General features: G+C 55.1%; 54 protein-coding genes and 5 tRNA genes (1 of these 59 cut by a window edge). 37 read left to right on the forward strand and 22 right to left on the reverse strand.

Features of this window, described 5'->3' with window-relative positions:
* Positions 1–2: 2 nt before the first annotated feature.
* Together SK58_RS08910 and SK58_RS08915 are read right to left on the reverse strand one after the other, a co-directional pair.
* Positions 3–78, reverse strand: a tRNA-Val gene (locus SK58_RS08910).
* A 40-nt stretch (positions 79–118) separates the two neighbouring features.
* Positions 119–194: transfer RNA gene (locus SK58_RS08915), tRNA-Val, on the reverse strand.
* A gap of 258 nt (positions 195–452) precedes the next feature.
* Between SK58_RS08915 and gltX the strand changes: the two genes are divergently transcribed.
* Positions 453–1868, forward strand: a complete 1416-nt coding sequence (gltX, locus tag SK58_RS08920) for a glutamate--tRNA ligase (RefSeq protein ID WP_015572231.1) — start codon at positions 453–455, stop codon at positions 1866–1868.
* A 51-nt stretch (positions 1869–1919) separates the two neighbouring features.
* Here gltX and SK58_RS08925 read toward each other — a convergent pair whose 3' ends face one another.
* Positions 1920–2306 (reverse strand): YfeC-like transcriptional regulator, encoded by a 387-nt coding sequence (locus SK58_RS08925; protein ID WP_017383469.1) that lies wholly within the window; start codon positions 2304–2306, stop codon positions 1920–1922.
* A gap of 1 nt (position 2307) precedes the next feature.
* Positions 2308–2670, reverse strand: coding sequence for a YfeC-like transcriptional regulator (locus SK58_RS08930; RefSeq protein WP_015572232.1), 363 nt, complete (start codon positions 2668–2670; stop codon positions 2308–2310).
* Between the two features lie 217 nt (positions 2671–2887).
* On the opposite strand from SK58_RS08930, the gene SK58_RS08935 reads away from it, so the two are divergent.
* From SK58_RS08935 to SK58_RS08945, 3 genes are all read left to right on the forward strand, one after another.
* Positions 2888–2963: transfer RNA gene (locus tag SK58_RS08935), tRNA-Ala, on the forward strand.
* Positions 2964–3004: 41 nt separating this feature from the next.
* Positions 3005–3080 (forward strand) — tRNA-Ala (locus tag SK58_RS08940).
* A gap of 212 nt (positions 3081–3292) precedes the next feature.
* Positions 3293–5482 carry a sensor domain-containing phosphodiesterase gene (locus SK58_RS08945; protein ID WP_048219704.1) on the forward strand — a complete coding sequence of 730 codons (2190 nt, stop codon included), beginning with the start codon at positions 3293–3295 and terminating at the stop codon, positions 5480–5482.
* A gap of 46 nt (positions 5483–5528) precedes the next feature.
* On the opposite strand, the gene nupC is transcribed toward SK58_RS08945, so the two are convergent.
* Positions 5529–6716: a nucleoside permease NupC gene (gene nupC, locus SK58_RS08950; protein ID WP_006811440.1), complete on the reverse strand. Its 1188-nt coding sequence runs from the start codon at positions 6714–6716 to the stop codon at positions 5529–5531.
* A gap of 345 nt (positions 6717–7061) precedes the next feature.
* Between nupC and SK58_RS08955 the strand changes: the two genes are divergently transcribed.
* Complete coding sequence (locus SK58_RS08955) at positions 7062–8300, forward strand: Nramp family divalent metal transporter (protein ID WP_023295104.1); 1239 nt, start codon at positions 7062–7064, stop codon at positions 8298–8300.
* 33 nt (positions 8301–8333) lie between these two features.
* Here SK58_RS08955 and SK58_RS08960 read toward each other — a convergent pair whose 3' ends face one another.
* Both SK58_RS08960 and mgrA read right to left on the reverse strand, forming a co-directional pair.
* A complete protein-coding gene (locus tag SK58_RS08960; protein WP_015572233.1) occupies positions 8334–8681 on the reverse strand; it encodes a DUF2502 domain-containing protein in 348 nt (115 codons plus the stop codon).
* A gap of 126 nt (positions 8682–8807) precedes the next feature.
* Complete coding sequence (gene mgrA, locus SK58_RS08965; protein WP_045327731.1) at positions 8808–9806, reverse strand: L-glyceraldehyde 3-phosphate reductase; 999 nt, start codon at positions 9804–9806, stop codon at positions 8808–8810.
* Positions 9807–9992: 186 nt separating this feature from the next.
* Here mgrA and ipdC point away from each other — a divergent pair, with 186 nt between their 5' ends.
* Entirely contained in the window at positions 9993–11651 is a 1659-nt protein-coding gene (gene ipdC / locus SK58_RS08970; RefSeq protein WP_045327733.1) for an indolepyruvate decarboxylase, read from the forward strand.
* On the opposite strand, the gene SK58_RS08975 is transcribed toward ipdC, so the two are convergent.
* Positions 11652–12887, reverse strand: coding sequence for an ion channel protein (locus tag SK58_RS08975; protein ID WP_048219706.1), 1236 nt, complete (start codon positions 12885–12887; stop codon positions 11652–11654).
* Between the two features lie 205 nt (positions 12888–13092).
* On the opposite strand from SK58_RS08975, the gene glk reads away from it, so the two are divergent.
* The gene (gene glk / locus SK58_RS08980) at positions 13093–14058 is read left to right on the forward strand and encodes a glucokinase (RefSeq protein ID WP_045327736.1); all 966 of its coding nucleotides are present in this window, start codon (positions 13093–13095) and stop codon (positions 14056–14058) included.
* A gap of 35 nt (positions 14059–14093) precedes the next feature.
* On the opposite strand, the gene SK58_RS08985 is transcribed toward glk, so the two are convergent.
* Positions 14094–14825, reverse strand: a complete 732-nt coding sequence (locus tag SK58_RS08985; protein WP_015572237.1) for a LytR/AlgR family response regulator transcription factor — start codon at positions 14823–14825, stop codon at positions 14094–14096.
* A gap of 13 nt (positions 14826–14838) precedes the next feature.
* Positions 14839–16536: a sensor histidine kinase gene (locus SK58_RS08990; protein ID WP_032619300.1), complete on the reverse strand. Its 1698-nt coding sequence runs from the start codon at positions 16534–16536 to the stop codon at positions 14839–14841.
* 386 nt (positions 16537–16922) lie between these two features.
* Between SK58_RS08990 and alaC the strand changes: the two genes are divergently transcribed.
* On the forward strand, positions 16923–18158 hold the full coding sequence (alaC, locus tag SK58_RS08995) for an alanine transaminase (protein ID WP_048219708.1): 1236 nt from the start codon (positions 16923–16925) through the stop codon (positions 18156–18158).
* Positions 18159–18216: 58 nt separating this feature from the next.
* Here the strand turns inward: alaC and ypdK are convergent, their stop codons facing one another.
* Together ypdK and lpxP are read right to left on the reverse strand one after the other, a co-directional pair.
* A complete protein-coding gene (gene ypdK / locus SK58_RS22860; RefSeq protein WP_099458937.1) occupies positions 18217–18288 on the reverse strand; it encodes a membrane protein YpdK in 72 nt (23 codons plus the stop codon).
* Positions 18289–18646: 358 nt separating this feature from the next.
* On the reverse strand, positions 18647–19567 hold the full coding sequence (lpxP, locus tag SK58_RS09005) for a kdo(2)-lipid IV(A) palmitoleoyltransferase (protein ID WP_086527955.1): 921 nt from the start codon (positions 19565–19567) through the stop codon (positions 18647–18649).
* A gap of 268 nt (positions 19568–19835) precedes the next feature.
* On the opposite strand from lpxP, the gene SK58_RS09010 reads away from it, so the two are divergent.
* Positions 19836–21215: a diguanylate cyclase gene (locus tag SK58_RS09010; protein ID WP_032102748.1), complete on the forward strand. Its 1380-nt coding sequence runs from the start codon at positions 19836–19838 to the stop codon at positions 21213–21215.
* A gap of 13 nt (positions 21216–21228) precedes the next feature.
* Here the strand turns inward: SK58_RS09010 and SK58_RS09015 are convergent.
* Positions 21229–21300 (reverse strand) — tRNA-Arg (locus SK58_RS09015).
* Positions 21301–21375: 75 nt separating this feature from the next.
* Positions 21376–22305 carry a formate/nitrite transporter family protein gene (locus SK58_RS09020; RefSeq protein ID WP_048219710.1) on the reverse strand — a complete coding sequence of 310 codons (930 nt, stop codon included), beginning with the start codon at positions 22303–22305 and terminating at the stop codon, positions 21376–21378.
* A gap of 314 nt (positions 22306–22619) precedes the next feature.
* Between SK58_RS09020 and mlaA the strand changes: the two genes are divergently transcribed.
* Positions 22620–23372 (forward strand): phospholipid-binding lipoprotein MlaA, encoded by a 753-nt coding sequence (mlaA, locus tag SK58_RS09025; RefSeq protein ID WP_003861365.1) that lies wholly within the window; start codon positions 22620–22622, stop codon positions 23370–23372.
* A gap of 44 nt (positions 23373–23416) precedes the next feature.
* On the opposite strand, the gene fadL is transcribed toward mlaA, so the two are convergent.
* Positions 23417–24700 carry a long-chain fatty acid transporter FadL gene (gene fadL / locus SK58_RS09030; RefSeq protein WP_032102746.1) on the reverse strand — a complete coding sequence of 428 codons (1284 nt, stop codon included), beginning with the start codon at positions 24698–24700 and terminating at the stop codon, positions 23417–23419.
* A 372-nt stretch (positions 24701–25072) separates the two neighbouring features.
* On the opposite strand from fadL, the gene SK58_RS09035 reads away from it, so the two are divergent.
* From SK58_RS09035 to sixA, 4 genes are all read left to right on the forward strand, one after another.
* Complete coding sequence (locus tag SK58_RS09035; RefSeq protein WP_017383455.1) at positions 25073–25357, forward strand: YfcZ/YiiS family protein; 285 nt, start codon at positions 25073–25075, stop codon at positions 25355–25357.
* A 228-nt stretch (positions 25358–25585) separates the two neighbouring features.
* Positions 25586–26896, forward strand: a complete 1311-nt coding sequence (fadI, locus tag SK58_RS09040; protein ID WP_017692982.1) for an acetyl-CoA C-acyltransferase FadI — start codon at positions 25586–25588, stop codon at positions 26894–26896.
* On the forward strand, positions 26896–29043 hold the full coding sequence (gene fadJ / locus SK58_RS09045) for a fatty acid oxidation complex subunit alpha FadJ (RefSeq protein WP_048219712.1): 2148 nt from the start codon (positions 26896–26898) through the stop codon (positions 29041–29043). The genes fadI and fadJ overlap by 1 nt, the downstream gene beginning before the upstream one ends.
* 209 nt (positions 29044–29252) lie before the next feature.
* Complete coding sequence (sixA, locus tag SK58_RS09050; RefSeq protein ID WP_003861375.1) at positions 29253–29738, forward strand: phosphohistidine phosphatase SixA; 486 nt, start codon at positions 29253–29255, stop codon at positions 29736–29738.
* Between the two features lie 46 nt (positions 29739–29784).
* Here sixA and smrB read toward each other — a convergent pair whose 3' ends face one another.
* Positions 29785–30336 carry an endonuclease SmrB gene (smrB, locus tag SK58_RS09055; protein ID WP_015572246.1) on the reverse strand — a complete coding sequence of 184 codons (552 nt, stop codon included), beginning with the start codon at positions 30334–30336 and terminating at the stop codon, positions 29785–29787.
* A 145-nt stretch (positions 30337–30481) separates the two neighbouring features.
* Here smrB and prmB point away from each other — a divergent pair, with 145 nt between their 5' ends.
* Genes prmB through SK58_RS09085 form a run of 6 tightly spaced genes read left to right on the forward strand, consistent with a single transcriptional unit; the run spans position 30482 to position 35033 of the window.
* Positions 30482–31414, forward strand: a complete 933-nt coding sequence (gene prmB / locus SK58_RS09060; RefSeq protein WP_003861381.1) for a 50S ribosomal protein L3 N(5)-glutamine methyltransferase — start codon at positions 30482–30484, stop codon at positions 31412–31414.
* Between the two features lie 60 nt (positions 31415–31474).
* Complete coding sequence (gene aroC, locus SK58_RS09065) at positions 31475–32560, forward strand: chorismate synthase (protein WP_048219714.1); 1086 nt, start codon at positions 31475–31477, stop codon at positions 32558–32560.
* A 2-nt stretch (positions 32561–32562) separates the two neighbouring features.
* On the forward strand, positions 32563–33387 hold the full coding sequence (gene mepA, locus SK58_RS09070) for a penicillin-insensitive murein endopeptidase (protein ID WP_045614681.1): 825 nt from the start codon (positions 32563–32565) through the stop codon (positions 33385–33387).
* Complete coding sequence (locus SK58_RS09075) at positions 33387–34196, forward strand: sulfite exporter TauE/SafE family protein (protein ID WP_048219715.1); 810 nt, start codon at positions 33387–33389, stop codon at positions 34194–34196. The genes mepA and SK58_RS09075 overlap by 1 nt, the downstream gene beginning before the upstream one ends.
* Entirely contained in the window at positions 34196–34741 is a 546-nt protein-coding gene (locus SK58_RS09080) for an elongation factor P hydroxylase (protein ID WP_048219717.1), read from the forward strand. Before SK58_RS09075 ends, SK58_RS09080 begins: the two co-directional genes overlap by 1 nt.
* 13 nt (positions 34742–34754) lie before the next feature.
* Positions 34755–35033 (forward strand): YfcL family protein, encoded by a 279-nt coding sequence (locus tag SK58_RS09085; protein ID WP_017383451.1) that lies wholly within the window; start codon positions 34755–34757, stop codon positions 35031–35033.
* 58 nt (positions 35034–35091) lie between these two features.
* On the opposite strand, the gene mnmC is transcribed toward SK58_RS09085, so the two are convergent.
* Positions 35092–37089 (reverse strand): bifunctional tRNA (5-methylaminomethyl-2-thiouridine)(34)-methyltransferase MnmC2/FAD-dependent 5-carboxymethylaminomethyl-2-thiouridine(34) oxidoreductase MnmC1, encoded by a 1998-nt coding sequence (mnmC, locus tag SK58_RS09090; RefSeq protein WP_032669431.1) that lies wholly within the window; start codon positions 37087–37089, stop codon positions 35092–35094.
* 158 nt (positions 37090–37247) lie between these two features.
* Between mnmC and fabB the strand changes: the two genes are divergently transcribed.
* On the forward strand, positions 37248–38465 hold the full coding sequence (gene fabB, locus SK58_RS09095; protein WP_017383449.1) for a beta-ketoacyl-ACP synthase I: 1218 nt from the start codon (positions 37248–37250) through the stop codon (positions 38463–38465).
* Positions 38466–38533: 68 nt separating this feature from the next.
* Entirely contained in the window at positions 38534–39712 is a 1179-nt protein-coding gene (locus SK58_RS09100; protein ID WP_048219719.1) for an MFS transporter, read from the forward strand.
* A gap of 85 nt (positions 39713–39797) precedes the next feature.
* Here the strand turns inward: SK58_RS09100 and flk are convergent, their stop codons facing one another.
* On the reverse strand, positions 39798–40802 hold the full coding sequence (flk, locus tag SK58_RS09105) for a flagella biosynthesis regulator Flk (RefSeq protein ID WP_048219721.1): 1005 nt from the start codon (positions 40800–40802) through the stop codon (positions 39798–39800).
* A gap of 111 nt (positions 40803–40913) precedes the next feature.
* Here flk and pdxB point away from each other — a divergent pair, with 111 nt between their 5' ends.
* From pdxB to hisP, 15 genes are all read left to right on the forward strand, one after another.
* Positions 40914–42050: a 4-phosphoerythronate dehydrogenase PdxB gene (pdxB, locus tag SK58_RS09110; RefSeq protein WP_048219723.1), complete on the forward strand. Its 1137-nt coding sequence runs from the start codon at positions 40914–40916 to the stop codon at positions 42048–42050.
* Between the two features lie 66 nt (positions 42051–42116).
* The gene (locus SK58_RS09115) at positions 42117–43130 is read left to right on the forward strand and encodes an aspartate-semialdehyde dehydrogenase (RefSeq protein WP_015572252.1); all 1014 of its coding nucleotides are present in this window, start codon (positions 42117–42119) and stop codon (positions 43128–43130) included.
* Positions 43130–43942: a tRNA pseudouridine(38-40) synthase TruA gene (gene truA, locus SK58_RS09120; RefSeq protein WP_048219725.1), complete on the forward strand. Its 813-nt coding sequence runs from the start codon at positions 43130–43132 to the stop codon at positions 43940–43942. The genes SK58_RS09115 and truA overlap by 1 nt, the downstream gene beginning before the upstream one ends.
* Positions 43943–43970: 28 nt before the next feature.
* The gene (locus tag SK58_RS09125) at positions 43971–44630 is read left to right on the forward strand and encodes a DedA family protein (protein WP_003861406.1); all 660 of its coding nucleotides are present in this window, start codon (positions 43971–43973) and stop codon (positions 44628–44630) included.
* A gap of 154 nt (positions 44631–44784) precedes the next feature.
* Positions 44785–45690, forward strand: coding sequence for an acetyl-CoA carboxylase, carboxyltransferase subunit beta (gene accD / locus SK58_RS09130; protein ID WP_014884667.1), 906 nt, complete (start codon positions 44785–44787; stop codon positions 45688–45690).
* Positions 45691–45760: 70 nt separating this feature from the next.
* Entirely contained in the window at positions 45761–47029 is a 1269-nt protein-coding gene (gene folC / locus SK58_RS09135; RefSeq protein ID WP_045343830.1) for a bifunctional tetrahydrofolate synthase/dihydrofolate synthase, read from the forward strand.
* A complete protein-coding gene (dedD, locus tag SK58_RS09140) occupies positions 47019–47714 on the forward strand; it encodes a cell division protein DedD (RefSeq protein ID WP_017383444.1) in 696 nt (231 codons plus the stop codon). Before folC ends, dedD begins: the two co-directional genes overlap by 11 nt.
* A 221-nt stretch (positions 47715–47935) precedes the next feature.
* The gene (gene cvpA, locus SK58_RS09145) at positions 47936–48424 is read left to right on the forward strand and encodes a colicin V production protein (RefSeq protein ID WP_000262116.1); all 489 of its coding nucleotides are present in this window, start codon (positions 47936–47938) and stop codon (positions 48422–48424) included.
* 33 nt (positions 48425–48457) lie between these two features.
* A complete protein-coding gene (gene purF, locus SK58_RS09150; RefSeq protein ID WP_006811407.1) occupies positions 48458–49975 on the forward strand; it encodes an amidophosphoribosyltransferase in 1518 nt (505 codons plus the stop codon).
* An 89-nt stretch (positions 49976–50064) separates the two neighbouring features.
* Positions 50065–50634: a UbiX family flavin prenyltransferase gene (locus SK58_RS09155; protein WP_015572254.1), complete on the forward strand. Its 570-nt coding sequence runs from the start codon at positions 50065–50067 to the stop codon at positions 50632–50634.
* A 290-nt stretch (positions 50635–50924) separates the two neighbouring features.
* Positions 50925–51707 (forward strand): lysine/arginine/ornithine ABC transporter substrate-binding protein ArgT, encoded by a 783-nt coding sequence (gene argT, locus SK58_RS09160; protein WP_015572255.1) that lies wholly within the window; start codon positions 50925–50927, stop codon positions 51705–51707.
* Between the two features lie 226 nt (positions 51708–51933).
* The gene (gene hisJ, locus SK58_RS09165; protein WP_003861421.1) at positions 51934–52716 is read left to right on the forward strand and encodes a histidine ABC transporter substrate-binding protein HisJ; all 783 of its coding nucleotides are present in this window, start codon (positions 51934–51936) and stop codon (positions 52714–52716) included.
* 88 nt (positions 52717–52804) lie between these two features.
* The gene (locus SK58_RS09170) at positions 52805–53491 is read left to right on the forward strand and encodes a histidine ABC transporter permease HisQ (protein ID WP_015572256.1); all 687 of its coding nucleotides are present in this window, start codon (positions 52805–52807) and stop codon (positions 53489–53491) included.
* Positions 53488–54201: an ABC transporter permease gene (locus tag SK58_RS09175; RefSeq protein ID WP_003861424.1), complete on the forward strand. Its 714-nt coding sequence runs from the start codon at positions 53488–53490 to the stop codon at positions 54199–54201. The genes SK58_RS09170 and SK58_RS09175 overlap by 4 nt, the downstream gene beginning before the upstream one ends.
* A gap of 9 nt (positions 54202–54210) precedes the next feature.
* Positions 54211–54984, forward strand: coding sequence for a histidine ABC transporter ATP-binding protein HisP (hisP, locus tag SK58_RS09180; protein WP_003861426.1), 774 nt, complete (start codon positions 54211–54213; stop codon positions 54982–54984).
* A 100-nt stretch (positions 54985–55084) separates the two neighbouring features.
* Here the strand turns inward: hisP and SK58_RS09185 are convergent, their stop codons facing one another.
* The 4 genes from SK58_RS09185 to yfcG form a co-directional block, all read right to left on the reverse strand.
* Positions 55085–55585: a GNAT family N-acetyltransferase gene (locus SK58_RS09185; RefSeq protein WP_045338084.1), complete on the reverse strand. Its 501-nt coding sequence runs from the start codon at positions 55583–55585 to the stop codon at positions 55085–55087.
* A gap of 44 nt (positions 55586–55629) precedes the next feature.
* Positions 55630–56523, reverse strand: coding sequence for a TIGR01777 family oxidoreductase (locus tag SK58_RS09190; RefSeq protein WP_045338083.1), 894 nt, complete (start codon positions 56521–56523; stop codon positions 55630–55632).
* Positions 56524–56536: 13 nt separating this feature from the next.
* Positions 56537–56905 carry a dihydroneopterin triphosphate 2'-epimerase gene (folX, locus tag SK58_RS09195; RefSeq protein ID WP_003861432.1) on the reverse strand — a complete coding sequence of 123 codons (369 nt, stop codon included), beginning with the start codon at positions 56903–56905 and terminating at the stop codon, positions 56537–56539.
* A gap of 75 nt (positions 56906–56980) precedes the next feature.
* Positions 56981–57071, reverse strand: partial view of a GSH-dependent disulfide bond oxidoreductase gene (yfcG, locus tag SK58_RS09200; RefSeq protein WP_045338082.1) — the 3' portion only. The gene runs 539 nt beyond the window's last position; only the last 91 of its 630 coding nucleotides appear in the window; its start codon lies off the right edge, out of view — the gene reads right to left on this strand; its stop codon occupies positions 56981–56983.

The following is a 57071-nucleotide window of genomic DNA, read 5'->3' on the forward strand; positions in this document are numbered from 1 at the left end:
AATGGTGGGCGATGACGGGCTCGAACCGCCGACCCCCTCCGTGTAAAGGAGATGCTCTACCAACTGAGCTAATCGCCCAATCTCATGCTTATCTACACTGCGAGTCTACCGAAGTAGATGGTGGGTGATGACGGGCTCGAACCGCCGACCCCCTCCGTGTAAAGGAGATGCTCTACCAACTGAGCTAATCACCCCCGCTGTGTGGAGTCGCATTATAGGGAGAGTTGAAAATGAGTCAACGCATTTTCTAAAGTTTTTATTCGTTCGTCGTAAAATTAGTCAAAACGATCGCAAAACGGACTGTGGCGCATGATTTATAAACAAAAACAGCAATCTCGAACCGGATAAAGTGATCGACATTGAGGAATCGGCCCACAGTGATAGAATATTGCCCATTGTTTTCTTCCCGGAATTTGCCGATTACCGGCATCTTTATAACGTAAGGCCATTTCATGAAAATCAAAACTCGCTTCGCGCCGAGCCCGACAGGCTATCTGCATGTCGGTGGTGCACGTACCGCTCTCTACTCCTGGCTTTTCGCACGTCACAACAACGGTGAGTTTGTGCTGCGTATTGAAGACACCGATCTGGAGCGCTCAACGCCGGAAGCAATTGAAGCCATTATGGATGGGATGAACTGGCTGAATCTGGCGTGGGACGAAGGCCCATACTTCCAGACCAAACGTTTTGACCGCTATAACGCCGTAATTGACGAGATGCTGGTGGCAGGCACGGCCTATAAGTGCTACTGCTCCAGGGAGCGTCTGGATGCGCTGCGTGAAGAGCAAATGGCAAAAGGCGAAAAACCGCGTTATGACGGTCGTTGCCGCCATGACCACAGCGAGCATGCTGCGGATGAGCCTTGCGTAGTGCGTTTTGCTAACCCACAGGATGGCTCTGTTATCTTTGATGACCAGATCCGTGGCCCGATCGAATTCAGCAACCAGGAGCTGGATGACCTTATCATTCGTCGTACTGACGGATCGCCAACCTATAACTTCTGCGTAGTTGTGGACGACTGGGATATGGAAATCACTCACGTGATCCGTGGTGAAGACCATATCAATAACACCCCGCGTCAGATCAACATTCTGAAAGCGCTGAACGCGCCTGTACCGGTGTATGCGCACGTATCAATGATCAACGGTGACGACGGTAAAAAGCTGTCCAAACGTCATGGCGCGGTGAGCGTGATGCAGTACCGTGATGACGGCTATCTGCCGGAAGCGCTGCTGAACTACCTGGTGCGTCTGGGCTGGGCTCATGGTGACCAGGAGATCTTCAGCCGCGAAGAGATGATCGAGCTGTTCTCTCTGAACTCTGTCAGCAAATCAGCCAGCGCGTTCAACACTGACAAACTGCTGTGGCTGAACCATCACTACATCAATACCATGCAGCCAGAATATGTGGCGACTTATCTGCAATGGCACATTGAACAGGCAAACATCGATACCCGTACGGGCCCTGAACTGGCGGATCTGGTGAAGCTGCTTGGCGAGCGTTGCAAAACGCTGAAAGAAATTGCTGAAAGCTGCCGTTACTTCTATGAAGAGTTTGACGCGTTCGACGCCGACGCGGCCAAGAAACACCTGCGTCCGGTTGCGCGTCAGCCGCTGGAAGTGGTGCGTGATAAACTCGAAGCCATTACCGAATGGACTGCGGAAAATGTTCACCACGCGATTCAGGCTACCGCTGATGAGCTGGAAATTGGCATGGGTAAAGTCGGTATGCCGCTGCGCGTTGCGGTGACGGGGGCAGGCCAGTCTCCGGCGCTGGACGTGACCGTTCATGCCATCGGCAAATCACGTAGCGTTGCGCGTATCAACAAAGCGCTGGGCTTTATTGCTGAGCGTGAAAGCCAGCAGTAATACTCGTGTAATACAAAAAACGGCAGGGTAACCTGCCGTTTTTTATGCCTGTTATTCAGCAATACCAAGACGCGTGAGAAAACCCTGCAACCCTTCACGAGCGAGCAACTTGTGCAAACGTTCCTGTTCGACAGTCGTCATGTTTTCCAGCGAGTCGATAATTTGTGGAAGCAGGCTGGATGAGGTTGCCACGCCGTAGTGGGAAGGGCTTTCCGCCACATGGTAAACAGCCCGACGGTTACGAATGGCGGGAAGACTAATGATGTGCTCCTTAACGTGCGCATCAATACATATCACCCTCGCTCTTCCGCCTTTTACACCGTTGATACCCTCCGTTTTCCATCCTTTCTGTCGTATCCAGCGATTAACGGTTTGTCGGGCTACGCCCAGACTGTCCGCCAGCTCTTCCGTGGTCATTTTGCTGCGTAATCTTTTCATATCAGCGTTGGTCGCGAATCCCTAAACGTTGTAACAAGCCGGTAATCCCTTCCCGCAGTAACAGCGATGTCATCTGCTTTTGCTCTTCCGGCGTCATTTCATTCGCCAGCGTCAGGAGCAGGGCATGAAGCGAGCCCTCGTGGTACGCCTTATCTGGCAGTTCCGGCGTCTCTGTTGCCCTGCGCGCGCTGCGAATAAAGTCGCGCACTTTTTCATTGACGTGTACCAGACGCGCCTTGCCACCCTGAACGCCTGGCTTTGGCGATGTAATCCAACCCTCTTTGCGTACCCATTTATTGATGGTCTGTCGGCTATAGCCAGTCAGCAGGGCTAACTCTTCTGGCGTCATTCGTTCCTTGATCATACAATTTCCTGAATATCTGTGGGGTTAATTAGTGGTTCATTTTATAGCACCGTTTTACGTGAAAACGTGACAAGCTTAACTCCTGGCTGCGAGCAGGCTCGCAAAGTGATTCATTTGCATGATTTTTCGGCGATTGAAAGGCGGAGGCTGAATTTGCCGTTGACACTCTGCGGCGGAATTCATATTATGCCGCCCGTCAACATGACAGCTTTACGACGGGGCTATAGCTCAGCTGGGAGAGCGCCTGCATGGCATGCAGGAGGTCAGCGGTTCGATCCCGCTTAGCTCCACCAAACTCTGAACCCAACAGAGTGCGGTAGGTAAAGTAACATGTGGGGCTATAGCTCAGCTGGGAGAGCGCTTGCATGGCATGCAAGAGGTCAGCGGTTCGATCCCGCTTAGCTCCACCAAAATTTAAACCCTCGTCGCAAGACGGGGGTTTTTTTATATCTTGTAAAATATTTTAGACTGTTTTTGTTGCAATTAACGTCGTTTTCTACACCTCACCTCAATCCAAATCAATAAACAAGTCTATAAATAGACCTGAACTTGATTCGTGTTATTAATAAACCTATTATCCATGCGGTCAATGAGACGATGGTAAAATAGATTATCCGGATTAATGAATAGAAAAATTTACAATAATGTAAAGATATTTATGATTGCCCTGGCGCTAAGCCTGATTGCGATTCCTTTTTCTCGTTATATCTCTCCACGGGCCATCGTCAGCGAAAATGATGTTTATCTGGCGTGGTTGCCCTTAAGTGCCATGCTCGCCATCGTGTTGTTATTTGGACGACGGGCAATCATTCCTTTGCTGTTTGGTTTTAGCGTTACTAACATTTATAACCTTGATTTAACGCCGCTACAATCAGCCGTATTATTATGTTGTCAGACGTTTTCCGTTTTCGCCGCCTGTGGCGTCATCCGGCTGGTGCTGGGCAAGCGCTGGCGACACAGCATACCGAATAAGTACATTGGCATACGTATTTTCTGGCTCGGATTTATGGTGCCTGTGGGCATCAAATTATCGATGTATCTGGCGGGATATTTATTTGATTTCCCGGTGACAATCTCCTCCTATTTCGGCGAAGGCTCTGCAATTTATAACGTTATCGATATTCAGAGTCTGATTTGTGCCGCCCTGATTTTCACCATGATGTTCTATTATCCGTTAAGAATGATTATTAATCCTCGCTATGCCCGAACATTCTGGCGGCGAAGCGTGAAGCCCCTCTTTTGTCACAAAAAAGCGTTATTTATCGTTGTGTGGCTGATGCTGTTGATCTCGATGATCGCTATTTTATGCGCGCCTTTTGAGTCGCAGTTTATTGCGGGTTATTTGATGCCAATCGTTTTCATTCTTTTCACCCTGGGGATTGGTCGTCTGAGCTATGCGCTCATCTCTTTATTCTGGGCGGCCTCGGCGCTCATGCTGTTGACCTATAATTATAATTTTCTTAATGGCGTTGAATCGGGCCACTCGCTCTCCTTTATCCTGTCGGTGCTTATCTCTTTCGCCATCTGCCTGCTTTACATGTCGCGGATCTATCAGAAAAGTGAATGGCTGAAACAGGGGTGGCAGGAGAGGGCGCTTACCGATCCGCTCACCGGTCTGCCTAACATTCGTGCGCTGGAAGTGTTTTTACAGCACCATCCCGAGGCCAAAGTCTGCTGCCTGCGCCTGGATAATCTCGAATTCCTGAGCCGTCACTACGGCATCCTCATGCGTGTACATTGTAAAAAGATGATAACCGCGTCGCTGCAACCGTTATTGCAAAAAGACGAGAAGCTCTTCCAGTTGCCGGGCAGTGAGCTGGTAGTGGTCTTGCTGGGTCCGGGCACGGCTGAACGTCTGCAATATATGGTTGATCATCTGAACAGCCGTAAGATTATCTGGAACAAGACTGAGCTCGACATCGAGTTTGGCGCCTCCTGGGGTGAAGTGCCGGATGGAGAAAGCCTGCATCACACGCTGGGTCAGCTGAGCTGGCTCTCCGAGCAGTCCTGTGCCGGGCACAACGTCCTGGCGTTAACCAACAGTCTGGATGATGTCTCCGGTCAGACGACGGACAGAGTGCTGATGCTGGCCCGCATAAAACGCGCCCTTGATATCGGTGGGCTTCACCTTTACGCCCAGCCAATCCATAACGCGCGTGGGGAAGGGTACTTTGAAATCCTCTCAAGGCTTGAAAGCGAGGGTGAGATCATCACGCCTGATCGCTTTATTCCGCTGATTGCTCAGTTTAACCTGAGCCACCGATTTGACCTGAACGTGGTGGAAAAATTGCTGATGTGGATACGCAGCCATCCGTCCGAACGGGCCGGAACGCGGTTCTCCGTAAATCTGATGCCGCTGACGCTGATGCAAAATGAGATTGCGGCTGAGATCATCGCGCTTTTTGAACGCTACGCCATTGCGCCGCAAGATATCGTCATTGAGATCACCGAGGAACAGGCTTTCTCTGACTCGGGAAGCAGCATCAACAATATCCAGCAGCTGCGGGATTACGGCTTCCGCATTGCTATTGATGACTTTGGTACCGGCTATGCCAACTTTGAGCGCCTGAAGCGGCTGGAGGCCGATATCATTAAGATCGATGGCTGCTTCGTGAAAGATATCTGCACCGACAGCATGGATGCGATGATCGTGCAGTCCATTTGCAACATGGCCAAAACGAAATCGCTTTGTGTGGTGGCTGAATATGTGGAATCGGCTGAACAACGCGAGATGTTGCTGCGATTCGGCGTGGACTATTTGCAGGGCTATTTGATTGGTAAACCACTGCCCCTGACGGCGCTGGAGGCATAAAAAAAACCGGGAGCGATGGCTCCCGGTTTTTATTGCACGGTATGAATTACAGAACCAGTGCTGCAATAGAGGCAGACAGGACGCTCACCAGCGTTGAACCGTAAACCAGCTTCAGGCCAAAGCGAGAAACGACGTTACCTTGCTCTTCGTTCAGGCCTTTAATCGCACCAGCGATAATACCGATGGAAGAGAAGTTCGCGAAGGAGACCAGGAAGACGGACAGGATCCCTTCCGCACGAGGGGAGAGTGTGCTGGCAATCTTCTGGAGATCCATCATCGCCACGAACTCATTGGAAACCAGTTTCGTTGCCATGATACTGCCCACCTGCAACGCTTCGTGAGCGGGCACGCCCATCACCCAGGCAATCGGGTAGAAGATGTAGCCCAGAATACCCTGGAAGGAGATACCGAGTACGGCCGCAAACAGGGCGTTCAGCGCAGCGATCAGCGCGATAAAGCCAATCAGCATCGCGGCGACGATAATTGCAACCTTGAAACCCGCCAGAATGTATTCACCCAGCATTTCGAAGAAGCTCTGTCCCTCGTGCAGGTTTGACATCTGAATGTTCTCTTCGCTGGCATCCACGCGGTACGGGTTAATCAGCGAAAGCACGATAAAGGTGCTGAACATGTTCAGAACCAGCGCCGCAACTACGTATTTTGGTTCCAGCATGGTCATATACGCGCCCACGATAGACATGGAAACGGTAGACATTGCGGTTGCCGCCATGGTGTACATGCGGTTACGGGACATCTTGCCGAGAATATCTTTATACGCAATGAAGTTCTCAGACTGACCCAGGATCAGCGAGCTGACTGCGTTAAAGGATTCCAGTTTGCCCATGCCGTTAACTTTCGATAACAGGAAGCCGATCGCACGGATAACCACCGGCAGAACGCGGATGTGCTGGAGGATACCGATCAGGGCAGAGATGAAGACGATAGGGCAGAGCACCTTCAGGAAGAAGAAGGCCAGACCCTGATCGTTCATGCTGCCAAAGACGAAGTTTGTCCCTTCGTTGGCAAATCCGAGCAGTTTTTCGAACATTTCGGAGAAGCCTTTCACGAAGCCCAGGCCTACGTTGGAGTTCAGGAAGAACCACGCAAGTAAAACTTCAATGACCAGCAGTTGGACAACATAGCGAATACGAATTTTTTTGCGGTCTGTGCTGACCAGCAATGCAAGTGCAGTAACGACAACGAGTGCCAGGACAAAATGAAGGACGCGGTCCATATTTGCTCCAAATATGAGGCAGGTTTAATTTCCGTGCACATTCTATGTAACAAGCACAAAGAAAACGAGATCAAGCCCACACTATAGTTACATCCTGTGACGAGTCTCAAAAATAGTGATCAACAAGACATTTTTGTTATGTTAGGTAAATGAGTGAAAAGTTAAGTTTGTGTGCTACGCTTCACAAATGTCTGCGCATTTTCACATTCTGTGACCTTGCTCCACCTGCCTGTCTATCGTTCCTGACTATCAGAGAAATCATGTTAACCGTTACAAATGAACTTGATAATCATTCTCATTTTGATAGCATAAAACATAGCAAAGGCTATATTTCCAGAGGCAGAAATGACGAATAGTCGCGTAGAGAGTAGCAGCGGCAGAGCGGCACGCAAGCTGCGGTTCGCATTAATGGGACCGGCATTCATTGCCGCGATTGGCTACATCGATCCGGGTAATTTTGCGACCAACATTCAGGCCGGGGCCAGTTTCGGCTATAAACTGCTGTGGGTTGTGGTCTGGGCCAATCTGATGGCGATGCTGATTCAGATGCTCTCCGCGAAGCTGGGTATTGCTACCGGAAAAAACCTGGCGGAGCAAATCCGCGATCATTATCCACGTCCGGCAGTTTGGTTTTACTGGGTTCAGGCGGAAATTATCGCCATGGCCACCGATCTCGCCGAGTTTATCGGGGCGGCGATCGGCTTTAAGCTTATCCTGGGCGTCTCCCTGCTTCAGGGGGCCGTGCTGACCGGTATCGCCACTTTCCTGATTCTGATGCTCCAGCGGCGGGGACAAAAACCGCTGGAGAAAGTCATCGGCGGCCTGCTGCTGTTCGTCGCTGCCGCCTATATTGTTGAGCTGATTTTCTCCCAGCCGAATCTGGCGCAGCTGACGAAAGGGATGGTGATCCCGTCGTTACCCACTTCTGAAGCCGTTTTTCTGGCTGCGGGGGTGCTGGGGGCGACCATCATGCCGCACGTCATTTATCTGCACTCTTCATTAACCCAGAATCTGCATGGCGGGACGAGTAAAGAGCGCTACTCCGCCTCGAAATGGGATGTGACTATCGCGATGACCATTGCCGGATTTGTGAATCTGGCGATGATGGCGACCGCCGCCGCCGCGTTCCACTTTAACGGGCATACCGGGGTTGCCGATCTCGACCAGGCTTACCTGACGCTGGAGCCGTTGCTGAGTCATGCCGCTGCCACTATTTTTGGTTTAAGCCTGGTTGCTGCGGGTCTTTCATCTACGGTTGTGGGGACACTGGCCGGGCAGGTGGTGATGCAGGGGTTCGTACGTTTCCATATTCCGCTGTGGGTTCGCCGCTCGGTCACGATGCTGCCTTCCTTTGTTGTGATCCTGATGGGGCTGGATCCGACCCGCATTCTGGTGATGAGTCAGGTACTGCTAAGTTTCGGGATTGCGCTGGCGCTGGTGCCACTGCTGATCTTCACCAGTAATAAATCGCTGATGGGCGAACTGGTGAATTCGACGTGGGTGAAGCGCGCCGGGTGGGCCATTGTGGTCGTGGTGGTGGCGTTAAACTTGTGGTTGCTGATAGGCACAGCCGCAGGCCTGTAAAAGAAAAAGGAGCCGGAAGGCTCCTTTTTGTTGTTAATGGTGATGGCCGTGACCGTGGCCTCTGCCTTTTCCATGACCCCAGCCGCCACGGCGGTCGTCACGATCGTTCCAGCCTTCGCGGTAGCCGCGTTCGTAAGCCTTACGCTTATCCCAGCCACGGTGATAGCCGTTATCGTGTTTCCACCAGCGGTTTTGACGCCATTCATAATGGCGATGCCAGTAGTCACGGTCGCGCCAGTAGCCACCGTCCCAGTATCTGCCGTAGTCATCACGATCGCCAATTTGTAATTTAATCGATGGCAACAGGGTGATTTCGCCCGCACTGGCGACCAGCGGGGCCGAAGCCAGTAATACCGCTGCAAGAATCAGTGACCTGAACATACTCTTCTCCTTCACGATCGGGGCCGCTGTGCGACCTGTTAACGCAATTTTACGAGTTGGTAAACATTCGTTTCATCGCCTCAACTCCTAAATCAGGAACGAGAGCACTTTTTGCTAAAAGTGTTTTTAATCTGAACTGGACAGGATCGTATCTATCGTCTTCAGCTCTTCTGCCGTGAACCGACAATTTTCAAGCACGCCTGCTGCATCTTCAATTTGTCCGGTCTTGCTTGCGCCGATGAGCACGGATGTCACCGCATCGTGGCGCAGGATCCAGGCCAGTGCCATTTGCGATAGCTTTTGCCCCCGGTTTTCCGCCAGCGCATTCAGCTTGCGTACCTTTTCCAGCTTTTTGTCGGTGATCTGCTCCGGGTTAAGGAACTTACTGCCGCTTGCTGCGCGAGAATCCGCCGGGATACCGTTCAGATAGCGATCGGTCAACTGTCCGCCCGCCAGGGGGGAGAAGGGGATACATCCCACCCCTCTATGCTGCAACACGTCCAGCAACCCCTCTTCAGGCGCACGTTCAAACATGGAGTACTTCGGCTGGTGGATCAGACATGGCGTGCCCAGATCCTCCAGTATTTCAATCGCCTGCCTTGCCACTTCTGCCGGGTAGTTGGACAGACCGATGTACAGCGCCTTGCCCTGACGCACCACATGGTCAAGCGCTTTCATGGTTTCACGTAGCGGCGTTTGTGGATCCGGGCGGTGGTGATAGAAAATATCGACATACTCCAGCCCCATACGCCTGAGGCTCTGGTCCAGGCTGGCGATCAGATATTTACGTGAGCCCCAGTCGCCGTAAGGCCCGTCCCACATGGTGTAGCCCGCTTTGGTGGAGATGATTAGCTCATCGCGCCAGGGCAGGAAATCCTCCTGCAAAATGCGCCCGAAATTACGTTCGGCCGAACCAGGAGGCGGGCCGTAATTATTGGCAAGGTCAAAATGCGTAATACCCAAATCGAAAGCACGCTGTAAAAGTTGACGGCTGTTTTCGAGTAACGTCGCGTCGCCAAAATTATGCCAAAGCCCCAGCGAGATGGCGGGAAGCTTAAGGCCGCTTTGCCCACAGCGGCGATATTGCATTGTCTGATAACGATTTTTGTCAGGCTGATAACCCATTGGCGAGACCTCTGGCGCTGGAAAGAAACATCAGTGTATACGTTTACACTAACCTGAAGAAAATGAGCATAGCTCAGCTTTTTTCGTAAAGCATTCTTTCCAGACCCTGATTGTCGCCAATTCTGGACACGCTTCACGCTTATTTAATACTCAGAGTGAGGTCAACGTCAGAAGGACACTTATAATATGCGTACCCCCTATTGCGTCGCCGATTACCTGCTGGACCGACTAACAGATTGTGGTGCCGATCATCTGTTTGGCGTGCCAGGCGACTATAACCTGCAATTTCTCGATCACGTGATAGACAGCCCGGACATCTGCTGGGTGGGCTGTGCCAATGAACTGAACGCGTCTTACGCCGCAGACGGCTATGCCCGCTGTAAGGGCTTTGCCGCGCTCCTGACGACATTCGGCGTTGGGGAGTTAAGCGCCATGAACGGTGTGGCGGGCAGCTTTGCCGAACATGTTCCCGTCCTCCATATTGTGGGGGCCCCGGGTATGGCGGCGCAGCAGCGAGGAGAGTTATTGCACCATACGTTGGGCGACGGCGAGTTCCGCCATTTCTATCATATGAGCGAACCCATCACCGTTGCACAGGCGGTACTTACCGAACAAAACGCCTGCTATGAAATTGACAGAGTCCTGACCACTATGCTGCGGGAGCGCCGTCCGGGCTACCTGATGCTGCCCGCTGATGTGGCGAAAAAAGCCGCTACGCCCCCTGTAAGCGCTCTCACTGTTAACCCCGCACCGGCTGATTCAGCCTGCTTGCAGGCGTTCCGTGAGGCTGCCGAAAAGCGCTTGTCCACGAGCAAACGCGCCGCGCTGTTAGCGGACTTCCTGGTACTCCGCCATGGTCTGCGCACGGCCCTTCAGACGTGGGTGAAAGAGGTGCCGATGGCACACGCCACCATGCTGATGGGCAAGGGCATTTTTGACGAACGACAGAGCGGTTTTTACGGCACCTACAGCGGATCGGCGAGCGCCGCGCCGGTCAAAGAGGCCATCGAGGGGGCTGATACGGTGCTGTGTATTGGCACGCGCTTTACCGATACGCTCACTGCCGGGTTTACCCACCAGCTGACGCCAGACCAGACGATAGAGGTTCAGCCACACGCGTCCCGCGTCGGCGACGTCTGGTTTACGGGTATCCCGATGAGGGAGGCCATTGAAACGCTGACAGCGCTGTGTAAAACCTATGTTCGTGATACGCGAGCGCCATTGGATCACAGCGGCTTTTCGTTCCCGACTATCGAAGGGGCGCTGACTCAGGAGAGCTTCTGGCGTACCCTGCAAACGTTTATCCGCCCCGGAGACATTATTCTGGCTGACCAGGGAACGTCTGCTTTCGGCGCTATCGATCTGCGTTTACCGGCGGACGTGAACTTTATCGTCCAGCCGCTGTGGGGATCGATTGGCTACACGCTGGCGGCAGCATTTGGCGCGCAAACGGCGTGTCCGAACCGACGCGTGATAGTCCTGACGGGTGACGGCGCCGCGCAGTTGACCATTCAAGAGCTAGGATCGATGCTGCGCGACAAGCAGCGCCCGATTATTCTGGTGCTTAACAACGAAGGATACACGGTGGAAAGGGCCATCCACGGGCCGGAGCAACGCTATAACGACATTGCCCTCTGGAACTGGACGCAGATCCCGCAGGCGCTGAGCCTGGCGCCTCAGGCAGAGTGCTGGCGCGTCAGCGAAGCGGAAGCGCTGGCGGAGGTGCTGGATAAAGTGGCACACCATGAGCGGCTTTCGCTGATCGAGGTGATGCTGCCGAAAGCCGATATTCCGCCGCTGCTGAGCGCGCTGACCAAAGCGCTGGAGGCGCGCAATAACGCCTGATTACCTGTCGTTTCGCCATCCCATCAGCATCGGTTTGCCCGCCAGCAGGAGCCAGGCGGGCAACATCACGATACAGAGCAGCGGCAGAAGCGTGGTATCCGGCACGACAACGGCCGCCATAAACAGGCTCAGCCACGCATCGCGCGTGACTACCAGTACCAGCCCCAGAATGGAACAGGAGACGGTAATTGCCGCAGGGACAGCATCAACGTGCTCATGCAGCATCAGCCCCAGCGCGACGCCAACAAATACCGCCGGGAAGATACGACCTCCCCGGAAACCACAGGCCGCAGCGACCACCAGCGCCGCCAGTTTTACCAGCGCGAACAGCAGATAATCGGAGACGCTAAAGACCTGGCTGAAGGCCAGCTGCTGCATCTCGTCCAGACCCTTAAACAGCGTAACCGTCCCGCCGATGGCGCCTAAAACGCCCAGAATAAAACCCCCCATGCCCAGAATCAGCACCGGATGCTTCAGCCTGTGCATCAGGCGATGCAGGCGAGGGAGACACCACACCGCGACCATCCCCAGCGCAATGGCGATCGCGACGACGACGGCACCGCTGAAAATATCGGTGAGTTGCATCTGGCCGTAGTGGGGGATGGTGAGTGAAAAATGGGGATGGAAAAACAGGCTGGTGGTGAGGGCTCCCGCAGCGGCGGCCATTAGCGGCGCGAAGAGTTTATCCCACAGCGGTACTTCATGATCACTGCTGAGGGTTTGCGAAAAAATGAGCGCAGCCGCGACCGGAGTGCCAAACAGCGCCCCGATGGTGCCTGCTGACGCCAGGATCGTCCAGTCCAGCGCACCAACGCGCGGAAAAAGACGCGCCCCCAGAAAGACCGCCAGCGCGATATTAACCGCCATAATGGGATGTTCAGGCCCGAGGCTTACGCCGCCCGCAAGACCGATAATCAGCGCGATAATAAGCCCCGGCAGAGCAGAGGGAGAGACAGGGGCGCCAATCAAGGGTTCCAGTGCCGGGTCCGGCCCGGCATGACCCGGGCTATAGCGGATCACCAGCCCTACGGCAATCCCGGTCAGGGCCAGCATCATCATGATCCACCCCGGCGAGTCAATGCTGATGCCGAGTTTTACCGGAAGCGCGGTCCATAAAATCGTTTGCAGCACCGCCGCCACTTTCATGACGACGATGAGCACCAGGCTCGACGCCACGCCAATAATCAGCGCCGGGACAGCCAATAACAGCATGGTTCTGGCTCGCGGATGGAGCATGATGATTTCCTTGTACAAAACGGCTTAACGTTACTTTGCACAATCAGCATTGTGGCAATAGTGCAAAAGGTGCTGAAACGGTAAAGTTATAATGTGACGAAGATCGATAATCCATGGGCAGTCACCTTCTGGTCGTTGTTGTTATCACGCCTTGAATTTACAGTGTCCCAAAGATTTATTCTGACTTTAGCGGAGCAGTAGAAGAATGACAAAGTATGCTTTGGTAGGTGATGTAGGCGGCACCAACGCGCGCCTTGCCCTGTGCGATGTGAACAGCGGTGCAATTTCTCAGGCGAAAACCTATTCAGGGCTGGATTACCCAAGCCTGGAAGCGGTGGTTCGCGTCTATCTGGAAGAGCATAAAGTGAGCGTTGAAGACGGTTGTATCGCTATTGCCTGTCCGATCACCGGCGATTGGGTGGCGATGACCAACCACACGTGGGCCTTCTCAATTGCCGAAATGCGGAAAAACCTCGGCTTCTCGCACCTTGAAATTATCAACGACTTCACTGCGGTTTCCATGGCTATCCCAATGCTTAAACCAGAGCATCTGATTCAGTTCGGCGGTACGGCCCCGGTTGAAGGCAAACCGATTGCCGTTTACGGCGCAGGCACCGGCCTGGGGGTGGCGCACCTGGTCCACGTCGACAAACGCTGGGTCAGCCTGCCGGGCGAGGGCGGTCACGTGGATTTTGCGCCGAACAGCGAAGAAGAGGGCATTATTCTTGAGGAGCTACGCGCTGAGATTGGGCACGTGTCGGCCGAGCGGGTGCTTTCTGGTCCGGGCCTGGTGAACCTGTATCGGGCGATTGTAAAATCAGACGGTCGTCTGCCGGAAAATCTGCAACCTAAAGATGTGACCGAACGCGCGCTGGCCGACAGCTGTATTGACTGCCGCCGTGCTTTGTCGCTGTTCTGCGTCATCATGGGGCGTTTTGGCGGCAACCTGGCGCTGAACCTTGGCACCTTTGGCGGGGTCTATATTGCGGGCGGGATCGTACCGCGCTTCCTCGATTTCTTTACCGCCTCCGGCTTCCGTGGCGGCTTCGAAGACAAAGGCCGCTTCAGGAGTTATGTCCAGGACATTCCTGTTTACCTGATTGTCCACGACAACCCAGGCTTACTGGGCTCCGGGGCGCATCTGCGTCAGGTACTGGGTCAGATCCTCTGATGCTCATTCCCCTCTCCTGCGGGAGAGGGAACGCGCTACAGGTGCATGAGCTGGCGGAACTCTTTCACCCTGCTGCGGCTTACCGGCACCTGGAAATCCAGATCCTTCAGCCGCAAAATATAGGTGTTATTAAACCAGGGTTCGATTTCGCGGATCTTGTTCAGGTTGACGCAGAACGAGCGGTGGCAGCGGAAGAAGTGAGCGGCCGGGAGTTTATTGCAGAATTCGGTGATGTTCATCGCCATTACGTAGGATTCACGCCGCGTATAGACAAACGTCATTTTTTCATGCGCTTCGGCATAGTAAATATCGTCGACAGGCGTGACGATGATCCGTTCGTCCTTCACCAGATTAATCGTGTCGTTTTCCCGCGCTACCGGGCTGGCACTGGCGGGTAATGCTTGCTGCTGCCACGCGGCTTCCAGCTTATGCAGCATGCTGATAATACGCGACTCCTGGTACGGCTTCAGAATATAGTCAAACGCCTCAAGCTCGAAGGCTTCCACGGCATGCTCTTTCCACGCGGTGACAAACACAATAAACGGCTTGTGGGCGAACTGATTGATATTTTGCGCCAGCAGGACGCCGTCCAGCGACGGAATATTAATATCGAGGAATATCGCGTCGACCCGGTTATGCTGTAAAAATTTCAGCACGTCCAGACCATCCTCAAAACAGCCAACAATCTCCATCTGGCTGTGGGTTTTGATAAGCCAGCTCAACTCCTGTTGAGCCAGAAATTCATCTTCTACGATGATGACTTTCATCTGTTACTCCGGCCTACGGCAACAAGGATATCGGGGCATTCACGGGCGTTCGCTCATTCGGAACATAAAAGGCAATTTCGGTGCCCGGCTCAAGACGGTGAATATGCAGCCCGTCACCGTACAGCAGTTTGACCCGGTGATGCACATTCAGCAGTCCGATCTTGTTGCCCGGCATTTCGTTTGATTTGACGCGCTCGATGACTTTCGGATCGATGCCGTGCCCGGTATCGCGCACGGCGATGCGCACGCGGTTACCGCTTTCCGTCACGCTAATCGTTACTACGCCTTTGCCTTTACACGGCTGAATACCGTGAACAATGGCGTTTTCCACCAGAGGCTGGATCAGCAGGCTTGGGATCACGCAGCTGACCTCTTCATCAATATCGTAAATGACCGTGAGCTTATCGCCAAAGCGTGCCTGCTCGATGGCGATGTAATCCTTGATTTGATACAGCTCTTTTTTGATGTCGATCTGCTCGTCGTCATTTAGCTCAATGTTGTAGCGCAGATAGCGCGACAGATTAAATATCAGCTGCCGCGCGGTATCCGGATTCAGACGGATGGAAGAGGAGATAGCGTTCAGCGCGTTAAACAGGAAATGGGGATTGATCTTGCTTTGCAGGGCGCGCAGCTCTGCCTTATTTGCCATCTCGCGCAGCTGCTCTGCACGCGAAACCTCAAGTTGAGTGGAGATAATCTGCGACAGGCCAATCGCCATCTCCTGGAGCGAAGAGGTGATTTGGTGCGCATGGCAGTAGTAAATTTTCAGCGTCCCCGTGACCACGCCTTTTTCCCACAGCGGGATCACCAGCATTGAGTGGATCTCTGGCGTCCGGTGGGCTTCATCATTGTTTTTAATGATGATTTTTCCGTAGTTAATCGCCTGTCTGGTGGTCGGGCTGATGGTATCGTCGCTGTCGCGATAATTGTGCTCCCCGACGCCAACGTAAGCCAGCACGTGGTCAATATTGGTGATGGCGACCGCATCGGCGTGAATATCACGGCGGATGATATCGCAAACCTGACGTAAAGATTCGGCGTTAACGTGTCGGAAAAGCGGCAGCGTCTTGTTGGCGATATCCAGCGCCAGCTTGGCCTGACGCGCGGCGCTGGCCTCTTTTTCGCCCTCCACGCTTTGCACCAGCAGCACGATAAAACCGATACAGACGCTCCCGAGGATCATAGGAATACCGATCTTCGAGACGATATCCAGCCCCAGCGCAACGGTTGGCGCCCAGACGATGACCAGGATCATGGTCAGCGTTTCGCAGACCATCCCCGCGATAATCCCCGCACGCCAGTGCTGCTTTTTCGGGATTTTGCGGTTAATCCAGCCCGAGAGCAGCCCGGCAATAATGCTGGTGATAAAGCAGGGGACGGCCGTCACGCCGCCAATATCAATCAGGTATCGATGGGTGCCGGCGATGATGCCTGTGATAATCCCAACCCAGGGACCAAAGAGGATCCCGCCCGACATGACGGCGATGATGCGCACGTTCACCAGCGAGCCTTCTACCGGCACCCCGGACCAGGTGCTGAACAGGGCAAACATCGAAAAGATAAACGTGACGGCCAGCAGCTCTTTTGGCGAATGGGCAGATTTATGCAACAGTTCGCGGAACAAGCGGATGCGGATAAGGAAAAAGAGACAGATCAGCATTAATGCCGCGCGGTCGAACACCGCCAGGAGCATATTGAAGATTTCGTGCACGGTCAGGCCTGGGAAAACGGGAAAAATCTATGATAGAAAACATAGGGCCTGATGACCAGCTATCCATCAGATTTATCAAATGGGGAAAAACCATAATTCTCAAAGGGGATTGCTGGCTTTTGACTGAAAGCCGGTGCTTTTCCGTTTGGGGAGAAACGTCAGGTAACGATACTGAAAATATTGTGTTAAATCGTAGCGCTTAAAACTGCCTGTTCACGATAAGAGTTCCGCTTTTCACTGCAATCGCATTCCCGTTTTAGCGCAAAATATTGTTTTGCCGTTATCCTCTCGACAGCGTCTTTTTCTTCAGGTTATTTTCTAAGCACGCCACACGGGTGGCAGCGTCGCTCGGACGGTCCGGGCGCTAACGTGACTCTGAGGAATCTATGGCTGAATTCAGTCCTGAACGCCGTTTTACGCGTATCGATCGTCTCCCCCCTTATGTTTTCAATATCACTGCTGAACTGAAAATGGCTGCGCGTCGGCGCGGCGAAGACATTATCGATTTCAGTATGGGTAACCCTGACGGCCCAACGCCGCCGCATATCGTTGAGAAACTCTGCACGGTTGCGCAGCGTCCTGATACCCATGGGTATTCCACCTCACGCGGCATTCCACGCTTACGTCGGGCGATCTCCCGCTGGTATCAGGATCGTTATCAGGTCGATATCGATCCTGAAAGTGAAGCGATTGTGACCATTGGCTCCAAAGAGGGGCTGGCCCACCTGATGCTGGCGACGCTGGATCACGGCGATACCGTACTGGTGCCGAATCCGAGCTACCCCATTCACATCTATGGGGCGGTGATTGCCGGCGCGCAGGTGCGTTCTGTCCCGCTGGTGGAAGGCGTCGACTTCTTTAACGAGCTGGAACGGGCGATTCGTGAAAGCTATCCGAAGCCGAAAATGATGATCCTCGGTTTCCCGTCAAACCCAACAGCACAATGCGTTGAACTCGAATTCTTCGAGAAAGTGGTCGCGCTGGCTAAGCGTTACGACGTGCTGGTGGTACACGATCTTGCCTACGCCGATATCGTTTATGATGGCTGGAAAGCGCCGTCAATTATGCAGGTACCGGGTGCCCGCGATGTGGCGGTTGAGTTTTTCACCCTGTCGAAAAGCTACAACATGGCGGGCTGGCGAATTGGTTTTATGGTGGGAAACAAAACGCTGGTGAGCGCCCTGGCGCGTATTAAAAGCTACCATGACTATGGCACCTTCACGCCGTTACAGGTCGCGGCCATCGCGGCGCTGGAAGGGGATCAGCATTGCGTGCTCGATATTGCCGCTCAGTACAAACGCCGTCGTGATGTGCTGGTAAAAGGGCTTCATGAAGCAGGCTGGATGGTGGAAATGCCTAAAGCCTCTATGTACGTCTGGGCGAAAATCCCTGAGCCGTATGCGGCGATGGGTTCTCTGGAATTTGCCAAAAAACTGCTTCAGGACGCGAAGGTTTGCGTCTCTCCAGGCATTGGCTTTGGTGACTACGGTGACACGCACGTGCGTTTCGCGCTGATTGAAAACAGCGACCGTATCCGTCAGGCAGTGCGGGGCATTAAAAGCATGTTCCGCGCGGATGGCCTGCTTGCAGCGAAGAGCGTTGCGGAACAACCCGAGTCGTAACGGACACCAAAAAAAACAGGCGCCAACGGCGCCTGTTTTTTTGACTGCATTTTCTTAACTAGATCATCAGAGCAAACGTTCCGGCCCAAACTAAAACAATAACCGAAATGCCCATAAAGAAATATTTCACGTTTCATCGCTCCGCGTATCTTCCGGTACGCATTAAAAAAACAGAGTCCAACTGAGTATAGAGAGTTGAAATCATGCGAAAGGGGAAATCGGAATTATCCCGTGACGTCGCTAACTTCAGCTCTGAATTCTGTGCTTTCCTGTCGCCAGACGGCGCTAATGTACGCCTAAATTTCAGGAGTGACAAGAGGCATTTTTTTAAATAATTTCCGACACTTACGAGTGTCGTGGAACGGCGACAGTTTGATTTCGGTACGCAATAAATGCCTGTTGAGCGACGGTCGAAAAAGCCGTTACGCACTGCGATTACAGGTGTTTGAAAAGGCTAGTTTCTTAGCGAAACTAACCTTCGACAGGGGTCAGATATAGAGCGAGGCTTCGCCCAGGGGGCGGGTTTTAAAGCGGCGGTGCATCCACAGATACTGCTCAGGCGCACGCATAATCTCAAACTCAATCACCTTATTGATAAAGGTCGCGGCTTCACTCTCATCTTCTGGATAGTTCGCCATCTCTGGGGAGATATGCAGACGATAGCCTGACTTATCCGCTTTTCTGACCATGGTCACCGTCAACATCGCGGCGCCTGAGAGACGTGAAATCACAAAGGTACCGTTCGTCGTAGCGACATCTTTAACCGCAAAGAAAGGGGCAAAGCTGCTGCCTTTAGGACCGTAGTCCTGGTCCGGGGCAAACCAGACGGCTTCCCCTTTTTTCAGGGCGCCAACCATACCGCGCAGATTGTTACGGCTGATCATCGCCTTATTTGAACGCATGCGGCCCCGCGTTTGTACCCATTCCATCAGCGCGCTGTTATGCGGGCGATAGGTTGCCATCATCGGCTGACAAAGACCCATAACGCGGCCGCCCAGCTCAAGCGACATAAAATGCACACCCACAACCATCACGCCGCGGTTTTGCATCTGGGCACGTTTCAGGTTATCCAGGCCTTCCACGTCAAACCATTTACGGACACGCTCGTCTGGCCAGAACCAGGCCATACCGGTTTCAAGCAGCGCCATACCGATAGATTTAAAGTTTTCCGCAATCAGCGTTTCGCGCTGCTGGGCATTGTAATGCGGAAAGCAAAGTTCGAGATTTTTTCGGGCAATGGACTCACGACGCTTAAGGAAGTGACGCGATGCGCTACCGAGCTTAGAACCCAGGAAACGGATCACGGGATAAGGAAGTTGAACCAGCAGCCAAAGCACGCCAAGGCCGAACCATGTAAACCAGTAGCGCGGGTGCAGAAACGCCCGCTGAAATTTGGATTGAGACAAAATAGTGGAACCTATGTGAAGCCTGTGAAGGTAGCGCAGACTTCGCGATACCACGTGCCATTGAGACCGTAGGACGAGGTCATGGTTGCAGGCTTTACCGTTCTTTACGACGTTGCCTGGCCATTGCTGACTTGGGTGGGCGGCATAATGTAGCACCGTTATACATTATGAGCCATCACTCGTTTTTGTTTAAAAAAGCGGCAATTGCGGAGTGGTTTGATTTTGCTATTGTTTAATCTGCGTTCCCGCATGTCTCCTGAAGGTGCAGACCATGGAAACCTACCTGCAAACGGTGAAAGAAGAGTGGGTGAAGCTGATTAATGAAACCGATCCCGATGTGCATCGGCTTGCGACTGAGCTTGCCAGAGACAACGCAACTCCCCTGGTCGCTGAATTCTATCGTGTTGTGCTGGCAGATCCATCGGCAGCTGAATTCCTGACAACCGAACAGGTGGAGAGGCAGCTTCAGGAGGCGCTTCGTCGCTGGCTTATTGATGTGCTCTCATGCCGTGTGGAGCAGGTTGAAGAGCAGATGCGGGCGCAGCAGCGCGCTGCGGATGTTCATGCCCGTATTGGTATTTCGGTTGATTTAGTTGAAATGGGCTTCCGTGTTCTGAAAAAGCTGCTGTTACCTGTCATTACTACCAGCGCCCATTCGCCTGAGGTGAAGCTGCATATTTATCACTACGCGATAAACAGTATCGATCTGGCCATGGAAGTGATGTCGCGGGCCTATGTATTTAGCGAGAACAATGCGGCGAAAGAGGACGAAAATTATCGCATCTTTTCCTTAATGGAGAACGCAGAAGAGGAGAAGGAGAGACAGACCGCGGCGCTGCTGTCATGGGAAATGGTGCTTCTGTATAAGATCACGCTTAATTCCAGTATCGGCAACAGTCTGCCGCTGGGGCAGTCTGAATTTGGACTGTGGTTTAGCCATAAAGGTCGGCACTACTTCAGCGGGATCGCTGAGGCCGGTCATATCTCTCGTCTGATTCAGGAATTCGATGACCTTTTTAACGAGGTCCGTCTTGCAGGGCAGGGTCTGAGTGATAAAGCGCAGCGGGATAAATTCTTGCAGCGAATGCGTAATACCCTCTCGCAAATCATCACGCTTTTGCGCGAACTGTTTGACGAAGTGTCGCGACACGAGGTGGGGGTTGATGTCCTGACCCGCCTGTTGAATCGCCGTTTCCTGCCAACCATCTTCAAACGCGAAATCCTGCACGCCACCCGGGCGGGAACAAAGCTCTCGACGCTGCTGATTGACGTCGACAAATTTAAACAAATCAACGATACCTGGGGGCACAATACCGGGGACGAGATCCTGCGAAAAGTCTCCGGCGCGTTCTACGACAACGTGCGAACCTGTGATTACGTTTTTCGCTACGGCGGCGATGAATTTCTGATTGTGCTAACGGAAATCTCAGAGGTGGACGCGCTGCGAATTGCCGAGCGTATCCGTAGGCGGGTGGAAAAAATCAAGGTTAACTCCCCAACCGGCGATATTATCCCGCTCTCCCTCTCGATAGGCGTTGCGATGTTCAACGGGCATCCCGATTACGAGCGATTGATTCAGGCGGCGGATGAAGCCTTATACGGCGCGAAACGGCGTGGCCGAAACTGCGTGGAGCTTTGGAAGGGGGCGTAAGGAAAGACAGAAGTGTCCCCTGCAGGAATCGAACCTGCAACTAGCCCTTAGGAGGGGCTCGTTATATCCATTTAACTAAGGGGACGAAGCGGCAAGAGTATAGCGTTATTTACACTTTTCGTTAAGCGCATTGCCGCCTGACTGGTCAAAGAGTCACCGTTCACGCCGATTTTTCGGCAGTTTTATCCTTTTTTTCCTGAGCCTTAAGCTCGGCCTTACGCTTGTTGGACATGTCGTTACGGATTTGCGCATGGCTCAGCAGCGCAAAGATAAAGGTCCCGCCACAAATGTTGCCTGCGAGGGTTGGCAGGGCGAACGGCCAGAAAAAGTCGCTCCAGTGGAGTGTGCCGTTAAATACCAGATAAAGGATCTCCACGGTTCCGACAACAATGTGCGTGGTATCGGCGAGTGCGATAAGCCAGGTCATCAGGATAATCACCACGATTTTCGCGCTACCCGCTGACGGGAACATCCAGACCATAGTGGCGATGATCCAGCCGGAAATTATGGCATTAGAGAACATTTCAACCGGCGTGTTTTTCATCACATCCATGCCAATTTTCACAAATGCGTCGCGGGTCGGTTCATCAAATATTGGCATATACTCGAATGCCCAGGCGGCTATGCCCGTACCGATCAGGTTCCCCAGCAGCACGACGCTCCACAGGCGCATCAGTAAACCGAAATTACTGAGGGTCGGATTTTGCATGACGGGCAGTACGGCAGTGACGGTATTCTCCGTAAAAAGCTGCTGTCGCGCCATAATGACGATAATAAAGCCGAACGTGTAGCCTAAATTTTCCAGCAAAAACCCGCCCGGTACGCCTTCCAGCTGAACGTGAAATATCCCTTTGGCGAGCAGAGAGGCACCCATCGACAGACCGGCTGCAATAGCTGACCACAGCAGGGCCATCGCGTCGCGCTCCATCTCTTTTTCCCCGTCCTGGCGAATATGCTCATGAATAGCCATGGCGCGCGACGGCAGGCGATCTTCATCGACTTCTATCTCTTCTCCCCGTTCTTTCTCCTCGCTTTCAATCTCATGTTCCTCTTTGCTTTCACCAATTTTCTCTTCGCTAATGTCTTTCATAACAGCTCCTTCGGGGTAATTGCTCATTTAAGCGTAGCGGCTTTTAGCGCTTTCCCCGTGGGGATGCTCTTAAATTGCTGAAAATGGCAATAAAGGTGAGACATCTCTTTCAAAGCCAATATAAAATTGCCAGCGAAACGAATTCCGAAAGACAGGCTATGCTGAAATTAGCGTGATGACGCGAGCGGGTCGTCATTGTCCTCGTAGACATCGGTAAGCGTGCTGTTACAATCACTTGCACGTTTCAGGCGGAGCATCTCAGGCTCCGTCACAGATGGCATTCAACGATAGCCATATTGAACAGGGAGAAATTTATGAAGCTTCGGCTGTCGGCGCTTGCGCTGGGCGTAACAATGCTTGTGGGCTGCGCCAGCTCTGGCGAGCAAACGGGACGCTCCGATCCTCTCGAAGGATTTAACCGTTCAATGTACAGCTTTAACTATAATGTGCTGGATCCATATCTGGTTCGCCCGGTTGCCGTGGCATGGCGTGACTATGTTCCGCAGCCGGCGCGTAACGGGCTGAGCAACTTTACCAGTAACCTGGAAGAGCCAGCGGTTATGGTCAACTACTTCCTTCAGGGCGACCCGTATCAGGGGATGGTGCATTTCACCCGCTTCTTCCTGAACTCCCTGCTGGGTATGGGCGGCTTAATTGATGTCGCAGGCATGGCGAACCCGAAATTACAGCGTGAACAGCCGCACCGTTTCGGCAGCACGCTGGGTCATTATGGCGTAGGTTATGGTCCGTATGTGCACCTGCCATTCTACGGCAGCTTTACCGTGCGTGATGATGGCGGCGACATGGTGGATACGCTGTATCCTGTACTGTCATGGCTCACCTGGCCGCTGTCGATTGGTAAATGGACCGTGGAAGGAATTGAAACGCGTGCGCAACTGCTGGATTCTGATGGTCTGCTGCGTCAGTCTTCCGATCCGTACATCATGGTCCGCGAGGCCTACTTCCAGAACCATGACTTTATTGCCAACGGCGGTAAGCTGAAGCCGGAAGATAATCCGAACGCGAAAGCCATCGAGAACGAATTAAAAGATATCGATTCGGAATAAATAAAAAAGGTGAGCAATGCTCACCTTTTTTAATCGTGTTGGGATTAGAACGCGTAGTTGAAGTTGGTACCAAACAGCCAGGCTTTACCTTCAGAGGTAAACTCGTACGGGCCTTCCTGGAAGGTCACCTTCTGGCCATGCATGTACGACACGCCCGCGTCGATAGAGGCATTCTCGTTGAACGCGTAGGTTGCCCCCGCACTCACCCAGAAACGGTCCTGATCCGGAATGGAGATAGAACGTTTATCGGCCGGTACCGGGCTGTCATCAAATGCCACGCCGGTACGGAACGTCCAGTTATCATCCATATAATAGGTCGTACCAAGCGCGATACGGTAAGCATCGTGGAAGCTTTCGTCTTTATAGAACAGCGTCTGGCCGTTGCTGCCGGTGGCTTTAAGCTCCTCGAACTGGCTCCAGCTGGTATACGCGAGGCTGTAGTGAATTGCCCACTGCGGCGCAACGCGGTTATAACCTGACACTTCCCACATTTCTGGCAGATGCAGCGACAGTGAACCCGGTACGGTTTGATTCGAGGTACCCCATGGAATGGTGGTGCCCGCGCCTGGGACCATACCGTTGACTGGGCTCAGGATGCCGCTTTTGTAATCGCCATCGAAATCAATTTTCACTTCTGAGCGATAGGTCAGACCCCAGCGGTTGTTTTTATCCAGTTCATACAGGATACCGGCGTTCCAGCCGTAACCCCATTCATCACCTTTCAGGCTGGCAATTTTATTGCTGTTTTTCGGCAGTGCAGCAGTTTGCTCCCCGGAGTAACGCTCGATTTTTGCATCGGCGTAGACAGCATCAAAGCCCAGACCAAAGCTCCAGTTATCGTTCAGACGATATGCGCCGCTCAGGTTGAGGTTCAGGGTCGTCAGGTCGGTTTTACCGCCGTATTCCCCGGCCGGATAGTTGTTATTGAACTCCGTTGCCAGGCCATAGTTAGAGGTGACAGAGGCACCCCAACCAAACTGTTCATTGATTGGCGCAACAAAATGCAGGTTAGGCACCCACGCGGTCGGCGCAATGTTATCCGCCTTCAGATCTGCGCCGGTGAACTGAGATTTGCCAGAAATATTGACATCAGGATCGATGTAAACCGCACCGGCAGAGAAGGTAGGGCGATCAAACATCATGATCAGTGCCGGGTTACGACTCGCGTTGCCTGCGTCATCGGCAATCGCACCTTCCCCGGAATACGCACGGCCAAGGCCAGAGGAAGAAAATTCGTTTAACTGGAAGCCCGCTGACCAGGCGGACGTTGAGACGATTGCCACTGCAACTGCTAAAGCAGTTTGTTTGAACAGGGTTTTCTGGCTCATGACCATAACCTCATTGAGTTATTTTTATTCAATAATTGTTACATACCGTAACAGGAGCGCGAAGTGTAGGGTCTGAGGTATGACTTACAAATCAGACCAGTGGCGAGAGTATAGGTCTGACCAGCTGGGATGTTGCAAGTTTGTTTATTAATATTTTCAGATATGTTTCTTGAAACGAGATCTGGTTGGCAAAATTGTGACCAGTGCGATTCCTCTGAAAAGGGGAATTTTGTTTTAGATCATTTTTTAGTGTGATATTGCTCACTTATCCGATTTTGCGCCATTAACGGCTGGAGGGGGCTCGTCCGGGGGCGTAAAATAGACGCATCGTGTTTATCTCGCGCCCTGCGCGAATACAGAGGAAATTGAGCTATGAGTAAATGCAGTGCTGATGAAACCCCGGTTTGCTGCTGTATGGATGTTGGCACCATTATGGACAACACCGATTGCACCGCCTCTTACAGCCGCGTATTCCCTAACCGCGCTGAAGCGGAAGAGACGCTGGCCGCGCTGAGCCAGCGCGCGCGTGAAGTCGAATCCGATCCGTGTGAAATCAAATCCACCTTCACGGAAGTGGAAGGCGGCGTGAGGCTGGATATCGACTTTGTGTTCGCCTGCGAAGCAGAAACGCTGATCTTCCAGCTGGGCCTGCGTTAATACTTTTTGCACGGGCCTATGATCGTGTAGGCCGGGTAAGGCAACGCCGCAACCCGGCAACAAATCTCACAAATGCCTCTGCCATGCAGGGGCATTTTCTTTTTCTTCTCTGTGCCTTAGCTCGCAATTTTTCGCTTCCCCGATTGGCTCAATGTAAAAAAATAGTTAAGACTATTATCAGGTCAGACCACTTAATGTGTGCGCAAAATTTTTTTACAGGGGAGTGTTATGAGTCAGGCATTACCGCTTATCACCCGACACGGTGACCGCATTGCCATTGTCAGCGGGTTACGTACGCCGTTTGCGCGTCAGGCAACCGCGTTTCACGGTATACCGGCTGTCGATCTGGGAAAAATGGTGGTGGGGGAGATGCTGGCTCGCAGCGAGATCCCGCCAGAGGTTATTGAGCAACTGGTTTTCGGCCAGGTGGTGCAAATGCCGGAAGCGCCCAATATCGCACGTGAAATCGTGCTGGGCACCGGCATGAATGTTCACACCGACGCATACAGCGTCAGCCGCGCCTGCGCCACCAGTTTCCAGGCGGTGGCGAACGTGGCGGAAAGCCTGATGGCGGGGACCATTCGCGCGGGGATCGCCGGCGGCGCGGATTCCTCATCCGTGCTGCCCATCGGTGTTAGCAAACAGCTGGCCCGCATCCTCGTGGATGCCAACAAAGCCCGGACCACCGGTGCGAAGCTCAAACTCTTCTCGCGTTTACGTCTGCGCGACCTCATGCCCGTGCCACCTGCCGTTGCTGAATACTCCACCGGCCTGCGTATGGGCGACACTGCCGAGCAGATGGCAAAAACCTACGGTATTACCCGCGAACAGCAGGATGCACTGGCGCATCGCTCGCATCAGCTCGCTGCGAAGGCGTGGTCGGAAGGCAAACTTGCCGACGAGGTGATGACGGCTTACATCCCGCCTTTCCGCGAACCGCTGGTGGAAGATAACAATATCCGTGGCACCTCGACGCTGGAGGATTACGCAAAACTGCGCCCGGCGTTTGATCGTAAACATGGCACCGTTACGGCGGCCAACAGTACGCCACTGACGGACGGTGCCGCCGCCGTGATCCTGATGACGGAATCCCGGGCGAAAGAGCTTGGCATAACACCGCTGGGCTATTTGCGTAGCTACGCCTTTACCGCCATTGATGTCTGGCAGGACATGCTGCTCGGTCCGGCCTGGTCCACGCCGCTGGCGCTGGAGCGTGCGGGGTTGACGCTGGCTGACTTAACCCTGATCGATATGCACGAAGCCTTTGCCGCACAAACCCTGGCAAACATTCAGCTGCTGGCAAGCGAGCGCTTCGCGCGCGATGTACTGGGCCGCGCCCACGCGACCGGCGAAGTGGATCAGAGTAAGTTTAACGTGCTTGGCGGATCCATCGCCTACGGCCATCCATTTGCGGCGACCGGCGCGAGAATGATAACTCAGACTTTGCACGAGCTGCGTCGCCGCGGCGGCGGTTTTGGTCTCGTTACCGCCTGTGCGGCGGGTGGCCTGGGTGCAGCAATGGTTCTGGAGGCTGAATAATGGAAACGACATCTGCATTTAATCTGGCTGTTCGCCTTGATAACGTGGCTGTTATCACCATTGATGTACCCGACGAAAAGATGAACACCCTGAAGGCCGAGTTCGGCGTTCAGGTGCGTGCGATGCTCAGACAGATCCGCGAAAACAAAGCGATACGTGGCCTGGTATTTATCTCGGCAAAGCCGGATAACTTTATTGCCGGGGCCGATATCAACATGATTGCCCGGGCGAAAAGCGCTCAGGAAGCAGAAGACCTGGCGCGTCAGGGGCAGCAGGTAATGGCGGAGATCCATGCGCTGTCGATACCCGTTGTCGCTGCGATCCACGGGGCCTGCCTGGGCGGTGGGCTTGAGCTGGCGCTGGCCTGTCACAGCCGCATTTGTACCGACGATGCGAAAACCGTACTCGGACTGCCGGAGGTACAGCTTGGATTGCTGCCCGGTTCAGGTGGCACGCAGCGCCTGCCGCGTCTGGTGGGCGTCAGTACGGCGCTGGAGATGATTTTAACCGGTAAACAGCTGCGCGCCCGTCAGGCGTTAAAGGCGGGTCTGGTTGATGAGGTCGTTCCGCACGCCATCTTGCTTGAGGCCGCCGTTGAGCGGGCGCTGAAAGGTCGTCAGGCGAAACGCCCTCTGCCGGTGCGCGAGCGTATCCTCGCCGGGCCGCTGGGGCGTACGCTGCTGTTCAATATGGTGGGTAAAAAAACCGAGCAAAAAACCAAAGGGAACTATCCGGCAGCGACGCGCATTCTGAAGGTGATTGAAACCGGTTTATCGCAGGGCAGCAGCAGCGGTTATGCTGCGGAAGCGAAAGCCTTTGGCGAGCTGGCGATGACGCCGCAATCGCAGGCGCTGCGCGGCATTTTCTTTGCCAGCACGGAGGTTAAAAAAGATCCGGGCAGTGAAGCTGAACCGGCTCCGCTGCGCGCCGTTGGCGTTCTGGGTGGTGGGCTGATGGGCGGCGGCATCGCATTTGTCACCGCCAGCAAAGGCAAATTGCCCGTACGTATCAAAGATATCAACCCAAAGGGTATCAACCACGCGTTGCAGTACAGCTGGCAGAACCTTGATCGCAAAGTGAAGCGCCGCCATATCAAGGCCAGTGAGCGTGATAAAACCCTCGCGATGATCACTGGCGCCACCGACTACAGTGGGTTTGCACACCGCGATCTGGTGATTGAAGCCGTGTTCGAAGATCTCGCCCTTAAGCAGCAGATGGTGGCGGACGTTGAACAGCATTGCGCGCCGCACACTATTTTCGCGTCAAACACCTCGTCTTTGCCGATCGGCGACATCGCGGCGAAAGCCGTGCGCCCGGAGCAGGTGATAGGGCTGCACTATTTCAGCCCTGTCGAAAAAATGCCGCTGGTGGAGGTTATTCCACATGCCACAACCAGCCCGCAAACTATTGCCACCGTGGTGAAGCTGGCGAAAAAACAGGGCAAAACCCCGATTGTGATCGCGGACAAAGCCGGCTTCTACGTCAACCGCATTCTGGCGCCGTACATTAACGAAGCGATGCGGTTGCTGACGGAAGGGGAGAAAATTGAGCACGTCGATGACGCCCTGGTGAAGTTTGGCTTCCCCGTCGGCCCAATCCAACTTTTGGATGAGGTAGGAATTGATACGGGGACTAAAATTATCCCTGTGCTGGAAGCGGCTTATGGCGATCGTTTTGCGCCGCCTGCAAACTTTGTTTCTGCAATTTTGAAGGACGATCGCAAAGGCAGAAAAAATGAACGCGGTTTCTATCTTTACGCCGTGAAAGGGCGTAAAAGCAAGAAACAGGTCGACCCTTCGGTTTATGCGCTTATTCCTGTCACGGGTCAGGGAAAACTGTCGGCGGTTCAGTGTGCTGAGCGCTGCGTGATGATGATGCTCAATGAAGCGGCGCGCTGCTTTGGTGAGCAGGTGATCAAAAGCGCGCGCGACGGCGACATCGGCGCCGTGTTTGGTATCGGTTTTCCGCCATTCCTTGGCGGCCCGTTCCGGTATATGGATACCCTCGGGGCGGGTGAAGTGGTTGCGATCCTGCAACGTCTGGCCTCGCAATACGGTCCACGGTTTACACCTTGTGACGAATTATTGCAGATGGCGGAACGGGGTCAGACATTCTGGCCCGCAAGGGAAACTGATTGCGTAAACTGAAGTCAAAGAAGGGTAAATCCTGAGGTGATGGAACCTGTTCTGGCGAAATTGTAAACAGAGATTGACTATACTTACGCCATTGAGGTAAAAAACAGCGTTTCATTCACCGAATGGATCAGGCACAATGCCCGGCCATCGGGTTTTCTACCTCAGAGCATTAATCGCGGGTAGTTAACGCCGGTGATTCTGGTTAACAAAAGCGGTGCAATATGCAAGTTTTTATCATGCGTCACGGCGACGCGGCACTCGATGCCGCCAGTGACTCAGTACGTCCTTTAACCGTCTGTGGCTGCGACGAATCCCGTCAGATGGCGACATGGCTTAAAGGTCAAAAAGTGGACATTGAACGCGTTCTGGTGAGTCCGTTCCTGCGGGCAGAACAGACGCTGGATGTGGTAGGGGAGTGTATGAACCTGCCATCCAGTGTGGATGTTCTCCCTGAACTCACGCCGTGTGGCGATGTTGGCCTTGTCAGTGCTTACCTTCAGGCGCTGTGCAATGAAGGTGTCGCTTCCGCACTGGTCATTTCCCACCTGCCGCTGGTCGGCTATCTGGTATCTGAGCTGTGCCCGGGCGAAACGCCACCGATGTTCACAACGTCCGCCATTGCCAACGTCACCCTCGACGAAACCGGCAAAGGGGTCTTTAACTGGCAAATGAGTCCGTGCAACCTGAAGATGGCAAAAGCCATCTGACGTGACGTGCGATATGGCGGGGTGCAGCGTGCCTCCCGCCATCCTGTCAGGGCAATTCTGGCGGCTGCCACTCCTCCACCTCAATCAATACCAGCAATGCGGCATCTCCGCCGTACTCTTTTGGCGCCTGATGAAAAGCCATCACGTGTGGATGCTGAGCCAGCCACAGCGGTGTCTGTTGCTTAAGAATATGTTTGCCGTGGCCGTGCATCACGCAGGCGCAAAAAACATGCTCGCGACGACATGCCGCGATCAACGCCCCCAGCTCCTGTTTCGCCTGCATCTGGGTCAACCCATGCAGATCGAGGAACAGCTCCGGCGAGTAATCTCCCCGGCGTAATTTTTTCAGTTCAAAATGGCTGACGTCTTCGCGCACGTATTTCACCGCACCCTGCGTATTTAGCAGCGGCTGAAACTCATCTGAAAAATAGTGGCTGTTATCGGCCTGCTCCTGGAGCAACCGTTTGACCGGTACCTCGCTGACTTTTTTACGCTGCGGGCGATGGACAATGGTGTCGTGCGTGATTTGACGCGTCCCGGTCATCAGCTGGCGGAATAGAGCCTGATCCTCCTCGCTGAGCGATGTTTTCTTTTTCATTCGTCATTCTCATCTCGTATTTCCGATAGTGTACCCGACTAAACGCATTTTTTAACCTCAAGCGGTACGCGTCATTGCTGATTTATCGCCGTCTTCATGGCAAACTAGCCGCCGAAAATTATGCGAGCATGCCCTGGAGGAAAGAGTGGATAAAATTTTTGTCGATGAAGCAGTAAACGAGCTGCATACCATACAGGACATGTTGCGCTGGTCGGTTAGCCGCTTCAGCGCCGCCAATATCTGGTACGGACACGGTACCGACAATCCGTGGGATGAGGCCGTGCAGCTGGTGCTGCCGTCTCTCTACCTGCCGCTGGATATTCCGGAAGACATGCGCACCGCGCGCCTGACCTCCAGTGAAAAACACCGCATCGTTGAGCGCGTGATCCGTCGCGTAAACGAGCGCATTCCGGTGGCTTACCTGACCAACAAAGCCTGGTTCTGCGGCCACGAATTCTACGTTGATGAGCGCGTGCTGGTGCCGCGTTCGCCGATTGGCGAGCTGATCAACAACCATTTTGACGGCCTGATTAACCATCAGCCGCAGCACATTCTTGATATGTGCACCGGCAGCGGCTGCATCGCCATTGCCTGCGCGTACGCCTTCCCGGAAGCGGAAGTGGACGCCGTCGATATCTCCACCGACGCGCTGGCCGTCACCGAACACAACATTGAAGAGCACGGGCTGATTCATCACGTCACGCCTATCCGCTCTGACCTGTTCCGCGACCTGCCGACGCTGCAATACGACCTGATCGTCACCAATCCGCCGTACGTGGATGCAGAAGATATGTCCGACCTGCCGAACGAGTACCGTCACGAGCCGGAGCTGGGCCTGGCGTCAGGCTCTGACGGGCTGAAGCTGACCCGCCGCATCCTGGCCTGCGCGCCGGATTATCTGACCGACGACGGCGTTCTGATTTGTGAAGTAGGCAACAGCATGGTACATCTGATAGAGCAGTACCCGGATGTGCCGTTCACCTGGCTTGAGTTCGACAACGGCGGTGACGGCGTCTTTATGCTGACCAAGGCGCAACTGCTTGATGCACGCGAATACTTCAGCATTTACAAAGATTAATCCAGCGGGCTTCGGCCCGTTTCACAACGCTCAAACACAAACAACAACATCGGAGCCGTGATGGCAGGAAACAGTATTGGACAGGTATTCCGGGTGACCACCTTTGGCGAGTCGCACGGTCTGGCACTGGGTTGTATCGTTGATGGCGTCCCGCCAGGCATCGAACTGACCGAAGCCGATTTACAGCATGACCTTGACCGTCGTCGTCCGGGTACCTCTCGCTACACCACGCAGCGTCGCGAGCCGGACCAGGTCAAAATTCTCTCCGGCGTATTTGAAGGCCGTACCACAGGGACCAGCATTGGTCTGCTGATTGAAAACACCGATCAGCGTTCTCAGGACTACGGCGCGATTAAGGACGTTTTCCGTCCTGGTCACGCCGACTATACCTACGAACAAAAATATGGCTTTCGCGACTATCGCGGCGGCGGACGTTCTTCAGCGCGTGAAACCGCGATGCGCGTGGCGGCAGGGGCAATTGCCAAAAAATATCTCCAGCAGAAATTCGGCATCGTTATCCGCGGCTGTCTGTCCCAGATGGGCGACATTCCGCTGGCAATCAAAGACTGGGATCAGGTAGAGCTCAACCCGTTCTTCTGCGCCGATGCCGACAAGCTGGACGCTCTGGATGAGCTGATGCGTGGCCTGAAAAAAGAGGGCGACTCCATTGGTGCGAAAGTCACCGTGGTGGCCGACGGCGTGCCGGCTGGCTGGGGCGAGCCGGTATTTGACCGCCTTGACGCCGACATCGCCCACGCGCTGATGAGCATCAACGCGGTGAAAGGCGTCGAAATCGGCGACGGTTTTGACGTGGTCAAGCTTCGCGGCAGCCAGAACCGCGACGAAATTACGAAGGCGGGTTTCCAGAACAACCATGCGGGCGGCATTCTGGGCGGCATCAGCAGCGGGCAGCAAATTATTGCCAATATCGCGCTGAAACCAACATCCAGCATTACCGTCCCGGGCCACACGATTAACCGCGCTGGCGATGAAGTTGAGATGATCACCAAAGGGCGTCACGATCCGTGCGTGGGGATCCGCGCGGTGCCGATCGCAGAAGCGATGCTGGCGATCGTGCTGATGGATCACTTCCTGCGCCAGCGCGCGCAGAATGCGGATGTGACGACCACCATTCCACGCTGGTAACTATGAAAAAAACCGCAATCGCTCTGCTGGCGCTGCTGGCCAGTGGAGCAAGCCTGGCCGCTACGCCGTGGCAGAAAATCACCCACCCGGTAGCGGGGAGCGCGCAGTCCATTGGCGCTTTCTCCAACGGGTGTATCGTCGGCGCGCAGGAACTTCCGCTGCAATCGGATACCTATCAGGTGATGCGCACCGACCAGCGCCGTTATTTCGGCCATCCTGACCTACTGCTGTTTATTCAGCGTCTTGGCAACCAGGTGCATAACCTGGGGCTGGGGACGGTGCTGATTGGCGATATGGGGATGCCTGCCGGTGGTCGCTTCAACGGCGGTCACGCCAGCCACCAGACCGGACTGGATGTGGATATCTTCCTGCAATTGCCGAAAACGCGCTGGAGTTCAGCGCAGCTGCTGAAACCGCAGGCGCTGGATCTGGTCTCGGCCGACGGTAAACGGGTCGTCGCCTCGCGATGGTCGCCGGAAATTTCCAGCATGATTAAGCTGGCGGCAGAGGATAACGACGTCACGCGGATCTTTGTTAATCCGGCCATTAAGCAGCAGCTTTGCCTGGATGCGGGAACGGATCGCGACTGGTTGCGTAAAGTGCGCCCGTGGTTCCAGCACCGGGCGCATATGCATGTTCGCCTGCGCTGTCCGGCGAACAGCCTGGAATGTGAAGATCAGCCGCTGCCACCGCCTGGCGATGGTTGTGGTTACGAACTGCAAAGCTGGTTTGAACCAGCCAAGCCTGGAACCTCTAAGCCTGAGAAGAAGACACCGCCTCCGTTGCCGCCTTCCTGCCAGGCGCTACTGGATGAGCATGTACTTTAATGGATAATTTCGTCGATCTGTTCATGGTGTCACCGCTGCTGCTGGCGGTGCTCTTTTTTGTTGCGATGTTAGCCGGATTTATCGATGCCCTGGCGGGCGGCGGCGGGTTGCTCACCGTTCCGGCGCTGCTGGCGGCAGGCATGAGCCCTGCCCAGGCGCTTGCCACCAACAAACTCCAGGCATGCGGCGGTTCGCTCTCCTCGTCGCTCTATTTCATCCGGCGCAAAGTGGTGAATCTCGCCGATCAGAAGCTCAATATCCTGATGACGTTTATTGGCTCAACGGCGGGTGCGCTGCTGGTCCAGCACGTACATTCCGACATTCTGCGCCAGATCCTGCCGCTGCTGGTTATCTGTATCGGCCTCTATTTCCTGCTGATGCCAAAGCTCGGGGAAGAAGATCGACAGCGTCGTCTTCACGGCCTGCCGTTTGCGCTGATTGCCGGTGGCTGCGTCGGTTTTTACGATGGCTTCTTTGGCCCGGGGGCAGGCTCGTTTTACGCGCTTGCATTCGTGACGCTGGCCGGGTTCAACCTCGCCAAATCCACCGCCCACGCCAAAGTCCTCAACGCGACCTCCAACGTTGGCGGTCTGCTGCTGTTTATCATTGGCGGCAAGGTTATCTGGGCAACCGGATTTGTGATGATGGCAGGGCAGTTTTTGGGCGCGCGCGCAGGCTCGCGTCTGGTATTAAGCAAAGGACAAAAGCTGATCCGCCCGATGATTGTTGTCGTCTCGGCGGTGATGAGCGCCAAACTTCTTTATGACAGCCATGGACAGGAGATCCTCACCTGGTTGGGGATGAACTAATGAACAGTACGCATAACTACGAACAGCTGATTGAGATCTTCGATGGCTGTTTTGCTGATGATTTTAATACCCGTCTGATTAAAGGCGACGACGAACCGATCTATCTTCCTGCTGATGACGAGGTTCCGTATAACCGCATCACCTTTGCCCACGGCTTTTACGCCAGCGGTTTGCACGAAATTTCGCACTGGTGTATCGCCGGGAAAGCGCGTCGCGAGCTGGTGGACTTTGGTTACTGGTACTGCCCGGACGGGCGCGACGCCACCACCCAGGGGCAGTTCGAAGATGTGGAGGTGAAACCTCAGGCGCTGGAATGGCTGTTCTGCGTAGCGGCGGGTTTCCCGTTCAACGTAAGTTGTGACAACCTCGAAGGCGACTTCGAGCCAGACCGTATCGTCTTCCAGCGCCGCGTTCATGCGCAGGTGATGGAATATCTTGAGAAAGGCATCCCGGCACGTCCGGCACGCCTGATCGAGGCTTTACAGAATTATTACCACACGCCGGAGATCACGGCGGAATGCTTCCCTTGGCCGGAAGATCTTTAACAGAGGAAAGAAGATGATCGCAGAATTTGAATCACGCATTCTGGCGTTAATTGATGACATGGTGGAACACGCCAGTGATGATGAGCTGTTCGCCAGCGGTTATCTGCGTGGTCACCTGACGCTGGCGGTAGCCGCGCTGGAAGCCGGGGACGATCACTCTGCCGACGCCGTTCACGCGGAAGTCACTCGCAGCCTGGAAAAAGCCATTCTGGCCGGGGAACTCTCTCCGCGCGACCAGTCTTTAGTGCTGGGCATGTGGGACAATTTGTTCCAGCAGGCGAAAGCGAAGTAAGTGTATCACCGCCCTCTCCCACAGGGAGAGGGCGGGGGTGAGGGCACCAGACCGCACCCTACTTGACCATTTTCCCCTTCAGCAATTTCCGCACCCACAGTCGGTTTGGATTCAGCCCCGCGAGCGTAACCCTGTCCAGCGGAACCGGCTCGTCGCTCATTTGCGCGGCTAACGCTTCAGCCAGCAGCGGCGCGGAGCATAATCCCCGCGAGCCTAAGCCACCCAGCATAAACAGCTCGGGATGAACGGGAGCACTTACCGCCGTTTCTTTGTTGTCAGCAAGATCCTGATAGACTTCAAGCGTGGCGTCATAGTCCGGCACGTTTCCCGCCATCGGCAGGTGATCGCGGGTCGCGCAGCGTACGCCGCAGCGCGCCTGACCCTCACTGACATCCACCTCTTTTGCCCACGACGCATCCGGGAAACAGTCGAGCAGGCGCTGGCGGTTTTGCTGCTGATCCGCTTCGCTGTACTGCATATCTGTTTCACCGCGATGGTAGCTGGCACCGATGCAGTGATGGCCGTTGGACGGATTTTGCGGCGTCAGGTAGCCGTCGTAACACAGCACCTGACGCAGTTTGCTCAGTTGGGGGGCGGCAGGAATATGGCTCACCTGGCCGCCGACCGGATAAACCGGCAATGATGCTGTCTGGGTAAACTGGCTGATATGATGTCCGTTGGCCAGCACAACGCTGGCATGCTGGACCTCTTTGCCGTCAGCGAAACGCAGTTTCCAGTGCGCAGTGCGGCTTAGCGATTGAACCTTATGGGCATAATGCACTGTCAACCCACGCGACTGCCCGAGGGCTATCGCCGCAGAAGTCAGTTCAGCCGGACACAGCCAGCCGCCGAGTGGATACTGAATACCCCCGCAGCCGGTGTCGACGCCAGTGGTCTCTGCAACCTGCTGTGCCGTCACTGCATGGGCGATGGCCTCCGGCAGACCCAGCGACAGCATTTGTGTGATTTTCTGCTGGCTCTTCTCGTCCCAGCCGAGCTGCGTCACGCCGCACCAGTTGTGGTCGAACGCAACCGGCAGGCTATCGTAAAGGCGGCGAGCAAACGTAAACGCCGCCGGGAAGAACTGGAACAGTGCCGGATCGTGTGAACTTAATAAGGGATAAAGCGCGCCCTGACGGTTGCCTGATGCGCCCGTCGCCGGCGCCTCGTCAGCGCAGTAGAGCGTCACCTGCCAGCCACGGTGCAGCAGCGCCAGCGAGAGCAGGGCGCTGGCGATACCCCCGCCCAAAATGGCGACCTCACGCGAGGTGCTGGCGCGACGGGCAAACCAGGGGGCCTGCGCCGGGATCGCCAGATCCTGTTCCATCACCCCGACCAGCATGTCGCGTTTGCGGCCAAAGCCTTTGGTTTTCCGCATGGTAAACCCCGCCTCCTGCAACCCACGGCGAACAAATCCCGCCGAGGTGAAGGTAGCAAGCGTCGCGCCCGGGCGCGCCAGACGTGCCATGGCGCTGAACAGGTGCGGGCTCCACATGTCCGGGTTTTTGGCGGGCGCAAAACCATCCAGGAACCAGGCGTCCACCTTCTGATTCATTGAGTCATCAAGCTTATCGGTCAGGTCGTTAATGTCGCCCAGCCACAGGTCGAGGGTGACGCGTCCGTCGTCCAGAATCAGACGATGACAGCCACCGATAGCCGGAGGCCACTGGGCCTGAAGCTGTTCCGCCCAGTGGGTAAGCTCCGGCCAGCGCTGATGGGCAAGCCGCAGATCGTGCGCGGTAAGCGGAAATTTTTCGAAACTGATGAAATGTAATCTTTGTAAGGTAGCCTCGGGGTGTGCAGTGCGAAACTGGTCGAACGCCTGCCAGAGGGTCAGAAAATTCAGCCCGGTGCCGAAACCGCTCTCCGCTACGACAAACAGGCTGCGCGGATGCTCAGGGAAGCGGGTGCTGAGATGATTTCCTTCGAGGAAGACATAGCGCGTCTCTTCCAGTCCGTTATCATTAGAAAAGTAGACGTCATCAAAATCTCGGGAAACAGGTGTACCCTCAGCGTTGAATTCGAGGTTGGCAGGTTGTATGGCGTTTTGTTTCACGTAAGATACTCGTCCGACAGGCAGTGGCACGATCTTAGCGATGTGAGCCCATCGGTGCAAATTTCCACAGAAAATGGCTGATCGGACTTGTTCGGCGTACAAGTGTACGCTATTGTGCGACTCGAAACTTTTTATAGTGCGACTTACAGAGGTATTGAATGAAACGTGCAGTGATTACTGGCCTGGGCATCGTTTCCAGCATCGGTAATAACCAGCAGGAAGTCCTGGCATCTCTGCGTGAAGGACGCTCCGGGATCACTTTCTCTGAAGAGTTTAAAGATTCTGGAATGCGTAGCCACGTATGGGGTAACGTTAAACTGGACACCACCGGTTTAATTGACCGTAAAGTGGTTCGTTTCATGAACGATGCCTCTATCTACGCCTATCTTTCCATGCAGGAAGCGATCAAGGATTCTGGTCTGAGCGAAGACGCTTACCAGAACAACCCACGCGTGGGCCTGATTGCAGGCTCCGGCGGTTCCTCTAAAGCTCAGGTGTTCGGTGCTGACGCCATGCGCAGCCCGCGCGGCCTGAAAGCGGTCGGTCCATACGTTGTGACCAAAGCCATGGGGTCAGCGGTTTCCGCGTGCCTGGCAACGCCGTTCAAAATCCACGGTGTGAACTACTCCATCAGCTCTGCATGTGCGACCTCCGCACACTGTATCGGTAATGCGGTTGAGCAGATCCAGCTGGGCAAACAGGACATCGTATTTGCTGGCGGCGGCGAAGAGCTGGGCTGGGAAATGGCCTGTGAGTTTGACGCAATGGGCGCACTGTCCACCAAATACAACGAAACGCCAGACAAAGCGTCCCGTACTTATGACGCACACCGCGACGGTTTTGTTATCGCTGGCGGCGGCGGTATGGTTGTGGTTGAAGAGCTGGAACACGCGCTGGCGCGTGGCGCGCACATCTATGCTGAGATCGTGGGCTACGGCGCAACGTCTGACGGCGCTGACATGGTTGCTCCATCCGGTGAAGGCGCGGTGCGCTGCATGAAGATGGCGATGCACGGTGTTGATACTCCAATCGACTACCTGAACTCCCACGGCACCTCAACGCCGGTAGGCGACGTGAAAGAGCTGGGTGCGATCCGTGAAGTGTTCGGCGACAATAGCCCGGCTATCTCTGCAACCAAAGCCATGACCGGTCACTCTCTGGGAGCGGCGGGCGTGCAGGAAGCGATCTACTCTCTGCTGATGCTGGAAAACGGCTTTATCGCGCCAAGCATCAACATCGAAGAGATGGACGAGCAGGCGGCTGGCCTGAACATCGTGACCGAAACCACCGAACGTGAGCTGACGACCGTTATGTCCAACAGCTTCGGTTTCGGCGGCACCAACGCCACGCTGGTGATGCGTAAGCTGAAAGCGTAAGCGTTTGAAGGTATAGTAGAAGGGAGCCGCGCGGCTCCCTTTTTTTATGCCTGAACACGGAGTTATGCATGAAGGCTGTTACCCCTGGGAAGAGCGCTCCTTCCGGGAACCTTTCCCTTTTCCGCATCGCCTTTGCGGTGTTTCTGACCTATATGACCGTTGGCCTACCGCTGCCGGTGATCCCCTTGTTCGTTCACCAGGAGCTGGGCTATGGCAACACCATGGTCGGCATTGCGGTGGGCATTCAGTTTTTAGCGACGGTATTAACCCGGGGCTACGCCGGTCGCCTGGCGGATCAGCACGGCGCAAAACGCTCGGCGTTGCAGGGCATGTTTGCCTGCGGGCTGGCGGGGGGAGCCTGGCTGCTGGCGGCGCTGTTGCCAATAGATGCAGCGTATAAATTTGCGCTGCTGGTGGCAGGGCGCCTGATCCTCGGCTTTGGCGAAAGCCAGCTGCTGACCGGCACCCTGACCTGGGGAATGGGGCTGGTGGGGCCTGCGCGTTCCGGAAAAGTGATGTCCTGGAACGGAATGGCGATTTACGGCGCGCTGGCGGCAGGCGCTCCACTGGGGCTGCTGATCCACAGCCAGTTTGGTTTTGCGGCGCTGGCAGGCACCACCATGGTATTGCCGCTGCTGGCGTGGGCGTTTAACGGTTCGGTACGTAAGGTGCCCGCCCATAAAGGCGAGCGTCCTTCGCTGTGGAGCGTGGTGGGGCAAATCTGGCAGCCGGGGCTCGGGCTGGCGCTTCAGGGGGTGGGCTTCGCGGTTATTGGTACCTTTGTTTCCCTCTATTTCATGAGCCGCGGCTGGGCGATGGCGGGCTTTACGCTGACGGCCTTTGGCGGCGCGTTTGTATTGATGCGCGTGCTGTTTGGCTGGATGCCGGATCGCTTTGGCGGCGTGAAGGTGGCCGTGGCGTCACTTGTCATTGAGACCGTGGGTCTGGTACTGCTCTGGCAGGCGCCCTCTGCATCCGTTGCGCTGCTGGGTGCGGCGTTAACCGGCTGCGGCTGCTCGCTGATCTTCCCGGCGCTGGGCGTTGAAGTGGTGAAGCGCGTGGCTCCGCAGGTGCGCGGCACGGCGCTGGGCGGCTATGCGGCGTTTCAGGATATCTCATACGGCATCACCGGGCCGCTGGCGGGGGTGTTAGCCACCTCGTTTGGCTACCCGTCCGTCTTCCTGGCCGGTGCGGTGTCAGCGGTGGTGGGAATTGTGGTGACGCTGGTGGCGTTTCGCAGGTCGTAGTTTTTTGCCCGGTGGCGCTTCGCTTACCGGGCCTACAACCGCGCGAACCGTAGGCCGGGTAAGGCGAAGCCGCCACCCGGCAGTTTTAAGCAACCAGCCAGAAAATCGCCAGCGCAATCACCAACGCGATAAACATCAATCCCGGACGGGCAGAAAGCGTTTTGAACGTATCAACTACGGGGGCAAACAGCGGGTTGTAGATCGGCTGAATGTTTCTTACCTCCGGCACGCCGCCTTCCCGCTCGGCGCGGCGAACGAAGATCTGATTGAGCACATCCTGCACCTGCGCGGTGGTCAGCACCGTTTGCGGCGTAGCCTGCCAGCTCTGCTGAGCGTAATCCCGAATCATATCGAACTCGTGCGGTTCCAGCGGTTGTTTCAGCGCCGCCTGTACGCTGTGCAGGGTCGGGGCGCTCTGGGTGCTGAGCGTCTGACGCGCCTGGAGCCAGGTGACCAGATGGGTAAACTGTTTTGCCGGGATCATCTCGCCCGCTTTCACACCGGAAAGTTCCAGCATGGATTGCCAGATAAGCTTTGTGGGTTCGCCGGTAGCGGCAGCCAGCTTAGTGACCATCTGCTTGAGCGTATTATGCTCCGCAGGCTGCAATGGCCGCTCTGTAGACGGGCGCTGTTGCGGCTGCGGGATAGAAAGCTGATTGCTTTGCAGCAGGGTCAACACGGTTTTCAGCTGTTCTTGCGAAAGCTGGCTCAGGGCGGTATGACCGTACTGTTGACGGATAAAATCACTCACCGCCTGGCGATTATTCCCCTGGCCCAATAGCTCGGTCAGCTGCGAGATAATCTGGCGGGTAGTATGTTGCTGCTGTGCGCTTGTAAGACGCTGGTTCAGGTTTTGTTCGGCGGCAGGGAAATGGCGCGACTGTAGCGGCGCATCGTTTCTTACGCCCAAATCGTGCTTAACGCCGGCCCATACCTCTGCGTTTTGCTGTGAGGTTAACGCAATAAGACGCGTGATCAGACGCTCCAGTACGGTGCGTTGCTGCGTGGAGAGCGGTTGTTCGCCTGGCGTGTTGGGCGTTACGGGGCCTTCACCCGGAGGGCGCGGAGGCGTACCTGAAATGGGCTGCATCGTCAAAAATCCTTAAAGTCAAACTCTGCGTAACCGGGCGGAGATATATGCCCGGCGGCGAGATTATGGCACACTTGGCAGGTTTACTTCCTCTCAAACAGGTACTCAGACGTGAAAATCCTCGTTGATGAAAATATGCCTTACGCCCGTGAGCTGTTCAGCCGCCTGGGTGAGGTTAAGGCTGTCCCTGGTCGCCCGATTCCGGTCAGCGAACTGGACGATGCAGACGCCCTGATGGTGCGCTCGGTGACCAAAGTAAATGAGGCACTGCTCACCGGCAAAGGGGTTAAATTTGTCGGGACGGCAACGGCCGGGACCGATCATGTGGATGACCAGTGGCTTAAGCAGGCGGGGATTGGTTTTTCCGCGGCGCCAGGCTGTAACGCCATTGCCGTCGTGGAATATGTTTTCTCCTCGCTATTGATGCTGGCCGAGCGCGATGGTTTTGCGCTGAAAGACCGCACCGTCGGGATTGTGGGTGTGGGCAACGTGGGCGGACGTCTGCAAAAGCGTCTGGAAGCCTGGGGCATCCACACCCTGCTGTGCGATCCGCCGCGTAAGGATAACGGCGATGAAGGCGACTTCCGCACGCTGGATGAGCTGGTCGACGAGTGCGACGTCATCACCTTCCATACGCCGCTCTTTAAAGAGGGGCCGTACAAGACTCTGCACTTGGCCGACGAAAAGCTGATCCGCCGTCTGAAGGCTGGCACTATTCTGATAAATGCCTGCCGGGGACCGGTGGTGGATAACGCGGCGCTGCTGGCATGTCTCGACGAAGGACAAGAGCTTAGCGTCGTGCTGGACGTCTGGGAACCAGAGCCGGATCTCAACGTCGCCTTGCTGAATAAGGTGGACGTGGGTACCGCGCATATTGCGGGTTATACCCTTGAAGGCAAAGCGCGTGGCACAACCCAGGTGTTTGAGGCTTACAGCGCCTTTATCGGCCATCCGCAGCAGGTGGCGCTGGATACGCTGCTGCCCGCCCCGGAATTCGGCCGCATTACCCTTCATGGCCCGCTGGATGAGGCAACGCTGAAAAGACTGGTGCATGTGGTGTATGATGTGCGCCGCGATGACGCGCTGCTGCGTAAAGTGGCGGGTATTCCGGGTGAGTTTGACAAGCTGCGCAAAAATTACCTTGAGCGCCGCGAGTGGTCTTCCCTGTATGTCATGTGCGATGACGCGTCAGCGGCGGGGCTGCTGCATAAACTGGGATTTAACGCCGTTCACCACCCGGCACGTTAATGTCTTCTTAATGCTCCCTGTCGGATGCTCCGGCAGGGACGCTTTTTATTTCTGGAGTAAACCACCATGTCTGAAGGCTGGAACATTGCCATTTTGGGTGCCACTGGCGCCGTGGGCGAAGCCCTGCTTGAAACCCTTGCTGAGCGTCAGTTCCCGGTGGGTGAGATTTACGCACTGGCGCGTACCGACAGCGCAGGAGAACATCTGCGTTTCGGCGGCAAATCCGTGATGGTGCAGGATGCCGCCGCGTTTGACTGGACGCAGGCTCAGCTGGCGTTTTTTGCCGCAGGGGCGGAAGCCACGGCGTCTTACATTGAAGAAGCGACAAATTCAGGCTGTCTGGTGATCGACCTGAGCGGCCTGTTCTCCCTGGAGCCGGATGTGCCGCTGGTGGTGCCGGACGTCAACCCGTTTGTGCTGGCTGACTACCGCAACCGCAACATCATTGCAGTACCGAACAGTCTCACCAGCCAGTTGCTGACCGCGCTGAAGCCGCTGATCGACGACGGTGGCCTGTCGCGTATTTCCGTGACCAGCCTGCTTTCAGCCTCCGCTAACGGTAAAAAAGCCGTAGACGCACTGGCAGGGCAGAGCGCGAAGCTGCTGAACGGTATCCCGATCGACGAAGATGATTTCTTTGGCCGCCAGCTGGCGTTCAACATGCTGCCGCTGCTGCCGGATCGTGAAGGTTCGGTGCGGGAAGAGCGTCGTATCGTCGATGAAGCACGCAAAATTTTGCAGGATGACGGGCTGATGATCTCCGCGAATGTCGTGCAGTCTCCGGTCTTTTACGGCCACGCGCAGATGGTCGGGTTTGAAGCCCTGCGTCCGCTGGCGGCTGAAGAAGCCCGCGACGCGTTTGGCCGCGGTGAGGACATTGTCCTGTCCGAAGAGAGCGAATTCCCGACGCAGGTGGGCGACGCCACCGGCAGCGCGCATCTCTCTGTGGGCTGCGTGCGTAACGATTACGGTATGCCGGAGCAGGTGCAGTTCTGGTCCGTTGCCGACAACGTGCGTTTTGGCGGCGCGCTGATGGCGGTCAAAATCGCGGAAAAACTGGTGCAGGAGTATCTGTACTGATGTCAGATGTGGAACAAAAGCCGGTCCACAGAATTGCCCTCGGCATTGAATACGATGGCAGTAAATACTATGGCTGGCAGCGGCAGAATGAGGTGCGCAGCGTCCAGGAGAAGCTGGAGAAAGCGCTCTCTCAGGTGGCGAACGAACCGATAAGCGTCTTCTGTGCGGGCCGCACCGATGCCGGCGTTCACGGCACGGGGCAGGTGGTGCATTTTGACACCACCGCCGTGCGCAAAGACGCGGCCTGGACGCTGGGTGTAAATGCGAATTTGCCTGGTGACATTGCCGTGCGTTGGGTGAAAGCTGTGCCGGATGATTTTCACGCGCGTTTCAGCGCGACGGCGCGGCGCTACCGTTATGTCATCTATAACCAGCGCCTGCGCCCGGCGGTGTTAAGCCAGGGCGTGACGCATTTTTATGAACCGCTGGATGCAGAACGTATGCAGCGTGCGGCGCAGTGTCTGATTGGAGAGAATGATTTTACGTCGTTTCGTGCGGTGCAGTGTCAGTCCCGTACGCCGTGGCGTAACGTCATGCACATTAACGTCAGTCGTTATGGCGCGTATGTGGTGGTGGATATCAAAGCCAATGCCTTTGTACATCATATGGTGCGGAATATTGTAGGCAGCCTGATGGATGTGGGCGCCGGACACCAGCCGGAGAGCTGGATTGCAGAACTGCTGGCAGCGAAGGACAGAACGCTTGCGGCAGCAACGGCGAAAGCGGAAGGTCTGTATCTGGTTTCGGTGGATTATCCGGACCGGTTCGACCTGCCAAAACCGCCAATGGGCCCGCTGTTTTTAGCGGACTAAACAAAGGTGCAATTAGGGCTTAGACAATATGGACGTAATACGTTTTCTGATTGATTTCATCCTGCATATTGATGTTCACCTGGCGGAGCTGGTCGCGCAGTACGGCGTCTGGGTGTACGCCATTCTGTTCCTCATTCTGTTCTGTGAAACCGGCCTTGTGGTTACGCCGTTCCTGCCGGGAGATTCACTGCTGTTCGTGGCGGGCGCGTTATCCGCACTGCCAACGAATGACCTGAATGTCCATCTGATGGTGGTCCTGATGATCATCGCCGCGATTGTTGGTGATGCGGTCAACTACACCATCGGGCGGGTGTTTGGCGAGCGGTTGTTCAGTAATCCGGACTCGAAGATTTTCCGCCGCAGTTATTTAGATAAGACCCATGCGTTCTATGAGCGCCATGGCGGTAAGACCATTATCCTTGCCCGTTTTGTGCCTATTGTGCGTACATTTGCACCGTTTGTGGCGGGAATGGGTCACATGTCCTATCGTCATTTTGCCATGTACAACGTGGTGGGCGCGCTGCTGTGGGTGCTGCTGTTCACCTATGCAGGCTACCTGTTTGGCGATCTGCCGGTGGTTCAGGAAAACCTTAAGTTACTGATTGTAGCGATTATTGTGCTTTCCGTACTGCCTGGCGTCATCGAAATTATCCGTCACAAACGCGCGGCGGCAAAGCAAGCGAAGTAAATGCATGCTGGCGGTTCGACCACTTTTTTATCCAAAGTTTCGGGCTGTTATGTTTTAATGTGCAACATTCATGGTCTGTTGGAGGCAAAAATGGCATTATTCGCCTCTTACAGCAAAACTGGCATACGACCAGGTTCAGGCAGAAAGGTTATCAATGAGCTGGATTGAACGAATTAAAAGCAACATTACCCCAACGCGTAAAGCGAGCATTCCTGAAGGGGTATGGACGAAGTGTGATAGCTGCGGCCAGGTTCTGTATCGCGCAGAGCTGGAACGCAATCTTGAGGTGTGTCCGAAGTGTGACCACCATATGCGTATGTCGGCGCGCAACCGCCTGCATAGCCTGCTGGACGAAGGTTCTCTGGTAGAACTGGGCAGCGAACTGGAGCCAAAAGATGTGCTTAAGTTCCGCGACTCCAAAAAATACAAAGATCGTCTGGCCTCTGCGCAGAAAGAGACCGGCGAGAAAGACGCGCTGATCGTCATGAAAGGCACCCTGCACGAGATGCCGGTGGTTGCCGCCGCGTTTGAGTTCTCCTTTATGGGCGGCTCAATGGGCTCTGTGGTTGGCGCGCGCTTCGTGCGTGCCGTTGAGCAGGCGCTGGAAGACAACTGCCCGCTGATCTGCTTCTCCGCCTCCGGTGGCGCACGTATGCAGGAAGCGCTGATGTCCCTGATGCAGATGGCGAAAACCTCTGCGGCGCTGGCGAAAATGCAGGAGCGCGGTCTGCCGTACATCTCGGTACTGACCGATCCAACCATGGGCGGCGTTTCTGCAAGCTTCGCGATGCTGGGCGACCTGAACATCGCTGAGCCAAAAGCGCTGATCGGCTTTGCGGGTCCTCGCGTTATCGAGCAGACCGTACGTGAGAAACTGCCGCCGGGCTTCCAGCGCAGTGAGTTCCTCATTGAGAAGGGCGCCATCGACATGATCGTCCGCCGTCCGGAAATGCGCCTGAAACTGGCAAGCGTCCTGGCGAAGCTGATGAATCTGCCGGCGCCGAACCCGGACGAGCCGCGCGAAGGCGTGGTGGTACCGGATCAGGAACCCGAGGCCTGATAACTGAAAAGGGCAGGGCCGAATGGCGCTGCCCTTTTGCTTTCTAAACCGTTAATGACAACCGGGCATCATGGAAAATAAAAGCATTCCTCAAGCCACGTCGCCCCTGGCCGCGTGGCTTTCTTATCTGGAAAACCTGCACAGTAAAACTATCGACATGGGCCTTGAGCGCGTAAGCCAGGTTGCCGCGCGTCTTGACGTGTTGAAACCCGCGCCTTTCGTATTTACCGTGGCCGGCACTAACGGTAAAGGCACCACCTGCCGCACGCTGGAATCTGTCCTGATGGCGGCGGGGTACAAGGTTGGCGTTTACAGCTCGCCGCATCTGGTGCGCTATACCGAGCGCGTGCGCGTGCAAAACACCGAGCTGGCGGAATCCGCCCATACGGCGTCGTTTGCCGCTATCGAAGCGGCGCGCGGCGAAACCTCATTAACCTATTTCGAATACGGCACCCTGTCGGCGCTGTGGCTGTTTAAGCAGGCGCAGCTGGACGTGGTGATCCTGGAAGTGGGGTTGGGCGGGCGTCTGGATGCCACCAATATGGTGGATGCGGATGTCGCCGTCGTCACCAGCATCGCGCTGGATCACACCGACTGGCTGGGCCCGGACCGCGAGAGCATTGGCCGTGAGAAGGCCGGTATTTTCCGGGCCAATAAGCCTGCCGTGGTAGGCGAACCGGACATGCCGCATACCATTGCTGAGGTAGCGAAAGAGAAGGGCGCTCGTCTGCTGCGTCGCGGCGTGGACTGGCAGTATGAGGTGCAGGACAAAGGCTGGCGCTTCAGCGATGCGCAGGGCGTGCTGGAGAGTCTGCCCCTTCCGCAGGTGCCACAGCCTAACGCGGCGACTGCGCTGGCAGCCCTGCGCGCCAGCGGATTAGCGGTAAGTGAGCAGGCGATCCGCGACGGCATTCAGAACGCACTGCTGCCGGGACGTTTTCAGATTGTAAGTGAGTCACCGCGTCTGATTCTGGATGTTGCACATAACCCGCATGCGGCGGCGTACCTCGCAGGACGTCTCAAATCGTTACCAAAAACCGGGCGCGTGCTGGCGGTTATCGGTATGCTTCATGATAAAGATATCGGCGGCACGCTGGCCTGCATGGAGAGTGTGGTCGATAGCTGGTATTGTGCTCCTCTGGAAGGGCCGCGCGGCGCGACTGCTGAGCAGTTGATGGAACATCTCGGCAAAGGCGAAATCTACAACAGTGTGGTTTCGGCCTGGCGTGCCGCGATGGCGGAGGCTAAACCAGAAGATACCGTGCTGGTGTGTGGGTCATTCCACACGGTGGCACATGTCATGGAAGTGATGGACGCGGGGAGAACCGGTGGCGAGTAAGTTTCAGAACCGTTTAACAGGAACCATTGTGCTGGTCGCGCTCGGGGTGATTATTCTCCCGGGACTGCTCGACGGGCAAAAAAAGCATTACCAGGATGAATTTGCGGCCATTCCGCTGGTACCCAAACCGGGCGATCGCGACGAGCCCGATATGCTGCCAGCGGCAACGCAGGCGCTGCCTGCCCAGCCGCCAGAAGGTGCAGCGGAAGAGGTGCGCGCAGGTGATGCAGCCGCGCCGTCTCTTGATCCGTCGCGTCTGGCCGCGAATAACAACGTTGAAATCGATCCTGTACCGGTAGAGCAACCCAAACCGGTTGAAAAACCGAAGCCGGTAGAGAAAACGCAGCCTAAACCGCAGCGTGACAAAGCCGACGAGCAGCTGGCTGCGGCAACGGAAACGCCGCCACCGGCCAAACAGACCCAGCAGGAGGCCGCCCCTACGGGTAAAGCCTATGTCGTTCAGCTCGGTGCGTTGAAAAATGCAGATAAGGTCAATGAGATCGTGAGTAAACTGCGCGGCGCGGGATACCGTGTTTATACTTCACCCACCACGCCAGTACAGGGTAAAATTACCCGTATCCTCGTGGGGCCGGATGCGTCTAAAGATAAGCTCAAAGGTTCGCTTGGCGAGCTGAAGCAAATCTCCGGCCTGAGCGGTGTGGTGATGAACTACAGCGCAAACTGATAGAAATTCCCCCCTCACCCTAAACCTCTCCCCAAAGGGGCGAGGGCCGGGGTGAGGGGGAGGCAGACGTTCACAGAAACGTCAACGGTGCGGTGGCGTTGAGCATTTTTTCAGCGCCTTTTTTATTTACGCGTGGGAAGGAAATCCCTACGCAAACGTTTTCTTTTTCTGTTAGAATTCGCCCCGAACTGGATGACAGGGCGTTTAATCGTGGGACACATATGGTCTGGATTGATTACGCCATCATTGCGGTGATTGGTTTTTCCTGTCTGGTTAGCCTGATCCGTGGCTTTGTTCGTGAAGCGTTATCGCTGGTAACCTGGGGTTGTGCTTTCTTTGTTGCCAGTCATTACTACACTTACCTGTCTGTCTGGTTCACGGGCTTTGAAGATGAACTGGTCCGAAACGGAATCGCCATCGCGGTGCTGTTTATCGCGACGCTGATTGTCGGCGCTATCGTCAATTACGTGATAGGTCAGCTGGTCGAGAAAACCGGTCTGTCAGGAACGGACAGGGTACTCGGCATCTGTTTCGGCGCGTTGCGAGGCGTGCTCATTGTGGCCGCGATCCTGTTCTTCCTGGATACCTTTACCGGGTTCTCCAAAAGTGAAGACTGGCAAAAATCGCAGCTCATTCCGGAGTTCAGCTTCATCATCAGATGGTTCTTTGACTATCTGCAAAGCTCGTCGAGTTTCTTGCCCAGGGCATAAACCCTGAGATGTGGCTTAACGAGGAAAAGACGAATGTGCGGTATTGTCGGTATCGCCGGTTTCATGCCGGTAAACCAGTCGATTTATGACGCGTTAACGGTGCTTCAGCACCGTGGGCAGGATGCTGCCGGTATCATCACCATTGATGCAAACAACTGCTTCCGTTTACGCAAGGCGAATGGCCTGGTAAACGATGTGTTTGAAGCCCGCCATATGCAGCGTCTGCAAGGTAATATGGGGATCGGTCACGTTCGTTATCCTACTGCTGGCAGTTCCAGCGCCTCTGAGGCTCAGCCTTTTTACGTTAACTCCCCGTATGGCATCACGCTTGCCCACAATGGCAATCTGACCAATGCCCACGAGCTGCGTAAAAAGCTGTTCGAAGAGAAACGTCGCCACATTAACACCACCTCTGATTCTGAAATCCTGCTCAATATCTTTGCCAGCGAACTGGATAACTTCCGCCATTATCCGCTGGAAGCAGACAACATTTTTGCCGCCGTTGCCGCGACTAACCGCCTGATCCGTGGCGCGTATGCTTGCGTGGCGATGATCATCGGTCACGGCATGGTGGCCTTCCGCGATCCAAACGGCATTCGCCCGCTGGTGCTTGGCAAACGTGACCTCGGCGATGGCCGTTCCGAGTACATGGTTGCCTCCGAAAGCGTGGCGCTGGACACTCTGGGCTTCGAATTCCTGCGTGATGTCGCGCCAGGCGAAGCGGTCTACATCACTGAGAAGGGCCAGCTGTTTACCCGTCAGTGCGCCGACAACCCGGTGAGCAACCCGTGCCTGTTCGAATACGTTTACTTCGCGCGTCCGGACTCGTTCATCGACAAGATTTCCGTTTACAGCGCGCGCGTCAACATGGGGACGAAGCTGGGCGAGAAGATTGCCCGCGAGTGGGACGATCTCGACATTGATGTCGTGATCCCAATCCCTGAAACCTCCTGTGATATCGCGCTGGAAATTGCCCGTATTCTGGACAAGCCGTACCGTCAGGGCTTCGTAAAAAACCGCTACGTGGGCCGCACTTTTATCATGCCGGGCCAGCAGCTGCGTCGTAAGTCCGTACGTCGTAAGCTGAACGCTAACCGTGCCGAGTTCCGCGACAAGAACGTGCTGCTGGTGGACGACTCCATTGTGCGCGGCACGACGTCTGAGCAGATCATCGAGATGGCGCGTGAGGCCGGGGCGAAGAAAGTGTATCTCGCCTCCGCAGCGCCGGAAATTCGCTTCCCGAACGTGTATGGCATTGATATGCCAACCGCTAACGAGCTGATTGCTCACGGTCGTGAAGTAGACGAAATTCGGCAGATCATCGGTGCCGACGGCCTGATTTTCCAGGATCTGAACGATCTGATCGACGCGGTGCGCGCCGAGAACCCGGATATTCAGCAGTTCGAATGCTCGGTATTCAATGGGATCTACGTAACGAAAGACGTTGACCAGCAGTATCTCGACTATCTGGATTCGCTGCGTAACGATGATGCGAAAGCCGTCCAGCTGCAAAACGATCTTGAAAGCTTAGAGATGCACAACGAAGGTTGATGCGTATGCAGGTGAGGGCGCTCGCCCTCACTTGCAACTCCCCGTAAAATCCTGCACAGTCTGCCCTGAAATCAGCAAGGGCGAAAATCATGAAACGACTCATTGTAGGGATCAGCGGTGCCAGCGGCGCGATTTATGGCGTCCGGCTGTTACAGGTGCTGCGTGACGTTGCAGGCGTAGAAACCCATCTGGTGATGAGCCAGGCGGCGCGTCAGACCCTCTCTCTTGAAACCGATCTCTCTCTGCGCGACGTTCAGGCCCTGGCTGACGTTGTCCACGATGCCCGCGATATCGCCGCCAGCATTTCTTCGGGCTCGTTTAAAACGGCCGGCATGGTTATTTTGCCCTGTTCGATTAAAACCCTTTCCGGCATTGTAAACAGCTATACCGACACGCTGGTGACGCGTGCAGCGGATGTGGTGCTGAAAGAGCGTCGTCCTCTGGTGCTCTGCGTGCGGGAAACGCCGCTGCACCTGGGACATCTGCGTTTAATGACGCAAGCAGCCGAACTGGGGGCCGTGATTATGCCGCCGGTCCCCGCGTTCTATCATCGTCCGCAAACGCTGGACGATGTCATCAACCAGACCGTTAACCGCGTACTGGATCAGTTCGATATCGACCTGCCGGAAGATCTCTTTACCCGCTGGCAGGGGGCGTGAAGCTGTGCACAAACAAGGTGCATGAAAAGACAATTTGCCCTGTTTCAGGGCAAAACTGCAACCGCGATCATATCCTCGACATTTAATTCGCTTTTTCCCTTTTTCTCTTTCCGGTTCGTTCGGCAGACCTGCTATCTTTCACCATTAAGGCAGTATCGCAACGTTTTATTAACATACTTAACGTCGTAGTTTTAACCCGACGACAATGTGGCATAAGACCTGCAAGAACAGCCTGCAACACAACACACAACATAAACCATAATAAAATCACGGTTCTTGAGGGTAAATGTATGAAGAAGACGGTTCTGGCTCTGTCTTTGCTCGTGGGCTTGAGTGCAGCAGCAAGTAGCTATGCAGCGCTTCCACAGACAGTTCGTATCGGTACAGACGCAACCTACGCGCCATTCTCCTCCAAGGATGCGAAAGGCGACTTCGTGGGGTTTGATATCGATCTGGGAAATGAGATGTGCAAACGCATGGAAGTGAAATGCACATGGGTGGGCAGTGACTTTGATGCGCTGATCCCGTCGCTGAAAGCCAAGAAAATTGATGCCATTATCTCTTCTCTTTCCATCACGGAAAAACGTCAGCAGGAGATCGCCTTCTCTGAGAAGCTCTACGCTGCCGACTCACGTCTGATTGCCGCGAAAGGCTCGCCAATCCAGCCGACCATCGACTCGCTGAAAGGCAAACATGTTGGCGTGCTTCAGGGCTCGACCCAGGAAGGTTACGCCAATGCTAACTGGCGCGAGAAGGGCGTCGATGTTGTGGCTTACCAGAACCAGGATCTGATCTACTCTGACCTGGCGGCAGGCCGTCTGGATGCCGCGTTTCAGGATGAAGTCGCCGCGAGCGAAGGCTTCCTGAAACAGCCTGCGGGTAAAGAGTACGCCTTTGCTGGCCCGTCGGTAAAAGACAAAAAATACTTTGGCGACGGTACCGGTATTGGCCTGCGTAAGGATGATACCGAGCTGAAAGCCGCCTTCGACAAAGCCTTTAATGAGCTGCGTAAAGACGGTACCTACGACAAACTGGCGAAGAAATACTTCGATTTCAACGTCTACGGTGATTAATGCCTGAATGAGATGCACTGAAGTGGTGCATCCCGGCGGGGTTATGTTCCAGTATGGTGCAACACATGCACCATACTGGATCGTTGTGTGCATAGTTAAGCATTTATAATGCAAAAATTCCCGTTCAAAGGCATTAATCTTTGCCTGAATGAGGGGATTAATGGCACATTAACAACACCCCGTCGTCGTAAAAATCTCGTATTAAGACAGTTTGTTGAGGACAGATATGAAAAAACTGGTGTTGTCACTTTCTCTGGTACTGGCTTTTTCCAGCGCCACCGCGGCATTCGCAGCAATTCCGCAGAAAATTCGTATTGGAACTGACCCAACCTATGCACCTTTCGAATCGAAGAATGCGAAGGGGGAACTGGTCGGTTTTGACATCGATCTGGCTAACGAGCTGTGCAAACGCATTAAAGCGCAATGTACCTACGTTGAAAACCCGCTGGATGCGCTGATCCCGTCCCTGAAAGCGAAGAAAATTGACGTGATCATGTCCTCCCTGTCCATCACAGAAAAACGTCAGCAGGAGATTGCCTTCACGGACAAACTCTATGCGGCGGACTCACGTCTGGTGGTGGCGAAATCCTCTGACATTCAGCCAACCCTTGAATCTCTGAAAGGCAAACGCGTGGGCGTGTTGCAGGGTACGACGCAGGAAACCTACGGCAACGAGCATTGGGCGCCAAAGGGGATTGAAATTGTCTCTTACCAAGGCCAGGAAAACATCTACGCAGACCTCACGGCAGGCCGCATTGACGCGGCATTCCAGGATGAAGTGGCGGCAAGCGAAGGCTTCCTGAAACAGCCTGTGGGTAAAGATTACAAGTTCGGCGGTCCGTCCATTAAGGACGAAAAACTCTTTGGCGTCGGTACCGGTATGGGCCTGCGTAAAGAAGACAACGAACTGCGTGAAGCCCTGAACAAAGCGTTCGCCGAGATGCGCGCGGACGGCACCTATGACAAGCTGGCGAAAAAGTACTTCGATTTTAATGTTTACGGCGGCTAATCGCCCCGTCTGATAACGTGCGGCCCCTCCCGTTGCGGGAGGGGAAAAGACACGGTTCCACCACTCACGAGACGACAGGGCACGCGGTATGCTGTACGGATTTTCTGGCGTTATTTTACAGGGCGCGCTTGTCACCCTTGAGCTGGCTATCAGCTCCGTGGTGCTGGCGGTGCTGATAGGCCTGGCGGGCGCGGGGGCAAAATTATCCGCCAACAGACCGCTGGCGCTGATATTTGAAGGCTATACCACGCTGATTCGCGGCGTGCCTGACCTGGTGCTGATGCTGCTGATCTTTTACGGCCTGCAAATCGCACTTAACGGCGTGACGGATGCCATCGGCATGGAGCAGATCGATATCGACCCGATGGTGGCTGGTATTATTACCCTTGGTTTTATCTACGGCGCTTATTTCACTGAGACCTTCCGCGGCGCTTACATGGCCGTGCCGAAAGGGCATATTGAAGCGGCGACCGCCTACGGTTTTACCTCCTCACAAACGTTTCGCCGGATCATGTTCCCGGCCATGATGCGCTACGCGCTGCCGGGCATCGGTAACAACTGGCAGGTTATTCTCAAGGCAACGGCGCTGGTCTCCCTGCTGGGTCTGGAAGATGTGGTGAAGGCCACGCAGCTGGCGGGTAAAAGCACCTGGGAACCTTTCTATTTTGCGGTGGTTTGCGGCGTAATTTATCTGGTCTTTACGACCGTCTCCAATGGTGTGCTGCTTCTGCTCGAACGTCGCTACTCCGTGGGTGTGAAGAGGGCTGACCTGTGATTGAGATTATTCAGGAGTACTGGAAATCCCTGCTGTGGACGGATGGCTACCGCTTTACTGGCGTGGCGATCACGCTGTGGCTGCTGATCTCCTCGGTGGTAATGGGCGGCATTCTGGCGGTGTTTCTCGCCATTGGCCGCGTGTCGAACAATAAATTTATCCAGTTCCCGATCTGGCTGTTCACCTACGTGTTTCGCGGTACGCCGCTGTACGTGCAGCTGCTGGTGTTCTATTCCGGGATGTACACGCTGGAGATCGTGAAAGGCACCGAGATGCTGAACGCGTTCTTCCGCAGCGGCCTGAACTGTACGGTGCTGGCGCTGACGCTCAATACCTGCGCCTATACCACCGAGATCTTCGCCGGGGCCATCCGGTCTGTGCCGCACGGTGAGATCGAGGCGGCGCGCGCGTACGGCTTCTCGTCCGTGAAGCTCTACCGCTGTATTATTCTGCCTTCGGCGCTGCGTATTGCGCTGCCGGCCTACAGCAACGAAGTGATTTTAATGCTGCATTCGACGGCACTGGCGTTTACCGCCACGGTACCGGATCTGTTAAAGATTGCCCGCGATATTAACTCTGCCACCTACCAGCCGTTTACGGCGTTTGGCATTGCGGCAGTGCTCTATTTGATCATTTCTTACGTCCTGATCAGCCTGTTCCGTAAGGCTGAAAAACGCTGGTTACAGCATATAAAACCGTCGACGCACTGAGAATTTATGATGGCTGAGAACAAATTAAACGTAATTGATTTGCACAAGCGCTACGGCGAACATGAAGTGCTGAAAGGGGTGTCGCTGGAGGCTAACGCGGGTGACGTGATCAGTATTATCGGCTCATCAGGTTCGGGTAAAAGTACCTTCCTGCGCTGCATCAACTTCCTCGAAAAACCGAGCGAAGGGTCGATTGTGGTGAGCGGACAGAACATCAATATGGTCCGTGATAAAGACGGCCAGCTTAAAGTGGCGGATAAAAACCAGCTGCGCCTGCTGCGCACACGCCTGACGATGGTGTTCCAGCACTTCAACCTCTGGAGCCACATGACGGTGCTGGAGAACGTGATGGAAGCGCCGGTTCAGGTGCTCGGCTTAAGCAAGCAGGAAGCCCGCGAGCGTGCGGTCAAATACCTGGCGAAAGTGGGTATCGACGAGCGGCAGCAGATCAAATATCCGGTGCACCTGTCAGGGGGGCAGCAGCAGCGTGTTTCCATCGCCCGTGCGCTGGCGATGGAGCCGGAAGTGTTGCTGTTTGACGAACCGACTTCCGCGCTGGATCCTGAACTCGTTGGCGAAGTACTGCGCATCATGCAAAAGCTGGCGGAAGAGGGCAAAACGATGGTGGTGGTGACGCACGAGATGGGCTTCGCCCGTAACGTTTCTAACCACGTTATCTTCCTGCATCAGGGGAAAATTGAAGAGCAGGGGCACCCCGATGAGGTGCTGGCGAACCCGCAAAGCCCGCGTTTGCAGCAGTTCCTGAAAGGATCTCTGAAGTAAAGAGGGCATCAGCCCGCAGAGCCGCGCAATTGCCCGGTGGCGCTTCGCTTACCGGGCCTACAAACCCCGTAGGCCGGGCAAACGCAGTGCCGCCCGGCACTCAACACTCCAGCCGATACACCCAGTCGTCGTACCGTACGCCGTTAATCTCGTACGCTTTCTCCAGCACCTGTGTGCGCACAAAACCCGCTTTCTCAAGGACCCGCACCGACCCGACGTTATCCGCCAGCACGTACGCGTTTATCGCCTTCACGCCCGTCTGGTTAAATGCATACTCGCACACCGCGCGCAGCGCCTCGCTGGCAATGCCTTTTCCCTGCGCGGCAGGCACAACCGTGTAGCCAATATCCGCCTCTTCACGGTTCGCCGCACTGATTTGCAGGCCGATATCCCCGAGCGGCGTAATGTCGTTATGCAGACGGATTACAAAGACATGCTCCGCCATCAGGCGCGCGGCAAATACGCGGCGCGTCTCTTTTTCCGGCGTGATAGCGGCCATATAGCGCATGATGTTGGGGTCTTCGCGCAGAGAGCGGAAGAACGCCCAGTCAGAAGGTTCGAAAGGGGCGAGATGGAGCCGGGTTGTGGTGATGGTTGCCATAGTTACGCCATATCATCCAGACATGGCGTATAACTCTAACATATTCACTGCACCACATCCCCCAGCGCCTCTTCCAGGTCATACCAGCGGAACGTAAACCCGGCCGCTTCCAGCCGTTTTGGCAGCGCGCGCTGCCCGCCCAGCACCAGCACCGAAGACTCACCCATCAACAGACGAATCGCCGTTGCAGGCACGCGCAGCACCGCCGGGCGATGCAGGGCATGGCCCAGGGCGTGAGCAAACTGTTCATTACGTACCGGATACGGAGACACCATGTTAAACGGCCCGCGCAGGTCGTTATCCAGCAGCCAGAGAATGCCGTTGACCATATCCTCGATATGGATCCACGCCAGATACTGACGACCATTGCCGATGGGCCCGCCAAGCCCCATTTTAAACGGCGGCAGCATTTTACCGAGAATACCGCCCTTCGGCGCAAGTACCACGCCGGTGCGCAGCAGGCAGACGCGGGTACGATCGCTTTGCGCCGCGCAGGCGATGCGCTCCCACTGGGCGCAGAGTTTATGGGTAAACTCGTTGTGCGGCGGCTCCTCTTCGGTCACCACCACTTCACCGAGATCGCCATAGTAGCCTGTAGCAGAACCTGAAATCAGCACCGAAGGCGGCGTCTCGCTGTTGCGAATCAGCTCAACCAGCCTTTCGGTCATGTTCCAGCGGCTGCTGCATAAACGCTGTTTTTGCTCTTCGGTCCAGCGTTTATCGGCGATAGGTTCGCCTGCGAGGTTGATGACGGCGTCAAAGCCGTTCAGATCCTGCCGTTCCGCCAGGCCTTTCCAGATCTCAACGCTGGCACCCAGCACCTGGCGCGCTTTCTCCGGGCTGCGCGTGACCACGGTAATGTCGTGATGCAACGTCTGCAAACGTGGAATGAGATGGCGACCAATCAGGCCCGTACCGCCGGTGAGCAGGATCTTCATACAACCTCCAGGTTTACGCCTGGCGCTGCCAGCTTAACGTCATGGAGACGGAGTCGGCGTAGCGCAGGGCGTGAAGTTTATCGATCTCCACTTCAGCATAAGTGACCCAGTGGTGTTCGCGTGCGATGTCGAGCACATCCTGAGTTAATTTTTCCAGTAGCGCAAAACGGTTGTTCTCAACGTACTGGATGATGCTTTTGGTGATCGTGCGATAGTTCAGCGCGTCATTGATGTCTTCGCTGGCGCGCGCCTTGTCTGCCGGGTAGTGGATCACTACATTCACCACGATATCCTGGCGATTCGCGATCTCCTCCTCTTTGATACCAATGAACGTGCGTAAGCGTAAGTTTTTTATACGAATAATAGCGTCATGCTGGGACATTGCAGGTCTTCTCCGTGTCAGTATTTTCACCTCATCATACATGAGGAGAACACCTGCACCCAACGGGGCGCAGGCTCAAATCTGATGGATTTTTTGCATGGCGCGTTCGGTGGCCGGGCGGGTCCGGATGCGCTCAAACCAGTTGTTCACCGCCGGATAAGCGGCC

The organism is Enterobacter sp. BIDMC93 (assembly GCF_001037805.1).
Taxonomy (GTDB): domain Bacteria; phylum Pseudomonadota; class Gammaproteobacteria; order Enterobacterales; family Enterobacteriaceae; genus Enterobacter; species Enterobacter hormaechei_C.

What these genes read in the sequence shown, in the direction of transcription:
- SK58_RS09185 (WP_045338084.1), bottom strand. Translation starts at nt 55,585, where the DNA reads ATGGCAACCATCACCACAACCCGGCTCCATCTCGCCCCTTTCGAACCT.
- alaC (WP_048219708.1), top strand. Translation starts at nt 16,923, where the DNA reads ATGGCTGAATTCAGTCCTGAACGCCGTTTTACGCGTATCGATCGTCTC.
- fadJ (WP_048219712.1), top strand. Translation starts at nt 26,896, where the DNA reads ATGGAAACGACATCTGCATTTAATCTGGCTGTTCGCCTTGATAACGTG.
- SK58_RS09100 (WP_048219719.1), top strand. Translation starts at nt 38,534, where the DNA reads ATGAAGGCTGTTACCCCTGGGAAGAGCGCTCCTTCCGGGAACCTTTCC.
- SK58_RS09035 (WP_017383455.1), top strand. Translation starts at nt 25,073, where the DNA reads ATGAGTAAATGCAGTGCTGATGAAACCCCGGTTTGCTGCTGTATGGAT.
- SK58_RS09115 (WP_015572252.1), top strand. Translation starts at nt 42,117, where the DNA reads ATGTCTGAAGGCTGGAACATTGCCATTTTGGGTGCCACTGGCGCCGTG.
- SK58_RS09190 (WP_045338083.1), bottom strand. Translation starts at nt 56,523, where the DNA reads ATGAAGATCCTGCTCACCGGCGGTACGGGCCTGATTGGTCGCCATCTC.
- SK58_RS08955 (WP_023295104.1), top strand. Translation starts at nt 7,062, where the DNA reads ATGACGAATAGTCGCGTAGAGAGTAGCAGCGGCAGAGCGGCACGCAAG.
- folX (WP_003861432.1), bottom strand. Translation starts at nt 56,905, where the DNA reads ATGTCCCAGCATGACGCTATTATTCGTATAAAAAACTTACGCTTACGC.
- glk (WP_045327736.1), top strand. Translation starts at nt 13,093, where the DNA reads ATGACAAAGTATGCTTTGGTAGGTGATGTAGGCGGCACCAACGCGCGC.
- truA (WP_048219725.1), top strand. Translation starts at nt 43,130, where the DNA reads ATGTCAGATGTGGAACAAAAGCCGGTCCACAGAATTGCCCTCGGCATT.
- SK58_RS09010 (WP_032102748.1), top strand. Translation starts at nt 19,836, where the DNA reads ATGGAAACCTACCTGCAAACGGTGAAAGAAGAGTGGGTGAAGCTGATT.
- SK58_RS09080 (WP_048219717.1), top strand. Translation starts at nt 34,196, where the DNA reads ATGAACAGTACGCATAACTACGAACAGCTGATTGAGATCTTCGATGGC.
- SK58_RS08985 (WP_015572237.1), bottom strand. Translation starts at nt 14,825, where the DNA reads ATGAAAGTCATCATCGTAGAAGATGAATTTCTGGCTCAACAGGAGTTG.
- SK58_RS08960 (WP_015572233.1), bottom strand. Translation starts at nt 8,681, where the DNA reads ATGTTCAGGTCACTGATTCTTGCAGCGGTATTACTGGCTTCGGCCCCG.
- SK58_RS09075 (WP_048219715.1), top strand. Translation starts at nt 33,387, where the DNA reads ATGGATAATTTCGTCGATCTGTTCATGGTGTCACCGCTGCTGCTGGCG.
- hisJ (WP_003861421.1), top strand. Translation starts at nt 51,934, where the DNA reads ATGAAAAAACTGGTGTTGTCACTTTCTCTGGTACTGGCTTTTTCCAGC.
- hisP (WP_003861426.1), top strand. Translation starts at nt 54,211, where the DNA reads ATGGCTGAGAACAAATTAAACGTAATTGATTTGCACAAGCGCTACGGC.
- SK58_RS09020 (WP_048219710.1), bottom strand. Translation starts at nt 22,305, where the DNA reads ATGAAAGACATTAGCGAAGAGAAAATTGGTGAAAGCAAAGAGGAACAT.
- ipdC (WP_045327733.1), top strand. Translation starts at nt 9,993, where the DNA reads ATGCGTACCCCCTATTGCGTCGCCGATTACCTGCTGGACCGACTAACA.
- sixA (WP_003861375.1), top strand. Translation starts at nt 29,253, where the DNA reads ATGCAAGTTTTTATCATGCGTCACGGCGACGCGGCACTCGATGCCGCC.
- SK58_RS09155 (WP_015572254.1), top strand. Translation starts at nt 50,065, where the DNA reads ATGAAACGACTCATTGTAGGGATCAGCGGTGCCAGCGGCGCGATTTAT.
- mlaA (WP_003861365.1), top strand. Translation starts at nt 22,620, where the DNA reads ATGAAGCTTCGGCTGTCGGCGCTTGCGCTGGGCGTAACAATGCTTGTG.
- SK58_RS09085 (WP_017383451.1), top strand. Translation starts at nt 34,755, where the DNA reads ATGATCGCAGAATTTGAATCACGCATTCTGGCGTTAATTGATGACATG.
- fadL (WP_032102746.1), bottom strand. Translation starts at nt 24,700, where the DNA reads ATGAGCCAGAAAACCCTGTTCAAACAAACTGCTTTAGCAGTTGCAGTG.
- mgrA (WP_045327731.1), bottom strand. Translation starts at nt 9,806, where the DNA reads ATGGGTTATCAGCCTGACAAAAATCGTTATCAGACAATGCAATATCGC.
- gltX (WP_015572231.1), top strand. Translation starts at nt 453, where the DNA reads ATGAAAATCAAAACTCGCTTCGCGCCGAGCCCGACAGGCTATCTGCAT.
- nupC (WP_006811440.1), bottom strand. Translation starts at nt 6,716, where the DNA reads ATGGACCGCGTCCTTCATTTTGTCCTGGCACTCGTTGTCGTTACTGCA.
- purF (WP_006811407.1), top strand. Translation starts at nt 48,458, where the DNA reads ATGTGCGGTATTGTCGGTATCGCCGGTTTCATGCCGGTAAACCAGTCG.
- accD (WP_014884667.1), top strand. Translation starts at nt 44,785, where the DNA reads ATGAGCTGGATTGAACGAATTAAAAGCAACATTACCCCAACGCGTAAA.
- SK58_RS08945 (WP_048219704.1), top strand. Translation starts at nt 3,293, where the DNA reads ATGAATAGAAAAATTTACAATAATGTAAAGATATTTATGATTGCCCTG.
- flk (WP_048219721.1), bottom strand. Translation starts at nt 40,802, where the DNA reads ATGCAGCCCATTTCAGGTACGCCTCCGCGCCCTCCGGGTGAAGGCCCC.
- SK58_RS08930 (WP_015572232.1), bottom strand. Translation starts at nt 2,670, where the DNA reads ATGATCAAGGAACGAATGACGCCAGAAGAGTTAGCCCTGCTGACTGGC.
- fadI (WP_017692982.1), top strand. Translation starts at nt 25,586, where the DNA reads ATGAGTCAGGCATTACCGCTTATCACCCGACACGGTGACCGCATTGCC.
- fabB (WP_017383449.1), top strand. Translation starts at nt 37,248, where the DNA reads ATGAAACGTGCAGTGATTACTGGCCTGGGCATCGTTTCCAGCATCGGT.
- SK58_RS09170 (WP_015572256.1), top strand. Translation starts at nt 52,805, where the DNA reads ATGCTGTACGGATTTTCTGGCGTTATTTTACAGGGCGCGCTTGTCACC.
- mepA (WP_045614681.1), top strand. Translation starts at nt 32,563, where the DNA reads ATGAAAAAAACCGCAATCGCTCTGCTGGCGCTGCTGGCCAGTGGAGCA.
- smrB (WP_015572246.1), bottom strand. Translation starts at nt 30,336, where the DNA reads ATGAAAAAGAAAACATCGCTCAGCGAGGAGGATCAGGCTCTATTCCGC.
- SK58_RS08925 (WP_017383469.1), bottom strand. Translation starts at nt 2,306, where the DNA reads ATGAAAAGATTACGCAGCAAAATGACCACGGAAGAGCTGGCGGACAGT.
- aroC (WP_048219714.1), top strand. Translation starts at nt 31,475, where the DNA reads ATGGCAGGAAACAGTATTGGACAGGTATTCCGGGTGACCACCTTTGGC.
- argT (WP_015572255.1), top strand. Translation starts at nt 50,925, where the DNA reads ATGAAGAAGACGGTTCTGGCTCTGTCTTTGCTCGTGGGCTTGAGTGCA.
- cvpA (WP_000262116.1), top strand. Translation starts at nt 47,936, where the DNA reads ATGGTCTGGATTGATTACGCCATCATTGCGGTGATTGGTTTTTCCTGT.
- folC (WP_045343830.1), top strand. Translation starts at nt 45,761, where the DNA reads ATGGAAAATAAAAGCATTCCTCAAGCCACGTCGCCCCTGGCCGCGTGG.
- SK58_RS08975 (WP_048219706.1), bottom strand. Translation starts at nt 12,887, where the DNA reads ATGCTCCATCCGCGAGCCAGAACCATGCTGTTATTGGCTGTCCCGGCG.
- SK58_RS09125 (WP_003861406.1), top strand. Translation starts at nt 43,971, where the DNA reads ATGGACGTAATACGTTTTCTGATTGATTTCATCCTGCATATTGATGTT.